Annotated in this window: 46 protein-coding genes and 1 pseudogene (1 of these 47 only partly in view); 15 read left to right on the top strand and 32 right to left on the bottom strand. The window is 54.9% G+C overall.

Annotated features, from left to right (window positions below; translation table 11 throughout):
• The 4 genes from potG to rimK form a co-directional block, all read right to left on the bottom strand.
• Positions 1-933, bottom strand: the 5' portion of a protein-coding gene (gene potG / locus HB631_RS15020; protein WP_213991976.1) for a putrescine ABC transporter ATP-binding subunit PotG. It extends 207 nt beyond the left edge of the window; only the first 933 of its 1,140 coding nucleotides appear in the window; the start codon lies at positions 931-933; its stop codon lies beyond the left edge, outside the window.
• Positions 934-1,049: 116 nt separating this feature from the next.
• Positions 1,050-2,162: a spermidine/putrescine ABC transporter substrate-binding protein PotF gene (gene potF, locus HB631_RS15025; protein WP_213991977.1), complete on the bottom strand. Its 1,113-nt coding sequence runs from the start codon at positions 2,160-2,162 to the stop codon at positions 1,050-1,052.
• 371 nt (positions 2,163-2,533) lie between these two features.
• Entirely contained in the window at positions 2,534-3,013 is a 480-nt protein-coding gene (locus HB631_RS15030; protein WP_213991978.1) for a YbjN domain-containing protein, read from the bottom strand.
• A gap of 268 nt (positions 3,014-3,281) precedes the next feature.
• Entirely contained in the window at positions 3,282-4,184 is a 903-nt protein-coding gene (gene rimK / locus HB631_RS15035) for a 30S ribosomal protein S6--L-glutamate ligase (protein ID WP_213991979.1), read from the bottom strand.
• Positions 4,185-4,430: 246 nt separating this feature from the next.
• Here rimK and HB631_RS15040 point away from each other — a divergent pair, with 246 nt between their 5' ends.
• On the top strand, positions 4,431-4,700 hold the full coding sequence (locus tag HB631_RS15040) for a GrxA family glutaredoxin (RefSeq protein WP_213991980.1): 270 nt from the start codon (positions 4,431-4,433) through the stop codon (positions 4,698-4,700).
• A gap of 174 nt (positions 4,701-4,874) precedes the next feature.
• Here the strand turns inward: HB631_RS15040 and ybjM are convergent, their stop codons facing one another.
• Positions 4,875-5,258 (bottom strand): inner membrane protein YbjM, encoded by a 384-nt coding sequence (gene ybjM, locus HB631_RS15045; RefSeq protein WP_345945714.1) that lies wholly within the window; start codon positions 5,256-5,258, stop codon positions 4,875-4,877.
• Between the two features lie 1,670 nt (positions 5,259-6,928).
• On the opposite strand from ybjM, the gene HB631_RS15050 reads away from it, so the two are divergent.
• Positions 6,929-8,218, top strand: a complete 1,290-nt coding sequence (locus HB631_RS15050) for an aromatic amino acid transport family protein (protein ID WP_213991982.1) — start codon at positions 6,929-6,931, stop codon at positions 8,216-8,218.
• Between the two features lie 49 nt (positions 8,219-8,267).
• Here HB631_RS15050 and HB631_RS15055 read toward each other — a convergent pair whose 3' ends face one another.
• The 4 genes from HB631_RS15055 to HB631_RS15070 form a co-directional block, all read right to left on the bottom strand.
• Positions 8,268-9,470 carry a serine hydrolase gene (locus tag HB631_RS15055; protein WP_213991983.1) on the bottom strand — a complete coding sequence of 401 codons (1,203 nt, stop codon included), beginning with the start codon at positions 9,468-9,470 and terminating at the stop codon, positions 8,268-8,270.
• Positions 9,471-9,701: 231 nt separating this feature from the next.
• Complete coding sequence (locus HB631_RS15060; RefSeq protein WP_213991984.1) at positions 9,702-10,361, bottom strand: methionine ABC transporter permease; 660 nt, start codon at positions 10,359-10,361, stop codon at positions 9,702-9,704.
• A complete protein-coding gene (locus HB631_RS15065) occupies positions 10,354-11,370 on the bottom strand; it encodes a methionine ABC transporter ATP-binding protein (protein WP_213991985.1) in 1,017 nt (338 codons plus the stop codon). Before HB631_RS15065 ends, HB631_RS15060 begins: the two co-directional genes overlap by 8 nt.
• A gap of 91 nt (positions 11,371-11,461) precedes the next feature.
• On the bottom strand, positions 11,462-12,247 hold the full coding sequence (locus HB631_RS15070) for a MetQ/NlpA family ABC transporter substrate-binding protein (protein WP_255557032.1): 786 nt from the start codon (positions 12,245-12,247) through the stop codon (positions 11,462-11,464).
• A gap of 427 nt (positions 12,248-12,674) precedes the next feature.
• On the opposite strand from HB631_RS15070, the gene HB631_RS15075 reads away from it, so the two are divergent.
• Positions 12,675-13,301, top strand: coding sequence for a glutathione S-transferase family protein (locus tag HB631_RS15075; protein ID WP_213991987.1), 627 nt, complete (start codon positions 12,675-12,677; stop codon positions 13,299-13,301).
• Between the two features lie 124 nt (positions 13,302-13,425).
• Here the strand turns inward: HB631_RS15075 and HB631_RS15080 are convergent, their stop codons facing one another.
• Entirely contained in the window at positions 13,426-14,535 is a 1,110-nt protein-coding gene (locus HB631_RS15080; protein WP_213991988.1) for a PQQ-dependent sugar dehydrogenase, read from the bottom strand.
• 282 nt (positions 14,536-14,817) lie between these two features.
• On the opposite strand from HB631_RS15080, the gene HB631_RS15085 reads away from it, so the two are divergent.
• Complete coding sequence (locus tag HB631_RS15085) at positions 14,818-15,645, top strand: 5'-nucleotidase, lipoprotein e(P4) family (protein ID WP_213991989.1); 828 nt, start codon at positions 14,818-14,820, stop codon at positions 15,643-15,645.
• An 89-nt stretch (positions 15,646-15,734) separates the two neighbouring features.
• Here HB631_RS15085 and gsiD read toward each other — a convergent pair whose 3' ends face one another.
• From gsiD to HB631_RS15110, 5 genes are read right to left on the bottom strand one after another with little or no spacing between them, the layout of a single operon-like run.
• The gene (gene gsiD, locus HB631_RS15090; RefSeq protein ID WP_213991990.1) at positions 15,735-16,640 is read right to left on the bottom strand and encodes a glutathione ABC transporter permease GsiD; all 906 of its coding nucleotides are present in this window, start codon (positions 16,638-16,640) and stop codon (positions 15,735-15,737) included.
• Positions 16,641-16,649: 9 nt separating this feature from the next.
• Positions 16,650-17,570, bottom strand: coding sequence for a glutathione ABC transporter permease GsiC (gsiC, locus tag HB631_RS15095; RefSeq protein WP_213991991.1), 921 nt, complete (start codon positions 17,568-17,570; stop codon positions 16,650-16,652).
• Positions 17,571-17,578: 8 nt separating this feature from the next.
• Positions 17,579-19,120 (bottom strand): glutathione ABC transporter substrate-binding protein GsiB, encoded by a 1,542-nt coding sequence (gsiB, locus tag HB631_RS15100; RefSeq protein WP_213991992.1) that lies wholly within the window; start codon positions 19,118-19,120, stop codon positions 17,579-17,581.
• Positions 19,121-19,149: 29 nt separating this feature from the next.
• Positions 19,150-21,177: a dipeptide ABC transporter ATP-binding protein gene (locus HB631_RS15105; RefSeq protein ID WP_213991993.1), complete on the bottom strand. Its 2,028-nt coding sequence runs from the start codon at positions 21,175-21,177 to the stop codon at positions 19,150-19,152.
• Positions 21,177-22,124, bottom strand: coding sequence for an isoaspartyl peptidase/L-asparaginase (locus HB631_RS15110; RefSeq protein ID WP_213991994.1), 948 nt, complete (start codon positions 22,122-22,124; stop codon positions 21,177-21,179). Before HB631_RS15110 ends, HB631_RS15105 begins: the two co-directional genes overlap by 1 nt.
• 354 nt (positions 22,125-22,478) lie before the next feature.
• Between HB631_RS15110 and moeA the strand changes: the two genes are divergently transcribed.
• Entirely contained in the window at positions 22,479-23,714 is a 1,236-nt protein-coding gene (moeA, locus tag HB631_RS15115; RefSeq protein WP_213991995.1) for a molybdopterin molybdotransferase MoeA, read from the top strand.
• 29 nt (positions 23,715-23,743) lie between these two features.
• Positions 23,744-24,538: a molybdopterin-synthase adenylyltransferase MoeB gene (gene moeB, locus HB631_RS15120; protein ID WP_213991996.1), complete on the top strand. Its 795-nt coding sequence runs from the start codon at positions 23,744-23,746 to the stop codon at positions 24,536-24,538.
• On the opposite strand, the gene HB631_RS15125 is transcribed toward moeB, so the two are convergent.
• Together HB631_RS15125 and ompX are read right to left on the bottom strand one after the other, a co-directional pair.
• Complete coding sequence (locus tag HB631_RS15125) at positions 24,492-26,087, bottom strand: ABC-F family ATPase (RefSeq protein WP_213991997.1); 1,596 nt, start codon at positions 26,085-26,087, stop codon at positions 24,492-24,494. The genes moeB and HB631_RS15125 overlap by 47 nt on opposite strands.
• A gap of 776 nt (positions 26,088-26,863) precedes the next feature.
• The gene (gene ompX, locus HB631_RS15130) at positions 26,864-27,382 is read right to left on the bottom strand and encodes an outer membrane protein OmpX (RefSeq protein WP_213991998.1); all 519 of its coding nucleotides are present in this window, start codon (positions 27,380-27,382) and stop codon (positions 26,864-26,866) included.
• Between the two features lie 823 nt (positions 27,383-28,205).
• Here ompX and dps point away from each other — a divergent pair.
• The 5 genes from dps (at position 28,206) to HB631_RS15155 (ending at position 32,676) form a co-directional block, all read left to right on the top strand.
• Positions 28,206-28,712: a DNA starvation/stationary phase protection protein Dps gene (gene dps / locus HB631_RS15135; RefSeq protein ID WP_213992092.1), complete on the top strand. Its 507-nt coding sequence runs from the start codon at positions 28,206-28,208 to the stop codon at positions 28,710-28,712.
• A 180-nt stretch (positions 28,713-28,892) separates the two neighbouring features.
• Positions 28,893-29,159, top strand: a complete 267-nt coding sequence (locus HB631_RS15140; RefSeq protein WP_213991999.1) for a DksA/TraR family C4-type zinc finger protein — start codon at positions 28,893-28,895, stop codon at positions 29,157-29,159.
• Between the two features lie 155 nt (positions 29,160-29,314).
• Complete coding sequence (gene ybiO / locus HB631_RS15145; protein WP_255557022.1) at positions 29,315-31,648, top strand: mechanosensitive channel protein; 2,334 nt, start codon at positions 29,315-29,317, stop codon at positions 31,646-31,648.
• Between the two features lie 23 nt (positions 31,649-31,671).
• A complete protein-coding gene (locus HB631_RS15150) occupies positions 31,672-32,307 on the top strand; it encodes a flavin reductase family protein (protein WP_213992000.1) in 636 nt (211 codons plus the stop codon).
• Positions 32,308-32,454: 147 nt separating this feature from the next.
• Positions 32,455-32,676, top strand: coding sequence for a hypothetical protein (locus HB631_RS15155; protein WP_213992001.1), 222 nt, complete (start codon positions 32,455-32,457; stop codon positions 32,674-32,676).
• Between the two features lie 103 nt (positions 32,677-32,779).
• Here the strand turns inward: HB631_RS15155 and HB631_RS15160 are convergent, their stop codons facing one another.
• The 10 genes and pseudogenes from HB631_RS15160 to bglX all read right to left on the bottom strand — a co-directional run bounded on the left by HB631_RS15160 (position 32,780) and on the right by bglX (position 46,330).
• Positions 32,780-34,639 (bottom strand): M3 family metallopeptidase, encoded by a 1,860-nt coding sequence (locus tag HB631_RS15160; RefSeq protein WP_213992002.1) that lies wholly within the window; start codon positions 34,637-34,639, stop codon positions 32,780-32,782.
• Between the two features lie 97 nt (positions 34,640-34,736).
• Positions 34,737-35,720 carry a DNA-binding protein YbiB gene (gene ybiB / locus HB631_RS15165; protein ID WP_213992003.1) on the bottom strand — a complete coding sequence of 328 codons (984 nt, stop codon included), beginning with the start codon at positions 35,718-35,720 and terminating at the stop codon, positions 34,737-34,739.
• 117 nt (positions 35,721-35,837) lie between these two features.
• Positions 35,838-37,997 carry an ATP-dependent DNA helicase DinG gene (gene dinG, locus HB631_RS15170; RefSeq protein WP_213992004.1) on the bottom strand — a complete coding sequence of 720 codons (2,160 nt, stop codon included), beginning with the start codon at positions 37,995-37,997 and terminating at the stop codon, positions 35,838-35,840.
• A gap of 360 nt (positions 37,998-38,357) precedes the next feature.
• On the bottom strand, positions 38,358-39,089 hold the full coding sequence (locus HB631_RS15175; protein WP_213992005.1) for an ABC transporter permease: 732 nt from the start codon (positions 39,087-39,089) through the stop codon (positions 38,358-38,360).
• Positions 39,090-39,168: 79 nt separating this feature from the next.
• Positions 39,169-40,086, bottom strand: a pseudogene (locus HB631_RS15180) (ABC transporter ATP-binding protein); the annotation flags it as partial.
• Complete coding sequence (locus HB631_RS15185) at positions 40,083-41,237, bottom strand: ABC transporter permease subunit (protein WP_213992094.1); 1,155 nt, start codon at positions 41,235-41,237, stop codon at positions 40,083-40,085. The gene HB631_RS15185 and the pseudogene HB631_RS15180, both read right to left, overlap by 4 nt.
• A 30-nt stretch (positions 41,238-41,267) precedes the next feature.
• Positions 41,268-42,149, bottom strand: a complete 882-nt coding sequence (locus tag HB631_RS15190; protein ID WP_275955693.1) for an ABC transporter substrate-binding protein — start codon at positions 42,147-42,149, stop codon at positions 41,268-41,270.
• Positions 42,150-42,359: 210 nt separating this feature from the next.
• The gene (gene idi, locus HB631_RS15195) at positions 42,360-42,902 is read right to left on the bottom strand and encodes an isopentenyl-diphosphate Delta-isomerase (RefSeq protein ID WP_213992008.1); all 543 of its coding nucleotides are present in this window, start codon (positions 42,900-42,902) and stop codon (positions 42,360-42,362) included.
• 149 nt (positions 42,903-43,051) lie between these two features.
• The gene (locus HB631_RS15200; RefSeq protein WP_213992009.1) at positions 43,052-43,924 is read right to left on the bottom strand and encodes an oxygenase MpaB family protein; all 873 of its coding nucleotides are present in this window, start codon (positions 43,922-43,924) and stop codon (positions 43,052-43,054) included.
• 114 nt (positions 43,925-44,038) lie between these two features.
• Positions 44,039-46,330, bottom strand: a complete 2,292-nt coding sequence (gene bglX, locus HB631_RS15205; protein WP_213992010.1) for a beta-glucosidase BglX — start codon at positions 46,328-46,330, stop codon at positions 44,039-44,041.
• Positions 46,331-46,781: 451 nt separating this feature from the next.
• On the opposite strand from bglX, the gene dld reads away from it, so the two are divergent.
• From dld to HB631_RS15225, 4 genes are all read left to right on the top strand, one after another.
• Complete coding sequence (dld, locus tag HB631_RS15210) at positions 46,782-48,515, top strand: D-lactate dehydrogenase (RefSeq protein WP_213992011.1); 1,734 nt, start codon at positions 46,782-46,784, stop codon at positions 48,513-48,515.
• Between the two features lie 409 nt (positions 48,516-48,924).
• The gene (locus tag HB631_RS15215) at positions 48,925-49,911 is read left to right on the top strand and encodes a Gfo/Idh/MocA family oxidoreductase (protein ID WP_213992012.1); all 987 of its coding nucleotides are present in this window, start codon (positions 48,925-48,927) and stop codon (positions 49,909-49,911) included.
• Entirely contained in the window at positions 49,911-50,390 is a 480-nt protein-coding gene (locus tag HB631_RS15220) for a GNAT family N-acetyltransferase (protein ID WP_213992013.1), read from the top strand. Before HB631_RS15215 ends, HB631_RS15220 begins: the two co-directional genes overlap by 1 nt.
• 56 nt (positions 50,391-50,446) lie before the next feature.
• Positions 50,447-51,133, top strand: a complete 687-nt coding sequence (locus HB631_RS15225) for a glutathione S-transferase N-terminal domain-containing protein (RefSeq protein WP_213992014.1) — start codon at positions 50,447-50,449, stop codon at positions 51,131-51,133.
• Positions 51,134-51,553: 420 nt separating this feature from the next.
• On the opposite strand, the gene pbpG is transcribed toward HB631_RS15225, so the two are convergent.
• The 5 genes from pbpG to HB631_RS15250 form a co-directional block, all read right to left on the bottom strand.
• Positions 51,554-52,516: a D-alanyl-D-alanine endopeptidase gene (gene pbpG / locus HB631_RS15230; protein ID WP_213992015.1), complete on the bottom strand. Its 963-nt coding sequence runs from the start codon at positions 52,514-52,516 to the stop codon at positions 51,554-51,556.
• 291 nt (positions 52,517-52,807) lie between these two features.
• Entirely contained in the window at positions 52,808-53,995 is a 1,188-nt protein-coding gene (locus tag HB631_RS15235) for a multidrug effflux MFS transporter (protein WP_213992016.1), read from the bottom strand.
• Between the two features lie 146 nt (positions 53,996-54,141).
• Entirely contained in the window at positions 54,142-54,600 is a 459-nt protein-coding gene (locus HB631_RS15240; RefSeq protein ID WP_213992017.1) for a spore coat protein U domain-containing protein, read from the bottom strand.
• 2 nt (positions 54,601-54,602) lie between these two features.
• Positions 54,603-56,903 (bottom strand): fimbria/pilus outer membrane usher protein, encoded by a 2,301-nt coding sequence (locus HB631_RS15245; protein ID WP_213992018.1) that lies wholly within the window; start codon positions 56,901-56,903, stop codon positions 54,603-54,605.
• Between the two features lie 41 nt (positions 56,904-56,944).
• A complete protein-coding gene (locus tag HB631_RS15250) occupies positions 56,945-57,670 on the bottom strand; it encodes a fimbria/pilus periplasmic chaperone (RefSeq protein ID WP_213992019.1) in 726 nt (241 codons plus the stop codon).
• Position 57,671 lies beyond the last annotated feature (1 nt).

Genomic DNA, 57,671 nt, shown 5'->3' on the forward strand with positions numbered 1-57,671 from the left:
CGGCACTTCGTCGCACAGCATGATCTTTTCCGGCCGCAGCGCCACGTGTACCGGCACCGCGTCCATCACCGACACATCGGTGTTCACCTGCAGCGGATGCACCAAAGCCGGGCTTTGCAATATCAGCGACTCGCTGCGGCGCTCTTTAAGCAAGCCGTCGAACATGTTCACCGAACCGATAAATTCGGCGCTGAAACAGCTGTTGGGGTGCTCATAGATCTCTTCCGGCTCGCCAATCTGGACGAATTTGCCTCGATTCATGATGGCAATCCGCCCCGCCATGGTCATGGCCTCCTCCTGATCGTGAGTCACCATGACACAGGTGACGCCGACCCGTTCGAGGATATCCACTACTTCAAGCTGCATTCGATCCCGCAGCTTTTTGTCCAGTGCCCCCATGGGTTCATCCAGCAGCAGCAGTTTGGGTCGTTTGGCCAGACTGCGGGCCAGCGCCACCCTCTGCCGCTGACCGCCGGAAAGCTGGTGAGGTTTGCGGGAGACAAACTCCTGCATATGCACCATGGCGAGCATCTCTTCCACCCGCTGCTTGATCTCCCCTCGGGGCAGCTTGTCCTGCTTCAACCCGAAGGCGATATTTTGTTCCACCGTCATATGAGGAAAAAGCGCATAGGACTGGAACATCATATTGATCGGCCGCTGATAAGGCGGCATGTGGGAGAGATCCTGGCCGTCCAGTACAATTTGCCCGTGGGTGGGCTGTTCGAAACCCGCCAGCATCCGCAACAGGGTGGATTTTCCACAGCCGGACGCCCCCAGCAGAGCAAACATTTCTCCTTTGAAAATGGTCAAACTGACGTCATCCACCGCGAGTTGCCCGTCAAAAGCCTTGCTCAAATTGCGGATTTCCAGCAACGGGGTAACCATTTTCAGAGTTTTGGGCTGTGGGCGGGGTGTTGCATCGTTAACTGACATGGCTCTCCGGAACAAAAGGAACCGGCGAGGCGCAGTTGGCTTGCCGTCCCTAAAAGCATAACAGGCGGGAGATTAAGCCGCCTGTGAGTGAGATCAACATCTTATGAAGCCCGGAATTACTTGCCGCTCTTCACCTTGGTCCAGGCACGGGTAATCACGCGATCGATTGCCGGTGACTGTACCTTCAGGGTAAAAAGTTTAGCGCGCACATCCGGCGGCGGGTAAATGCCGGGATTGTTCCGTACCGACTCGTCCACCAAAGGCGTGGCCGCCAGATTACCGTTGGCATAAAAAATCTGGTTGCTGACCTGCGCGATGACCTTGGGATCCATCAGGTAATTGAGAAACTGATACGCCTCATCAACATTTTTCGCATCGGCGGGAATGGCGAGTACATCAAAAAAAGCCAGGGCGCCTTCTTTAGGAATACTGTATCCGATATTCACCCCGTTTTTGGCTTCCTTGGCGCGGTTCGCCGCCTGCATCACATCCCCCGCCCAGCCGATGGCCACACAGATATCTCCGTTCGCCAAATCATTGATATATTGCGATGAATGAAAATAACGGACGCTCGGCCGCAGCTTCAATAACAAATCGGTTGCCGGACCGGTGTAATCGGCGGCGTTACCGCTGTTGGGATCCTTGCCCAGATAGTTGAGCACGGTGGCGAAGATTTCCGATGGGGCATCCAGGAATGAAACGCCGCAACTTTTCAGTTTGGCCAGGTTTTCCGGCTTCAGCACCAAATCCCAGCTATTAAGCGGCGCGTCCTTGCCCAGGATGGCTTTTACTTTGTCGACGTTGTAAGCAATACCGGTGGTGGCCCACATGTAAGGAATGGCGTATTTATTCCCTGGATCGTTCCGGCTGATTAATTTCAGCAAATCCGGATCCAGGTTTTTATAATTTGGTAATTTACTTTTATCCAGCGGCTGGAATACACCGGCGGTTAATTGTCGCTCAAGGAAGCTGGCGGAAGGAACGACAATATCGAAGCCAGTACTGCCGGCCATCAATTTACCTTCCAGCACCTCATTGGAATCGAATACATCATAGACAACTTTAATGCCGGTCTGCTTTTCAAAATCCGGTACGGTATTCGGCGCGATATAATCGGACCAGTTATACACATGCAATGTTTTTTGTTCCGCCGCCATCGCGGTGGCGGACGCCGCGATCAACAGGCCGACAGCAATACCCGACAGCCATTTCTTACGTTGGGTGAACATCCGTTGCTTCCTCCCGATCCCAGTAAAGAGAAAATGTGTATGCGCCTCTCTTGAGACACAATGCGTCATTAAAGTGCAGCGGCTGATGGAACTACCGTGAATATTTTTTATTCATCGGATACGCAGGGATAACGTCGGATAATACCCTGAATCCAGACCAGTATCGCAAGCATAACCGCAGCGATAACGGTATGCCAGCGCTCTGCAAAAAAAATGGTTTTAATCGATTAATTATTCACTTTTTGTCTATCAAATAGGGTATTTATGGCGTAACCGGAGAGGTAAATAGGGCCGATCGCCGAAAAATGCAGCATAAACATGGGAAAACAATGGGATGAAAATGTGACGCAGCCACAGAGCGGGACCGCGTTTCAATGGATAACCGGCGCCGTATGCTTATCATCGACGGGGGATTCTTCCTCTTCGATAAATAACAAATCATTGGCCCGTGCTTCAAGAATGAGCATGGAGACCTGTTCTTCCGCCTGCTGCATAAAATGGCGGAATTGGCCGAAGGTGATGCCCACCTCGATGCTTAAGGACTGACAGGCCACTAATTTCGGCAGGTTATCGTCCTGGATATCGATAAAGGCTTTAACGGTCAAGGAACTGGCGTTGATCTGGCTCAAATCCCCTACCAGGGCAATCAGCGCCGTGGGGCGGACTTCCGCCAGCGCGGAAAAAAGGATGACATTTTCAATCAGATCAACTTTAGCATCGAATATGCCGTCAAAATTTTGCATATGCGGCAGATGCAACGCCTGACAGGAGTCACACTCGAAAAATGAGAGACTCATTTTTTCCATCCAGCGTCTAAGGATATCAAGATCCGGAATAACAAGTGAATCCATAACGCCAACCCCTAAGTAATAAATCCGAAACGGGGCATAGCTTACGGAATATTAATCAAAGGCGCTACGGTCAAACACAGCAATTTACATCAAATATCGCTCTCGGCGGCGAAAGCGAAAGCACGGCGGCAGGATAAGCGACCGATAATGCAATAACATCACATTGATTTTGAATGATTAGCAAGCATAATTAGACCTTAAAATCCCGCTGTCGGCCTGCAAACAGGGCATAATCCGAAAATGCCGACTTTAGGTGCCGTTGCTTCATTTAGCAAGACGGTGCTGATAACAGCGTAGGTTGTCCATGCTGTTCGATATGGCGAATCATCATAGCGGCGATATCAATACCGGTGGCCTTTTCCACCCCTTCCAGACCCGGCGACGCATTGACCTCCATCACCAGCGGACCGCGCTTGGCGCGCAGGATATCCACCCCGGCAATCGCCAGTCCCAAGGTAGCCGCCGCCTTGATCGCGATAGCCCGTTCAGCGGGGGTAATAGTGACGTTGCGGGCCGAACCGCCGCGATGCAGATTGGAGCGAAAGTCTCCCGGCTGCGCCTGACGCTCGATGGCCGCCACAACCTGATTGCCGATGACCAGGCAACGGATATCGCTGCCCTGCGCCTCATGCACATATTCCTGTACCAGGAACTGGGCTTTCAGACCACGAAACGCGTCGATAACGCTTTTGGCGGCCTGAGCGGTTTCCGCCAGGACCACGCCTATCCCCTGGGTGCCTTCCACCAATTTCACCACCAGAGGCGCGCCGCCGACCATGGCAATCAGATCGCCGGTATCGTCGGGTGAATCGGCAAAACCGGTTACCGGTAAATCTATTCCTTCTCTTGCCAGTAATTGCAATGAGTGCAGCTTATCCCTGGCCCGGGTGATGGCGGCGGAAGTATTAAGGGGATAGCTGCCCAGCATTTCAAACTGACGCAATACCGCCGTGCCATAAAAGGTAATGGCGGTACCGATGCGGGGGATAACCGCATCATAGGGTGCCAGGCGCTTGCCGCGGTAGTGAATGGATGGCGCGGCACAATTGATATTGATGTAGCAGGAGAGCGGATCGATGATATCCACGCTATGACCGTTAGCCTCGGCGGTTTCCCGTAACCGCTTGCATGAAAAAAGAGAACCGTCCCGGGATAAAATGGCTATTTTCACACAGTACCCTGCTTTGTGGTCATAATCCGGTTGATAATAATCCGCGGGCCGGTTTCGGTCGAGCAATGTTTTGCCTACCGGCTGAAAACAGCGTCGCGGCGTTTTCGATAGGTTAGGGGCATTAAACTGAAAGGAAATTACTGCTTTTTTTTGACGCAGGTCACAGGCATAGTAAACGGCAACAAGAAGCGTAATTAACTTTCATTGATTCGTTTCGATTGTCAATTTATACGTTAAGGAGTGAATATGTTTGCTGTCATTTTCGGACGTCCGGGCTGCCCTTATTGTGTGCGCGCTAAAGAGTTGGCTGAAAAACTGACTGTTGAACGGGATGACTTCTCTTACCGTTACGTCGATATCCATGCCGAAGGGATTTCCAAAGCCGATCTGTCCAAGACCGTAGGTAAAACCGTAGAAACCGTGCCGCAAATTTTTCTCGACCAGGTTCATATCGGCGGCTGTACGGATTTTGAAGCCTACGCCAAGGAAAACCTCAGTTTATACCAGCAGCAATAAACGACATTATACCGCGGGCCGGTTTTTACCGGTGCGCGCTGATAGACAACGCGCCCGGCCGGGAAAGGATGCCCAATCGTAGCGTTATGGGCCGGTTTACCCTTCTAACATCCTGTCTCGCCTCAAGTGACTCCGAGGACGTTTGTCTTCAGTCTGAAGACCGGTTTACACCGCTCACAGCAGAGGACGACGTTTAACGATCTCGCCGGCAAAAAAGCACACCAGCGCGCCGCAGGCACACCAGAACAGCGCGCTTAATAAATAGGTCACCTGATACCACAGGGAATAATGCAGCGTATTGCTCACATTAAACAGTAACAGGCACAGGGGTGACACCAGCAAGGCACCCAGCAACGGACAGGTGATTTTACTGCCGCGGGACAACAGGCCGCCGATGGCCCCCGGCAACAAATACAGCAGGAACCCCAGCGCCGCCCCGTGGTGTTTTTCGTTCAATACAATGAACCCGCTCTCTTGACTGGCAAAGACCACAAGGAACAGTACAGCACTGCTTATGGTTCCTACCCTTAGCCGTTTCATCGCCATTTTTCGCCCCATCGTTTTTCCAGCTACACAGCCCCAGTGGGAAAGTCCATGATTACCTGATGTTCAACGAAAAAAGAGAAATCATGATCTTCGGCATAGCCTAAACAATCACAATCAGATAAAAGATCGGTTTTTCCCTGCGTTATGCGGCAGGGGAGATCTTTATGAAGTGCGCCATATCGTTTATGAGTCCGAAGGCAATAACCTACTCTTAATAACTCATATGGATATTTGAATTCGTCTCGTATTTTATAAAAATGAATATACCGGATAAATTCATTAATATCAAATAGTTGCTGGTAACAATATGGTTACCGATCGTGAATATTAACGTATCGGGTATGTTAAGGAGCAATGACATTTTGTTATTAAATATGGAAGATAATTCTTCCCGATAAGATAAAAAAATCCGGTTATTTACTACAAACGTGTCATTCCACTGATATTTTTCAACAGAAAAAATCCCTATGCCGCCTTCTTCTTTTCATGGGAACAATGCCGGACAAAAAGGCGAATTATGCATTACGGTCTCCCGGTTCATGTCAAAGGGATAAAAGATTCAGTTTTTTCTTACTGGCGGCGGCCACGGCATACATTAGAAATTATCAACATTCATCCCGCCTTGCCAGAGACCGCAACCGATGACAAGGGAAAGCGCCCGCGCTTTATGGCTAATCCTTGAGCCCCGTTCCGCGTCTGCCGGGAACATCTGCCTATAGCGGTATTTCTGCTTCACCCAGCAGAAAATCCTTTATGACGGCTAATTCAGCCAATGATTAAGAAGGGCATACTTCATGGATAAAAAAAAAATTCCGTGATCAAGAACTTTCTTTACCTCATAGAGTCTGAATTAGTGCCACTGCTTTTCTTTGATGTCCCCAAATTGAGGAGCCCGATTGTCCCGCCTTCTTAGGTTCAAGACTTTCGGGTTTTTTATTGCCCGCAAAACCCCTAAACACCGTCCCCTCTCCGCAGATTAGCGCAACGCTTTCATGTAAGCCCCTACATGGCGCCTTGCTCATTGTGACTCTGTCCGATAGGGTAGTTACCGCGTCCAATTTGTTTCCCTGTAAAAGCGTGGACATCACTGCATTAATAGCATCGCATCAGAGCGGATGATCCTCTTTTTATATAAACAACATCATATGATAACGCAGGTAAATTAATATTTATGTCAATTACTAGCTTATAATAAGATTATGCATCAAATGGGTTTCGACTAAACACGGCTATGTACATTATTTTCTTATTAATATCTACAGGGGATAGTTAACCACTAAAATGACATGCAGTTAACATTAGTTCAATTACTCCATCATTAACCTTATGAAATTGTTGAATATAATAAGACTATAAAGCACATTATATTTATATTGAAGAAATTTAATTCTCACCGAAGAATAACTTTCTCTTATCGATTAATGTAAATGCTACTGGTAAATATTAAACAGAAAGTTTCACTATCGTTATTAAATAATCGACCGAGCTCAAAAAAAGCCACTTTTTTGCATGAATATCTGGCATAAAGCCTATATTATACAGACTGTTTTTCAACGTCTATTCGGTTTTGATTATTGACATACCGTACCTTTACCCTTTTGCCATAATATGAAGTGGGTTATTTAAGCAGCGGTTCAACTGCGCTATTTGGCTCATGTACCTGGTCTTACTTCGGAGAATTAATGGATACGACGCAAGCGACTTCTGTCTCGGTGGTCCGTCACAGAACGGTCATGCAGTGGCGCAAATCGGATTCGGTCTGGATGCTGGGCCTCTACGGCACAGCCATTGGTGCCGGAGTACTGTTTCTGCCGATCAACGCGGGCATTGGCGGTTTATTACCATTACTGATTATGTCCATACTCGCCTTTCCCATGACATTTTATGCCCATCGGGGTCTGTGCCGCCTCGTCTTATCAGGCAAACCGGAGTGCAATGATATCACCGATGTGGTGGAGCAGCATTTTGGTTCCCGGGCGGGAAATCTTATTACACTGCTCTATTTTTTTGCCATCTATCCCATTTTGCTGGTTTATGGCGTGGCGATCACCAATACCGTCGAAAATGTCATCACACACCAGTTCCATCTTTCCGCTCCGCCACGCGCATTATTGGCACTCATTCTGATCGCCGGTTTGATGAGCATTGTTCGCTTGGGAAAATACATTATCGTCAAGGTAATGAGCGTACTGGTATTTCCCTTCGTGGCGATATTGCTGTTTCTGGCGATCTCCCTGATTCCTCACTGGAACGCCGATATATTCCGCCAGCCGCTGTTAATCGTCGACGCGGGCCGGGGTGGATTAATCAATACCCTATGGCTTGCCATACCCGTGCTGGTTTTTTCTTTTAATCATTCGCCTATTATATCGGCGTTTGCCATGGCAAAACGTGACGAATATGGTGACCAGGCCGAGCAGAAATGTTCAAAGATATTATTCTTTAGCAATATTCTTATGGTGCTGACAGTAATCTTTTTTGTCTTTAGCTGTGTATTGAGCTTATCACCGGCACATCTAGCTGATGCCAAAGCGCAAAATATTTCAATACTGACTTTCCTGGCCAATCATTTTAATAATCCATTTATCGGAATGCTGGCGCCGCTGGTGGCCTTCGTGGCGATAACCAAATCTTTCCTCGGCCATTATCTGGGCGCCAGCGAGGGGTTTTCCGGCTTGCTCACCAAAACGATACATAAGTGCGGCAAAACAGTTCACCCGGCCATGGTGAATAAACTGACCGGTGGTTTCATGCTTATCACCGCCTGGCTAACGGCAACCAAGAACCCCAGTATCCTTGGAATAATCGAAACCCTAGGGGGTCCCATCATCGCCGTGCTATTGTTCCTGCTGCCGATGTATGCCATTCAAAAAGTGCCGGCGATGGCCCGCTACCGCGGCGCGGTTAGCAACTATTTTGTCTGGGGAGTGGGATTCATTGCCTTGGCGGCGATTATTTATAAGTTGATGTAAAATGCCGGTCAGCAGCCTGAAACCTCCCCGGGGGGAGGTTTTTTATTGATCAGTTCATTGCAAACCCGAACCAGCTATGCAGTTTTTGCAGGAACCAATCCCAGATATTACGGAAAAACCCGCCTCGTTGTACCTCGTCCAACACCACCAGCGGACGTTGCTCAATAACTTTGCCGTCCAATTGGAAATCTATGGTGCCCACCACCTGATGTCGCGCTAATGGCGCTTCCAGATAAGGCGAGTTGAGGGTGAAGGATGCCTTCAACCCTTTCATCTGTCCTTTAGGCAAGGTCACGGAAGCATCTTTGGCAACGCCGAGATCCACTTCGCTGCGATCGCCGAACCATACCCGCTGACGGGTAAAGGCGTGGGCCGCGGTAATCGGCGTCGCCGTCTCATAAAAGCGGAATCCCCAGGTCAGCAGCTTTTCACTTTCGCGAAAGCGCACGCTGTCGGTGGGGGCGCCCAGAACCACGGAAATCAAACGCATACCGCTGTCGGAGGCCGAGGCCACCAGGCTGTGGCCGGCACCATTGGTATAGCCGGTCTTGATACCGTCCACATTCAGATTGCCATCCCAAAGCAGGCGATTCCGGTTCAACTGTTTGATTTTATTATAGGTAAATTCTTTTTGTTTGTGCAGGGCATACTCATCCGGAACGTCCTGAATCAGCGCCTGGCTCAGCAAGGCCATATCCCGCGCGGTGCTGTATTGTCCTTCGGCATCCAAGCCGTGCACGGTCATAAAGTGAGTGTTTTTCAGACCAAGGGCATCGGCATATTTATTCATCAGGCTGACGAACGCATCCTGACTGCCGGCGACATAGTCCGCCAATGCAATACTGGCGTCATTACCGGATTGAATAACCACACCGTTGTTCAAATCAGCCACCGAGACCTGCTCGCCGGGCTTGAGAAACATCAAAGAGGAGCCGCGCAATTCCGGATTGCCGGTGGCCCAGGCATCTTTACCGATAGTGACTTTATCCTGCTCGGTAATTTTCCCGGCCTTGATGGCCTGACCGATGACATAACTCGCCATGATCTTGGTCAGGCTGGCGGGATCCAAACGCTGATCGGCGTTGGATTCAGCCAAAACGGTGCCGCTTTGGTAATCCATCAGGATATAGGCCTTGGCATTGATCTGCGGCACACCGGGCGCCGTTTCGGCCTGAGCGGCTGTGACGGTGAACACCAACAAGGCACCGAAGGTTAGAGCATGACTTTTTTTTGGGAGAGCGAAATTCTTCATGACGTGGCCAGAGTATCCATTCAATATAAAATGGTTACCGCGTTACTCACGGTAGCGGATTGAGCGTAGCAACCTGATAAAACAGCTTTCAGGGAGTATGAATCATGTTCCAGCTGATTGAGTTTATTCAATACCCTTTAACTTTGCCGCATCAAGAACAAATTTCCAGCATTTTGTGTCCTGATGTGACTTGGGCCGGCATCGCCTCAGCGCCAAGGCCGGTTTGTTGTATCAACGCCTTCCGCGCCGATCGGCTCGCCGCGCCAGATAGTCGCCCACAACTTGCACGACCTGCACCAGGATGATCAGCGCAATCACGGTGATAATCATCACGTTGGTCTCATAACGGTAATAACCGAAGCGTATTGCTAAATCCCCCACGCCTCCTCCGCCGACAATGCCCGCCATGGCGGAGTAGCCTATCAGACTGACCAGGGTTACCGTCAACCCCCTTAACAAACCGGCCAGGGCTTCAGGCAACAACACCGTGGTAATGATGCGCAGCGGACTGGCGCCAAACGCCTCGGCGGCTTCGACAATGCCCGGATCCACCTCACGCAATGCCCCGTCCACCAGTCGCGCATAAAAAGCGATTGCCGCCACCGAAAGCGGCACGGATGCGGCAATGGGGCCAATGGTATTCCCCAGCAAAAACTGCGTCAACGGTAATAACAAAACCAACAGGATAACGAACGGGATGGAACGGATGATATTAACCGCCACGGTACCGGTCAGGTAGAGCCAGCGGTTTTGCCAGAACACATGGCGGTCAGTGACATACATCAGAAACCCCAACGGCAGTCCGCCAATAATGGAAAACAGCGTGGCAATTCCCACCATCAGAAATGTCTCACCGAAGGCGGTGGTAAGATCAAGCCATAAATCAGCCATGTAGCACCTCCACTTGCGCGGTATTCTCACGTATATACTGCACTGCGGCGGCTACCTGCTCCGGCCGGTCGGGATGGGTCAGCAATGCCACCAGCAATCCGAGGGCGCGATAACCAATATATTCGATTTTGCCGTGCAGAATATTCACCGACACGCCGAAGCGGGCCGTCGCCTGAGACAGTACCGGTTGCTCGGCGGATGCGCCGACGAACATGATTTTCAGCAACGTACCGCGCAAATCCTGCATCAGGCGTGGCGGCAGCTCCAAATTAAAGCTATGGGAGACCAACTGGCGGGTGAACTCATGCCTGGGGGCGGCGAAAATATCAAACACATCGCCCTCTTCAACCACTTTACCGCCGGTCATTACAGTGACCCGATCGCAAATATTTTTGATCACCGTCATTTCATGGGAAATCAGCACCAAGGTGATCCCTAAGCGGGTATTAATTTCTTTTAACAGCGCCAGGATGGAGGCGGAGGTTTCCAGGTCCAGGGCCGAGGTCGGTTCGTCGCAAAGCAGCACTTCCGGCCGGTTGACGATGGCGCGGGCTATACCGACCCGCTGCTTCTGACCGCCGCTTAATTGCGCCGGGAAAGCATCGGCTTTATCCGACAGCCCCACCAGCGCCAGGATTTCCGGCACCCGCTGTGCTATTTCAGCGGACGATTTTCCCGCTGCGCGCAGGCTGAAGGCTACATTGCCGGCGACCGTCCGGGTATGCATCAAGTTGAAATGCTGAAAAATCATACCTATTTTTTGCCGCTGACGCCGCAATGCCAGACCACTCAAGGCATCCACCCTGGCGTTATTGACCATAACCGACCCGGAGCTGGGCCGAGTAAGCAGATTGATGGTACGCAAGACGGTACTTTTACCCGCCCCGCTGGCGCCCACAATGCCGAAAACTTCCCCTCGTTTGATATGCAAACTGACATCATCCACCGCACGAACCGCCTGCTGTTTCCGCCGGGAAAAATCGACGCTGACATGGTCTAGAAAAATCATTATCCGCAGACTCCACGATAACTTTCAGGGGAAAAAAACATCCCGCTCAAGCAAAAATATCCCGGCGGCGTATTGTCCGCCTGCGCAAAGCTTAAGGTTTGGCGGCGGCCTGCATCCATTCAGGCTTCTGGAATTGGCTGAAAACCGATGAGGGATCGTTGATTACCGCAGCGTATGCCGGGGATAACACGGCAGCCTTGATATCTTTTACAAAAGGCTTATCCATATCGTCGGTACGCACGGCAATGACATTTTTCAGATTTTCATCCAGGGTCTCAAGGGCCAGGGCGCTGGACAGTTTTAGCCCGGCGGCAAAAGCGAAGTTGCCGTTAACCAATGCCCCGGCAGCGCTGTCCAGGGTACGAGGTAATTGAGCGGCTTCCAGCGGCTTGAATATTAACCCCCGGGGATTCTCGGCGATATCATGTTCCGAGGCTTTGGTGGGGTCTATATTCTCCTTGATGGTAATCAAACCCAGCTTTTGCAAAAACCGTAAGCCACGGGCCAGGTTGGTGGGGTCATTGGAAAGGGTCACAATATCCCCTTTTTTCAATTGATCGAGATGGGTCAGGGTATGAGAGTAAAAGCCCATACTGGCGGTAGGCACCGCAATTAAGGCTGACACCTTAAGGTTTTTATCGGCGGCAAATTTTTCCAGATACAAGGTATGTTGGAAAAGATTGGCATCAATGCTGCCGTTGGCCAAAGCCATATTCGGCTGCACATAATCACTGAATTCCCGCACAACCACTTTATAGCCTTTTTTCATCAGCTCCGGCTTAATGGCCTGATTAACCATGTCCCCATACGGACCGGGGGCGACACCGAACACAATGGTTTTAGGATCGCTGTTTGCCTGGGCCGACTGAGACCCCATTGCGAATAGCCCCAGAAGCAATAGCGACCGTACGATTTTTGTGAATGTCATGACAATGAATATCCTGAATAAAGAAAATGTGACTTTGATCTTTGATTTGACGATTAAATCATAAATATCATAACGGTATAGAGTATTCTTCACGAGAGGGGCTGCTTTGATACAATATATCGTGAAATTGCCCCAACCGAAAATATCATTATTTTATACGAGAATTTATTAGACAAATATACGGGAGTCAACCCTAAAAATAGTGGCTCGCACTGGCATGGAGAATAAGACGTATCGCTTATGCTGAAATGAATCCATAAATCGGCAAAGCATATAAGATATATTTATCGGTTGCTGCATTGAAAGAGACATCGCGGCATGGCATCGACCGCAAATAATGGCTATTTTTAGTTAAAATTAACACGATGAGGATGCAATGCTGACGATTTGGGGACATGAAAACTCGGTGAATGTTAAAAAAGTGTTATGGTGTGCCGCAGAGCTTGATCTGACCTTTAATGCCATTCCCGCCGGAGGCATCCATGGCAAAGTCAAAGAGCCTTTATTTCTTTCCCTCAATCCCAACGGGTTGGTTCCTTGCTTGCAGGACGATGAAAATGACCTGGTATTATGGGAATCCAATACCATAGTGCGTTACATGGCGGCCAAATACGGCCAGAGCACCTGGTTGCTGGCGGATGCCTCAGTGCGAGCCACCGCCGAAAAATGGATGGACTGGACCCTGTCCAGCCTGGCGCCGGCTCTGGAGCCTTTACTGATCAATGCTGCCCAGGTGAAGGCCAACCCGCGGGATCAGAAGCTCATCAATGCCGGTATTAAACGCTGCGAGTTGCTTTTTGATATTGCCGAGAACGCGCTGGCAAAACAGTCGTATTTCTCCGGTGACGGCTTTGGTATCGGCGATATACCTATCGGCTGTTATGCTTATCATTGGTTCAACATGGATATTCGCCGTAAGCCACGCACGCATTTGCAGCATTGGTACGACGCCGTTTCAGCCAGACCCGCCTTTCAATCCAGAGTCATGATCCCCCTTGCATGACCTTTCTCCGGGCGCACCGGCGCCCGGGGAAGATAATTCCAGTGACTGCTTAAGCAACACGCCCCGGCACCGGGGGACTATTCCAGTGACGGCTTAAACAATTCCCCCCGGCACGTGGGGAGGATTATTCCAGCTCCAGCTTTAACAATTCTCCTTTGCGCTCATCCGTCAGTACATAGACAAACCCGTCCGGACCGACCCGCACATCGCGAATGCGTTTACCCCGGCTCTCCAGCAACCGCTCCTCTGATGTCACTTTGTCACCATCCAGTGTCAACCGAATCAGCGCTTGCTGTTTCAATGCCCCGATAAACAAGGAGCGCTGCCAGGCGGGAAAACGGGCCGCATCGTAAAATGCCATACCGCTGACCGCGGGGGACTTTTGCCAGTACCACACCGGCTGTACGGTTCCCGCCACCACGCCGCCCTGTGCCTCGGGGATTTTCAATCCGGAATAATTGATACCGTAGGTGGCAATGGGCCAGCCGAAGTTGGCGCCTTTGGCGATAATATTGACTTCGTCGCCGCCTTTTGGGCCGTGTTCGTTTTCCCAGACCTCGTCGGTCCAGGGATTCAGCGCCAACCCCTGGGGATTGCGATGCCCCAGGGACCATATCTCCGGCCTGGCATTTTCATCATGCACCAAGGGATTGTCCGGCGGCACATCGCCTTCGCCGGTCAATCGTACTATTTTACCTTGATGTTTGGTGAGATCCTGCGCGGTGGGGCGGCGGTTATTTTCACCCAGGCTGATAAACAAAAAACCTTGGCGATCAAAGACCAGACGTCCGCCAAAATGCTCGCCGCTGGAGAGTTTCGGCTGCTGGCGGAATATCACCTTAAAATCCTCCAGCCGGCGATGGTCTTCCGATAAACGGCCATATCCCACCGCCGTTCCGGCATCATCTTTACCCTGTTCGGCATAACTGAGATAAATACGTCGCGTTTGGGCAAAATCCGGGGCCGGCAGCACGTCAAACAGCCCTCCCTGACCATGTACGTAAACAGTGGGGACCCCCTCGATAGGCGCCGATAACGGCTGTCCCGGCAACCAATAACGAAGCCTGCCCGGTCGTTCGGTGATCAATATCCCTTTATCCTGGGGCAAAAAAGCCAGCGACCAGGGATGGTCCAGGCCCGTCACTACCGGCGTAACCCGCGTTTCGGCAGCTACTCCCTGCCCGCTTGTCAAAAGCAGGCCGCCAGACAGCAGTAAGGCGAATATCCGTCGCATTTAATTGTCTCCCTCAAAACATTCCCGTTTAAGCGTAGAAATGACGTTCAGGTTATGCGACGAAGCGACGCCGGTTTTACATTAACTGACAAAGTGGCTTGAAAAGAATGCCGCCTTTAACGAATGCTGCATATGGAAATTCGCGATTTAGCCAGGCCGTCACTGACGATTATTTTTGTTTTATAATTAATCAATTGAATATTGCTAATTAATTTATGATTATAATAAATATTATTTCCATAAAGATATTGCATGGCAGTAGGGATGAGTTAAGGAGTGGCAATGCATACCTCGAAATTCGGTCTCGCCGTTATCATCCTCAGCCTGTTAGGCAGCGGATGTGTTTCCCCTCAGCCCCCTGCCGCTGCCGACACGGCGCAACTGAAACTAACGAATCAGACGGTGTTCGCCGTCAATTGGATGCAGCAGTCCGGCGAGTACAGTGCATTGTCATACCAGGCATTCAACGCCGCCGAAATGGCCTTTATCCAGGCCAGACCAAAACCGGGTCTAAAAAAAGCCGTGGTGGTGGATTTGGACGAAACCATGATTGACAACAGCGCCTACGCCGGCTGGCAAATAAAAAATCATCACCCCTTTACTAACGCCAGCTGGAGTCGCTGGATCGAGGCCCGAAAAGCCAAAGCGCTGCCCGGAGCGGTGGACTTTTCCCATTATGTTAACGAGCACGGCGGGCGGATTTTTTATGTCTCCAATCGCGACCAGAAGGACTACAGCGCCACGGTGGACAACCTCAACGCATTGGGATTTGCCGACGTCACGCCCCAGACACTGCTGTTAAAACCCGCCGGCGGCAATACCAATAAAGTCGATCGTTTCGACGCGGTGGAAAAACAGGGTTATGATATCGCGGTGTTTGTCGGGGATAACCTCAATGATTTAAGCGGCGAGCCTTATCACCAGTTGAATATCCAGCGCCGGGATTTTGTGAATCGTCATCAGGACGAATTCGGCCACAAATATATCATGCTGCCCAACCCCAGCTATGGCGATTGGGAGAATGGTTTATCAAAAGCGTATTCAGCAGCGAGCGACCAGGACAAGCTGAAGATCCGCGATAAGATGATTGATGCGTGGGATGGTAAATAGGAAATTAATTAATAAAATATTTATGGTAATGGCTATATAGGCTTGTGGCAACGAATAATTAGCCGCGCCTGCCAGGCGGATATCCCTTGTCAATTCTTCAGCTTCGGATCCAGGGCATCCCTCAGTCCGTCCCCCAGCAGATTGAACGCCAACACCGTCAGGAATATCGCCAGGCTGGGGAATATGGCGATATGGGGCGCGGTCACCATGTCCGCACGCGCCTCGTTGAGCATGGCGCCCCACTCCGGCATCGGCGGCTGCGCGCCGAGGCCGAGAAACGACAGGCTGGCGGCGGTGATGATGGAGGTGCCGATACGCATGGTAAAATACACCACGATGGACGAGAGGGTGCCGGGCAGGATATGACGAAGGATGATAGTGCGATCCGGGGCGCCGATGCTGCGGGCGGATTCAATAAAGGTTTGGTGCTTTAACACCAGGGTATTGCCGCGCACCAGGCGGGCAAAGGCCGGGATACTGAAAATCGCCACCGCGATAATTACATTGGTCATGCCGCTGCCCATAATGGCCACCACCGCAATGGCCAACAAAATCCCGGGAAAGGCGAACAGTACATCGCAGATGCGCATAATCAGCCGATCCCACCAGCCCTCGTAATAACCGGCCACCAGGCCGAGAGCCGTGCCCACCGCCATACCCAGCAATACCGAAAAGAATCCCGCCGCCAGGGAGATGCGCGCGCCCATCAGGATCCGGCTGAAAATATCCCGCCCCAGGGAATCCACCCCCAGCCAGTGAACCAGCGTCGGGCCTTGATCCAGCCGATCGTAGTCAAAATAGTTTTCCGCATCGAAGGGTGCTATCCAGGGGGCGAGCAGCGCCACGATAATCAGCAGCACAACAAAAATACCCGCCGCCAGCGCCAGGGGTTGTTGTTTGAACCGGCGCCAGAATTCATGCCAGGGTGTGCGCACGGGATGGGAAGACATCACCGGCAGGGTCGCGAGAGCGGCCTCGCGTCGCCAGAATTTCATCCCAGGTCCTTAACGGTACCGGATAGACGGGTTGATCGCGGCATATAACATATCCACCAATAAATTAATCAGAATAAACTCCAGGGAAAACAGCAGCACTTCGGCCTGGATCACCGGATAGTCGCGCATTTCCACCGAATCCACCAATAAACGGCCCAAACCGGGCCAGTTGAAGACGGCTTCCACCACAATGGAGCCCCCCAGCAGAAACCCAAACTGCAAGCCCATCATGGTGATAACCGGGATCATGGCGTTGCGTAAACCGTGCTTCACGATCACCCAGAATTCCCGCACCCCCTTGGCGCGGGCGGTACGCATATAATCCTCCTGCATGACCTCCACAAAGGAGGCGCGGGTGAAGCGCGCCATGATGGAGGCCACCGCCGCTCCCAGGGTGATGGAAGGCAGAATATAATGCTTCAGGCTATCGGCTCCCACCGTGGGCAGCCAGCCGAGGTAAACCGAAAAAACCTGCATCAGCAGGATGCCCAGCGCGAAGGCGGGAAACGAGATGCCCGATACCGCAAGGGTCATGCCGATTCGATCCGGCCAGCGATTGCGCCACACCGCCGAAACGATGCCCAAGGCCATACCGAAAATCACCGCCCACACCATGCTGGTGAGGGTCAGCCAAAAGGTGGGCATAAACCGGGAAGCGATCTCTTCACGTACCGGGCGTTTTGATACCAGCGACTGCCCGAAATCACCGCGTACCGCGTGGGTCATAAAACGGTAAAACTGTTCCGGCAAAGGCTTATCCAGCCCTAAATCCTGCCGGACCAGCGCCACTACCGAGGCGTCGGCATTGGAGCCCGCCACCAGCCTGGCCGGATCCCCGGGCAACAGGTGGACGAACAGGAATACCAGCACCGCCACGATCAGCAGTGTCGGCACCAGCCCCAGTAGACGCTTGATAAAATAGTTCAGCATAGGCTGGGCTATTTCATGTCGGCGTGGGTGAAATCAAACGAGCTGTCCGGCATCACGTAAAAACCGGTGAGGTTTTTGCTGTGCGCATACAGCAATTTCTCGGTGAGCAGGAATACCCAAGGCGCATCGGCCCAGATCTTATCCTGCGCGTCTTTATACAAACGGGTTTTCTCGCCGCGATCGGTGGTTTTCAGCGCATCAATCAGATCTTTATCCACCTGGAGATTACTGTAAAAGGCGGTATTAAAAATGGCCGGCGGCGCGGACTGGGTGGCGAACAGCGGCGTCAGCGCCCAATCCGCCTCGCCGGTGGAGGCCGACCAGCCGGTATACAGCATGCGCACGCCGGTTTCATTCACCCCTTTGGATTCCACCTGGGCGGCGCGCTGGCCGGCATCCATGGCGGTTACCGTGGTTTTGATGCCCACCTGGGCCAGCTGCTGTTGCGTGAACTGCAGGGCTTTCTGGAAGGTGCTGGTATTATGGGACGACCAGAGGGTGGTGGTGAAGCCGTTGGGATAACCCGCCTCTTTAAGCAGCTCGCGGGCCTTGGCCGGATCATAGGGCCAGGGTTTGTATTTCACCGAATAGTCTATGCCTGTGGGCAGCGGCCCTTGCGCCGGCACGGCATAACCGGCATAGGCGACCTTGATCAGGGCATCTTTATTGATGGCATAGTTGATGGCCTGGCGCACCTTGACATTATCAAAGGGCTTTTGCGTCACGTTCAGGCTGATATAACGCTGCAGGATGGAGGGCGCCGAGACCAGATCCAGCTTGCTGTTTTTCGCCAGCACGGCGGCCTGCTCGTAGGGCACCGGGTAAGCGAAGGTGGCTTCGCCGGTTTGCAGCATGGCCGCGCGGGTATTGTTGTCCACCACCGGACGCCAGGTAATGCTGTCCAGCTTAGCCGCCCCCTTCTGCCAGTAGCCATCGAAACGTTTTACCTTCACAAAGTCCGTGGGATTCCAGACCACGAATTCATAAGGGCCGGTACCCACCGGATGGAAGCCGATCTCTTTGCCGTATTTTTGTAATGCCGCCGGGGAGATCATGGCCGCCGCCGGGTGGGACAGGTTATTGATAAACGGGGAGAACGGAGTTTTCAGGGTGATTTTTACCGTATCGGCATCCACCGCTTCGGTCTTGTCAATCATCTTGAACAGGTTATAACGCTTCAGATGATTATCCGCGTTACTGGCGCGGTCCAGGTTGGCCTTCACCGCGGCGGCGTTGAAATCGGTGCCGTCCTGGAATTTCACCCCGGTACGCAGCTTGATGATATAGGTCATGCCGTCGGGACTGACCTGATAACTGGTCGCCAGGACATTCACCTGCTTCATGTCTTTATCGAAGCCGAACAGTCCTTCATAAAATGATTTGGCCACCGCCTGGGACAACGTATCGTTGGCATCATAGGGGTCGAGACTGGTGAAGTTGGATCCTACCGCTATCACCGCGTCTTTGGCGGCCCATGCCGGCGCTGAAGAGAGGGCCGCCAGTACCGCCGCCGCCGCCAGCCAGTGACCTTTGATTTTATGCTGTGTCATAACGTTTCGTTCTCCATGAAAAATCCTTGTCAGTAGGCGCCGCCGACAGGATGACGGGCAACATAATGTCCCGCTCCCACCTTCACCAGCGGCGCAACCAGGGGGTCATCGCCCAGCGCCCGCACGGGGCTGGGAATTTCATCTACCAGTAAAACACTTTCTGGCCGGCGGCGCGAAGGATCGGGCACCGGCACCGCGGACATCAGTTTGCGGGTGTAGGGATGCTGCGGGTGGGCGAAGACCTGCCGCCGCGGGCCAATCTCCACGATTTGTCCCAGATACATCACCGCGACCCGGTGGCTGATGCGTTCAACCACCGCCATATCATGGGAAATAAATAAAAACGCGATGCCGAATTCACGCTGCAAATCCAGCATCAGGTTGATGATTTGCGCCTGTATCGACACATCCAGGGCGGAAACCGATTCGTCGGCAATCACCACCTTGGGATTCAGGGCCAGCGCCCGGGCGATGCAAATGCGCTGGCGCTGGCCGCCGGAGAATTCATGGGGATAACGCTGGGCATGTTCCGGCAGCAGGCCGACCCGCTCCAACAGGGTCGCCACCCGCTGCTGCGCCGCTTTGCCCTGCGCCACGCCGTGCACCAGCAGCGGCTCCATAATGGAGTAGCCGACGGTCAGCCGCGGATCGAGGGAGGCGTAGGGATCCTGAAAGATAAACTGGATATCACGGCGCAAATGCTGCAAGGCGTTACCCTGCAAAGGGATGATGGATTGTCCGTTAAAAAGGATATCGCCGCTTTGGCTCTCCACCAGGCGCAGCAACGCGCGGCCGGTGGTGGATTTACCGCAGCCGGATTCTCCCACCAGCGCCAGGGTTTCTCCGGGATAGAGGGAAAAACTCACCTTCTCCACCGCATGCACCCGGCTACGGACGCGGTTAAACATGCCGCCGCGCAGGTCGAATCCCGCCACCAGATCCTTCACCTCAAGGATGGGAACGGAACCCGGCGGCACGGTATTTTGCGGAACTTCTTCCAGAGATGCCTGTTCAGCCCTATGGGCGAACAGCGTTATTTCTTGGGATTCGCGACCTGTAAGCAACGGTGCCGGCAGAGATTCATCGCGACGAGCCGGCTTCCGTGCCTGGATATCGGGAGACAGCCGCCCCCCCGGCGAGCTTTTCAGCAGCGGAAATTTGGCCGGGAAATCGCGGCCGGCCATGGAACCGAGTTTAGGCACCGCCGCCAATAACGCCCGGGTATAAGGGTGGCCCGGCGCGGCAAACAGCTGGTTTACCGGCGCCGATTCAACATCGTTGCCGCGATACATTACCAATACCCGATCGGCCATTTCCGCCACCACACCCATATCGTGGGTGATGAAAATCACCCCCATCCGCATTTCCCGCTGCAGGCTGCGGATCAATTGCAGGATCTGCGCCTGAATGGTCACATCCAGCGCAGTGGTGGGTTCATCGGCGATAAGCAGCGCCGGTTTGCAGGACAGGGCAATGGCAATCATCACCCGCTGGCGCATACCGCCGGATAACTGGTGCGGATACCTGTCCAGGGCACTGCGCGCGTTGGGGATACGCACCAGATCCAGCATGCGCAGCGCTTCGGCCCGCGCACTGCGACTACCCATGCCCTGATGCAGGCGGATGGATTCAGCGATTTGTTCCCCCACAGGAAACACCGGGTTCAGCGAGGTCATCGGTTCTTGAAAAATCATCGCCATGTCGGCGCCCCGTAGCGTTCGCAGCGTGGACGCCTTGGCCTGCGCCAGATCCAGTACCTCGCGGTTACGGCGGCGAAACAGCATCGTTCCGCTGTCGATACGGCCTCCCCCCAGCTCCACCAGCCGCATGACCGACAGCGCGGTAACCGACTTGCCGGAACCCGATTCCCCGACGATCGCCAGCGTTTCGCCCCGGCCGACCTCAAAGGAAATACCCCGCACCGCGTCGATAGCCTGGTTTTCATGGCTGAAATGCACGCTGAGGTCGCGCACCGACAGCACCTGCTGTTCCCCCAGGACCAAACCGGCGTCCGCTACAGACCCGTTTTGCGGGCTTGCCGCCTGCTCCTGCGCCATCAACGATAAATCCCGATGTCAATGTCGCTGCCCACATAGCCGATAGCCCGATACATGCCTTCGGAGTTAAAGGGCAATGCCACATTGCCGGCGGCATCCACGGCGATAAGACCGCCGGTCCCCCCCAACGGCTGTATTTTCTCAAAAATCACCCGCTGGGCCGCATCCATCAGCGTGTGGCCGCCGTAGGCCATCTGCGCGGCGACATCATAGGCGGCCACCCGGCGCATAAAGATTTCCCCCGTACCGGTGCAGGATACCGCGGCGGTGGCGTCATCGGCATAACAACCGGCGCCGATAATCGGCGAATCCCCCACCCGGCCGGCTTGTTTGTTGGTCATGCCGCCGGTGGAGGTGGCCGCCGCAACGTGGCCTGCTTCATCGCAGGCCACCGCGCCCACGGTGCCGAACTTGCGATCCGCATCAATGGGATCGGAAGCCGAATCATGATCCAGCACCGCCCCGCTGTCATTGTCCAGTGCCCGCCGCCACTGGGCATAACGTTCCGGGGTGGAGAAATAATCCGCGGCCACCTGCTCCAGACCCAGGCCGAAAGCAAAAGATTCCGCGCCGGCGCCAATCAGCATGACGTGGGGACTGTGCTCCATCACACCGCGGGCGGCCAGAATGGGATTGCGGATGCGCGTCACGCCGCTAACGGCGCCGGCGGCAAGGGTGTGGCCATCCATGATGGCGGCATCCAGTTCATGTCCGCCCTGGTGGGTGTATACCGCCCCTTTGCCGGCGTTGAACAAGGGGCACTCTTCCAGCAGGCGTACCGCTTCGGTAACGGCGTCAAGGGCGCTGCCGCCTTGGGCCAGTATCCCCTGTCCGCGCCGGACGATAAGGCCCAGGGCGTCGCGATACTGCTGTTCTCGTTCCCCATTCATGGCTTGGCGCGCAAGGGCGCCGGCACCGCCATGGATGACTATCACTGGTCTGCTCACTGGTTGGACTACCTTGCCTACGTTCTAAATAGGAAAACCGTCGCTACGCCGGTCAATGCCGGCACCCCTTGTTTTGTTTATACCCTTCATCTCGAAATCTATTGGATATATTATTTTAATAAGTGTGGCATATAACGATTAGGTTATCATTTTTGACTATATTAACCCTGCCCGCCAGTGTAAAGGGGAAATGCACATTGTTGATTGCATAAGCGATAACGGCATTTCGTTAGTCATAAGGCGGCAAAGTGAAACCACAGGCTTTTATTCTCGCCGGTCGGGTTTTCTGCCATAATAGCCGACTATTTCCCCTAACGGCCGCCTCACTCTCCGGCCGATGGCACAGGATTCAAGATGGCCGAGTCACATTCTCCCCTGCTGACGTTGGAGCAAGCACTGGAAAAAATGTTTTCCGTGCTGCATCCGCTGACCGACAGCGAAGCGCTGTCATTAACCGACGCCGCCGGGCGGGTAACCGCCGTACCTATTATTTCACCGGTTAACGTTCCGCCGTTTGATAACTCCGCCATGGACGGTTATGCGGTGCGTCTGCCGGATCTCCACAGCGGTTTGCCGCTGCCTCTGGCCGGTAAGGCCTTTGCCGGCGACCCGTTTACCGGGGAATGGCCGGAGGGTACCACGGTTCGCATCATGACCGGCGCACCGACGCCGGCGGCGGCGCAAGCGGTCATCATGCAAGAACAGGCCGAGGTGACCGACCACGGTGTTCGTTTTACCGCCCCGGTGAAGGCGGGTCAGAATATCCGGCGTATCGGCGACGATATTCGCCAGGGAAAAGAAGTGCTGCCGGCCGGCCGGATGCTGGGGGTGGCGGAACTGCCGCTGCTGGCCTCCCTGGGCATCGCCGAGGTCACCGTACTGCGTCGGCTTAAAGTGGCGCTGTTCTCCACCGGCGACGAATTACGACCCATCGGCGCACCGCTTGCCGCCGGACAAATTCATGATACCAATCGGTTTACCGTGCGCCTGATGCTGCGGCAAATGGGCTGCGAGGTTATCGACCTGGGTATCGTGGCCGATAACGCCTCTGCCCTGCGCGACGCATTCCGCCAGGCGGATAACCAGGCGGATCTGCTGATCACCAGCGGCGGCGTGTCGGTGGGGGAAGCGGATTACACTAAAACCGTACTGGAAGAGTTAGGCCATATCAATTTTTGGCGCCTGGCCATCAAACCCGGGAAACCTTTTGCCTTCGGCCGGCTGGACCATGCCTGGTTCTGCGGACTGCCTGGCAACCCGGTTTCGGCGGCGGCCACGTTTTATCAGCTGGTGCAGCCTTTTATTTCCCGGCTCTCCGGCCGGGTCGGCTGGCAGTTCCCGGCCCGCCTGCGTGCCCGGCTGCTGACGCCGTTGAAGAAATCCCCCGGCCGGATGGATTTCCAGCGCGGATATTTTCATAGCAACGCCCAGGGCGAAATCGAGGTGAGCAGCACCGGCGACCAGGGTTCCCATGTGTTCAGCTCTTTCAGCGCCGCCAACTGTTTTATCGTGCTGCCCGCCGAACAGGGGCCGCAGCAAGCCGGCGAGTGGGTGGAAATAGAGCCGTTTAATCATCTGTTGCTGGCATAGTGCTGCATGGCGTGGATATAGGGAGGATCATGTCAAACGAACTGAGTCACGAGGAAATGCTGCGCTATAACCGGCAAATCACCCTGCGCGGCTTTGATTTCGATGGTCAGGAAAAGCTCAAGGCCTCAGGGGCGCTGATTGTCGGCCTGGGGGGTCTGGGCTGTGCCGCGGCGATGTACCTGGCCGCCGCCGGTGTCGGCCGTCTGAGCCTGCTGGATTTTGACCAGGTGGCGTTATCCAATCTCCAACGACAAATTCTGCATACCGACCGGCGCATCGGTATGGCGAAAGTGGAATCCGCCGCCGAGGCCCTGGCGCAAATCAATCCCCACGTTCTGGTGGCGACCTATGACGCCGCGTTGGACGACGACGCCCTCGGCGCGTTAATCGACGGCAGCGATGCGGTGGTGGATTGCAGCGATAACGTCGCCACCCGGGAGCAGTTGAACCGGCTCTGTTTCAACCGGCGAAAACCGCTGATTTCCGGCGCGGCCATCCGTATGGAAGGACAGGTCAGCGTGTTTACCTATCGTCCCGACGAGCCTTGCTATCGCTGCCTGAGCCGCCTGTTCGGCAGTGAAGGCCTGACCTGCGCCGAATCAGGCGTCATGTCGCCGCTGGTTGGCGTTATTGGTTCGCTACAGGCCATGGAGGCCATCAAGGTATTAACCGCCTTTGGCAAACCCTCCGGCGGCAAACTGCTGCTGTATGACGCCATGACCATGCAGTTCCGCGAAATGGCCTTGCACCGCGATCCACACTGTGAGATCTGCGGTGTTAGTTCACTCCCTGGCTGCGCAGGTAATCTTCATAATTGCCGGTGAAATCCGCCAGGCCGTCCGGCGTCAGCTCAAGGATACGGGTGGCCAGCGAACTGACGAACTCACGGTCATGGGAGACGAAAATCAGCGTACCCTGATACAGTTCCAGCGCCATATTCAGCGATTCAATGGATTCCATATCAAGATGGTTGGTGGGTTCGTCCATCAGCAGAATATTCGGTTTTTGCATCATCAGCTTGCCGAACATCATACGGCCTTTTTCCCCGCCGGATAACACTCCCACCGGTTTATTGATATCGTCCTGGCTGAACAGCAGCCGGCCAAGGATGCTGCGCACCGCCTGTTCGTCATCGCTCGGCTGCTTCCACTGGCTCATCCAGTCAAACACCGTAATATTCTCCGCAAATTCGCCGGCGTGGTCTTGGGCATAATAACCAAGCTTGGCGTTTTCAGACCATTTGATTTCGCCCACCGACGGCGGCAGTTCTCCCACCAGGGTTTTCAGCAGGGTGGTTTTACCGATCCCGTTGGCACCCAGCACCGCCACCTTCTCACCCACTTCCAGCATCAGGTTCATATCATTGATAAGCGGCGGTTGGCCTTCATAACCCTGGGTAAGCTGCTGTAGGGTCAGCGCGTTGCGGAACAGTTTTTTATCCTGCTCAAAACGAATGAACGGATTCTGCCGGCTGGAAACCTTCACTTCATCCAGCGTGATTTTTTCGATTTGCCGGGCGCGTGAGGTGGCCTGACGGGATTTGGACGCGTTGGCGCTGAAACGGCTGACGAAAGACTGCAGCTCGGCAATCTGCGCCTTTTTCTTGGCGTTACCGGCCACCAGCTGTTCCCGGGCCTGGGTGGAGGCGGTCATATAATCGTCGTAATTGCCGGGATAAATGCGCAGCTCGCCATAATCCAAATCCGCCATATGGGTACAAACCATATTCAGAAAGTGACGGTCATGGGAGATGATAACCATGGTGCTGTTGCGATCGTTCAACACCTGCTCCAACCAGCGGATGGTATTGATATCCAGGTTATTCGTGGGCTCATCCAGCAACAGGATATCCGGATTGGCGAACAGGGCCTGCGCCAGCAACACCCGCAGTTTCCAGCCCGGCGCCACTTCGCTCATGGGACCGTAATGCTGCTCCAGCGGTATACCCGCACCCAGCAGCAGTTCACCGGCGCGGGCCTCGGCGGTGTATCCGTCCATTTCGCCGTAAAGCACTTCCAGATCGGCTACCCGGTATCCCTGCTGCTCGCTCATGTCCGCCAGGGCGTATATGCCGTCGCGCTCTTCCTTCACCGCCCACAGTTCCGCATGCCCCATGATGACGGTATCCAGCACCGTAAAATTCTCGAAAGCGAACTGATCCTGGCGTAATTTACCAAGCCGTTCATTGGGATCTAGGGCGACATGGCCTGAGCTGGGCACTAAATCGCCGCCGAGGATTTTCATCAGGGTGGATTTACCGCAGCCGTTGGCCCCGATCAAACCATAGCGGTTGCCGCCGCCAAACTTGACGGAAATATTTTCGAATAGCGGCTTGCTGCCGAATTGCATGGTGATGTTATTACTGATTAGCAAAAGAGGTACTCTTCATTGAAATGTGACACTGAACACATTATGCCACAATCCGCGGCTAAATTGCGCCCCCTGTCTGCACTAGCGATACGTGAAATGCACGGCAATCCAAGGTAACCCCCGCATCCCGCGGGAGGTCGCGGGTGAATTTCCATGAGGAGGCGCAAGTACTGCAAGTACTGTAAGAGTGCTGCCGGTGAACGCGGTTTAACCGCCCTGCGACAAGCACACAGACCTTTGCCATCCAGTAGAAATATTAATCATTTTGTCCCCGGGCAGGGTTGAAGACCGGACGGAAACGTAGGCCAAGGGAAAAGCCCCATCCATCTTAATGCCTGGGTTAATACAGACAGATATAAGATGTATTTATTAAAGAATTTATGAAATTTCAAAGATAGGTCAATATTATGGCGACCAGCTTATCTGTGTTACCTCTTATATACGTATGAATCCTATAAAAAACCGATATTCCACACCGTAGACATTAAATCAGGCATCCAGGTATAAACGTTTAGTTTATTAATTTTCTTCAATACATAATGATAACCGTCGGCAAGCAAATAAAACCACCATGATCTGTCATGAAAAATTCATCGTTTAAAGCGTGACAAAATTTGTATAACACGGAGGAACCAGATAGGGTGACACAAGGCGGGAAGATAGATTTTTATTAGAGAAGGCCATTGCGCTATCAAAACTAAAACGGCATGGCTAACGTATCAACCATGCCGATGAATGGTTCTCCGCCGGGTAATTTTTATGTCGCGGAACAACCAATATTAGAAGCGATAGCCTACGCCTGCGATCCAGGTGCCAACATCAACACTGCGGATACGGCTTTGTTCATAAGAAACGTCTAAAGCAACGTTATCCATCGGGTTGAACTGAAGACCCGCGCCGTAAGATACGCCCACGTCGTTGTTGCTATGGGTATCACGTACCTCGGTGGCATTGTTGGTAAACTTGCCCGCACCGATACCTACGACACCGTAGATGCTGGCCCAATCGTTGATACGGAATGCCGGACCGGCGGTAAAGCCGTAGTATTGGCCTTTCTGATAGTTGCCGTCACTGAGCTGGTTCTTTTCAAGGTACGTGAATGAACCGATGGCGCTCCAGGGATTGGTATTATCCCATTCGTAGCGATATTTCAAGTTGAAGCCGCTGGCTTTGTTGATGATGCCTTGTGCATCGCCCTGGGCGTAACCTGCTGTTACGGTACTGTCGCCTGCAGTGGCTGAACCTGCTGTTACGGCCAAAACACAAGCTAAAGCTGAAAGACATGCAATTTTTTTCATACCCACCTCAAATGTGAAATTTACGTCCTAACCACGAAAATATAACAAAAAATAGCACGAAACTCTGCTTAATAATTGTTGTCCAAGTGAACGTATCGTGTAACATAACTTTTCTGTTGCATCTATCCTATTCTTTTTTCTTATGTTTTATCCCCATTGGCCAAAACTCGCCTTTACGTATTCTTACAAGATAATAAGATAATTCCGAACCGGATGAATAAAAAGTAGCCCGCCAAAACACTATTTACCGCATTTTCTGTTCACATCTCATGTCGCCAATTTCATCGGCATTGCCTTTCTAACTTTTTTTACCGCTTCGTTTATTATTTAGTTAGGCAAATAAGCAGGTATGGAACGCAAAATGCATTACGGTTCGTGGCAAACATCAGGGGTAATAACCGGCAACGCACCTGGAGAAATTATCTGTAGATACATTTTGCACAGGGTACATTTTGGTACATTCCCCCCAGGCAATCCCCGTTAATTAATTCGGGCCGAGCCGACTGGCGCGCGTGATTTTTTTAGCTTTCATAAGCGCTTTATCCTTTCGATTGTCAAATTTTGTTGTAGTATATTAAGTGTAGAAAGCATTAATTTTAAATGAAAACCATTTGTATTTAGGGGTCTTTGTAGCGGGTGGTTAAAGGGGACCCGCAAGGGCCAGGTTAACGCCATTGATCTTGGCCGGTAATCTCATGCAGGCCGATAGGGGCGGGATGAAAGGTAGTGGCGATATGAGTGATAGGGAGCAAATCCGGCAAATGCTGCTATACTTTTAAGCCTGAACGAATTAATAACGATCAATATTAGAGGATGATTGATGATGAGTACCGCTAAACTGGTTAAAACGAAATCTTCCGAGTTAATTTATACCCGTAACAATGTTGAAGAAGATGTGAAAGTTTCCACTATCGCCCTGCTTAATCGCCTGGTGGTGGAATATGTCGATTTGGCATTGATTACCAAGCAAGCTCATTGGAACATGCGCGGTTCAAACTTTATCGCCGTACATGAAATGTTGGATGGTTTCCGTACCGCTATCCTAGATCATCAGGACACCATTGCTGAACGTGTCGTCCAATTGGGTGGCGTGGCTTTGGGCACGGTTCAGGTAACCAACGACAAAACACCGTTGACCAGCTATCCCACCAATATCCACAGCGTTCAGGATCACCTGAAAGCGCTGGCGGAACGTTACGCTATCGTTGCCAACGATACCCGCAAGGCGATTACTGAAGCCGAAGATGACGATGATACCGCGGATATTTTTACCGCCGCTTCACGTGATCTGGATAAATTCCTGTGGTTTATCGAATCTAATATTGAATAAACCCCCTGCGGCACATGCCTGCGGGTTTTATAGATAAAATTGCGGTTTTTGTAGATAAATAGTGTAGTTTTTTAGATAAGATAATTAGATAAGATAAATAGTGCAGACAAGAGAAAAGGCTGGCAACGCAGGTTGTCGGCCTTTTCAATATCCCTATATCTGTTCCAAGGGGGCACATTTATGGCAAGCGGATGGGCGCCGGACGGCGCAGTGCAGGACCAAATCGATTCCACCATCGAGGATGCGGTAAAAAGGGCGCGACATTCGCTGTCTCGCGGGGAGAGCGCCGACTATTGTCAGGAATGCGGTGAACCAATCCCGGAAGCCAGGCGCCTCGCGGTTCCGGGGGTACAGCTCTGCCTGGCGTGTCAGGCAAAGCTGGATAAAAAAATGTCCTCCCATGCCGGCTATAATCGACGGGGCAGTAAAGACAGTCAGTTACGGTAATACCGTTATCAACAACCTCCTACATGCTGATTTTTTTTACATTTTCACCAATGTATTAGCTGTTCACAAGCCGGGCAACGCTATAATTAACACTTAGTTTTTTTGCGGGACGCCGATGGGTGTTATTTGATGTTGCTTGCCCAGGAGGGAAAATCATGCCGGTTGATACCCGCGTGTCGGCATTATCGTGCCTGATGAACAAGTGGTGTAAAGCGGGTGCTTTGCTGCTGTTAAGCTGTTTATTGATTATGCCGCCGCTCTATGCGGCCTCTTTGCCCTATCTTACAAAACTCACCGCGAGCGCCGCCCCGACGATGCCCGCACCGGCCGCAGCCGCAGCCAACGGCAATCCCTCCAGCCCGGCGGATGAAAAAGCGGCTTACGCCGCCTTGGCGGATATCCTTAATAACGACGCCTCGCGGGCGGAACTGATCAAGCAGCTGCGCGCCGCGTCCCAAGGCCAAACCAGCCAGACCACACCCTTACTGACCCCCGCCGCCGAAGAAAAAGATACGCCGACATTATTGGACAGCGTAACCGACTTCACGCGGGTTTACAGCCACGCCATGGCGGCGAAATTGAACACCTTGAGTAAAAATATCACTTCCGCGCCGCAGCATCAGTTTAACCGGGCGGTATTTATCCTGGCCTTAAGCCGGTTTGGCCTGTTGGCTGTCGCCACGTTCGCCTTTTATTTTCTCTGCCGCTGGCTGGTCACCCCGCTGTTGCACCGGATGGGCCGCTGGGGACGTACCGCCAACGGTAAATATAAAAACGGCGTCAAACGCGTACTGGTGGTGTTCGGCGCATTCGCCATTGAAATGATCATCCTGGTGGCGGCGGTCATGCTCGGACAATTTCTTGCCGAATATCTGAACGCGGACAGCCGGACCATCGCCCGCCAGCTGAGTCTGTTCTTAAACGCTTTTGCGGTGATGGAGCTGTTCAAGGCACTGCTGCGCATGATTTTCTGTCCGCGCTACCCCGAGCTGCGGCGATTGCCGATGTCAGATGGAGGCGCACGATACTGGAACATTCGTCTGAGCCTGGTGAGCGGCATTATCGGCTATGGCACCATGGTGATCGTGCCGATTATCGCTAATCAAATCAATGCCCAAACGGCGGCATTGGCCAATTTTGTGATTATGCTGACCATCACCGCCTATGTACTGTGGCTGGTCGTTCGCAATAAACGCAACATTCAAAAAGAGCTGGAGCAGTTGGCCAATCGATCGTTGGCTTTCTTCAGCGTGTTCATCCGCGCATTCAGCCTGATTTGGCATTGGCTGGCGGTGGTGTATTTTATCATGCTGTTTTTATTGACTCAGTTCGACCCTGGCAATAGTCTGAAATTCATGGTGACCGCCACGGTGAAAAGCCTGATGATTATCAGCGTCGGCGCCTTGATTTCCGGTTTATTGACCCGCTGGATTTCACGGCATATCACCCTTTCGCCAGACACCCGGCGTAACTATCCGCAGTTGCAGCAGCGCATTAACGTCTATGTCTCCAGCGCCCTGAAAGTTTGCCGGGTGCTGGTGGTATTTTCAGTGATGCTGCTGTTGCTCGACGCCTGGCATTTATTCAACCTGGGCGACTGGCTCAAAGGCAATTTCGGCGCCAGATTAGTGGATGCGCTGTTGAGAATTTTTATCATCCTGATTTTTTCAGCCTTGGGCTGGACTCTATTGGCCAGTATTATCGAAAACCGGCTGACTACCGATGCCCACGGTCGGCCCCAGCCCAGCGCCCGGACCCGCACGTTATTGACGCTATTTCGTAATGCCCTGTCGGTTATCATCAGCACCATTACCATCATGATCATCCTTTCGGAGATCGGCGTGAATATCGCTCCGCTGCTGGCCGGCGCCGGCGCCCTGGGACTGGCCATCAGCTTCGGCGCCCAGACGCTGGTGAAAGACGTCATCACCGGGGTATTTATCCAGTTCGAAAACGGCATGAATACCGGCGATCTGGTGACTATCGGCGATATTACCGGCGTGGTGGAAAGAATGACCATACGTTCGGTAGGCGTACGCCAGGATACCGGCGCCTATTTTATCGTTCCATTTTCTTCCATTACCACCTTCGCCAATTTTGTGCGCGGCATCGGTTCGTTCGTGGCCAATTATGATGTGGACCGCGACGAAGATATCGATCGGGTCAATCAGGCGCTGCGGGACGCGGTGACCGAATTGATGAGCAAAGACGATATCCGTACCATGGTAATCGGCGAACCCAATTTCGGCGGCGTGGTGGGTTTAACCAACCAATCCTTTACCGTCCGGGTATCTTTTACCACCCAGGCGTTGAAACAGTGGACAGTGAGATTTACCCTGGACGGCCTGGTGAAAAATCAGTTTGAAGCGGCGGGCATCCGCCCGCCCTATCAGGCGGTGCGAATAGTGGGTTCCGCTTCCGCCGCGGCACGGGACAACGCCGATACGGCCGCCAATGATGGCCTGCCGCCGCCCGCCCCCAACACTTAACAAGCAGCACGTTTGGAGTAAAAATGAATCAACCGGTTTATCATTATTACGAACCCCGCCATGGCCATGGTTTGGCGCATGATCCGCTCAATTCCATCATCGCTCCCCGGCCTATCGGCTGGATTGCCTCCGTTAATCTGCAGGGACAGCGCAACCTGGCGCCGTACAGTTTTTTCAACTGTTTTAATTACCATCCGCCGATTATCGGCTTTTGCAGCGTGGGCTGGAAAGACAGCGTGGCCAATATTAACGCCACCGGCGAGTTTGTCTGGAATCTGGCAACTCGCCCGCTGGCGGAAGCCATGAACAACAGCTCGGCATCGCTGCCCGCCGGTGAGGATGAGTTCGGCTTTTCCGGCTTGACGCCGATCCAGGGCACCCGGGTCGCCGCCCATCGGGTAGCGGAAAGCCCGGTGAATTTTGAATGCCGGTTATCGCAAATGATCCGTCTGCTGGACGCCGACGGATTGCAGTTGGAAAGCTGGCTGGTGTTGGGAGAAGTGGTGGCGGTACATATTGATAAGTCTTTGATTGATGAGCACGGCGTCTTTCAAACCACCGCCGCCCAGCCGATTTTACGCGGCGGCGGACCGAGCGCCTATTACGGCATCTCTGACCAGCAGCGCTTTGATCTTATCCGACCGGGCGACAGGAAATAAGCGCGGCCAAGGGCATAAAGCCCTTTATGGCGGTAGTCATAGTCCTTCAAATTTTCTGACACGTTTCGTCAATAATTGCCACGGTAAAAAATACTTAACTAGCGTAGTATAAGCATTCGTTATGGTATTATTTACGTCGTGATTATTATGAAACTAAGATTATTCGCAACTTTACTGCTGATTTCCAGCGCCGCCGCCTATGCCGCGCCGGCTTACCGACTGCCGGATATGCCGAGAGATCAGCGTACCGACAGCGCCTGTATCAGCAAAACCACCGCCGACACCGCCGGCAATTGCCCGCGCCAAGTGTTGGTGCCCGGCAAAAGCCAGGCCATGGAAGGTTACAGTCCGATCTATCATAAAGACTGAACGACCCTCCCCCCGTCCCGCTAATGCGCCCGTTTTCTCGCCGGGCGCACCGGCGGCCGGAATCACAGTATCCCGTCTCCGCCCGCTTTTATTCAGACGCCTTTTATGCGCCATATTCCCGGTGGATCGCTAGGGCAAACTGTTCACACATAGCGTCGTCTCCCTGGGCATTGGATGCCAGCACCCGCTCACCATCGATGATGGTTATCCGCGCATCCAGCGCGAAATCAGCCATTGGCTGTGCCCGCTTAGCGCCCGCTTCAATGCTGATTTGCGCCTGCTGCCAGGCATCTTCCACCGTTTGATTGCATACCCGCGCCAGATATTCCGGATTAAAACCCTCGCCGGTCAGGCTGCGGAGGGTTTCATCATGCGTCCAGCTGTTGCCCGGCCGCCAGTAATGGCGGGCCAGATCCGGACCGATAGCGGGATTGTCGGTGAGGTAGCCATCCCGCGTCAGAAAATAATGCCGGGTCTGTTCCACCGCCATCAGCGCCAGCAGGTATCCCTGGTAGGAACAGGCCGATTCCTGGGATAACAAATGAGGAATGGCCAGCAAAGGACGCGGACTGCCGCTAATGCCGAGAATACGCTGTTCGCTTTCACGCGCCAGCCGGGTAATGGCTTCCGGCGTCAGCTGCTCGTCGTCCCATTGATACAGGGCCCATTCAAAATAGGGCACCAGCAGGATATGACGTTCATTAAAGGCCCGCATCGGCTGCCGGGCGGCGATTAACGCCCGGATCAATTCATCCGGCGGCGGTGCGCCGTTTCCGTTCAGGGCATAACGTTTCAACCAGTCGGCGTCATCCAGCAGGCTGTCGCAAAACATGGACTGCGTTTCGGCATAGGCCATGGAAGTCGGGGGAAATTCCTGGGAAAAACAGGGGGCATTCTGCCGGATATTGGCGAAATGCGCTGCATGGCCCCCTTCATGAAATAGCGTGTTGATGCCGCTGATGCCGCTGCCCACCTGATCGGGCTTGGCCAGGCTGGTGAAATTGATGCGGGCCGGGATCCATTTTTCATGCTGCCGGAACGGCGGCACCGGACCGTGCATAAACCCGTTTTCGTATTTGTCTTTGCGCACCAGCAGATCAAGCTGCATCTGGGCGCCGTTAAATCCGATGTGCAGCCGCTTGAAACTATCGACCCAGCGCCGCAGCGACTCGGCAAACGACAGGTAAGGGTCCAGTTGACGGGTGACATCGCCGGCGGTGGCAAAACGGATATTCCAGGGCTGTAACGCATCCTGTCCTTTATCCGCCGCCAATTGACGCAGACTGCGCAGGTTGGCTTCCCGGGTCTGCTGTTCAAACGCGTCCAGAATGGCGAACAGTTGCTCCGGCGTCATTTGCTCGGTTTTATTCACTTTATAATCGAAGTAATTCCGATAGCCCATTTGCCGGGCAAAGCGGTTGCGCAGCCGCACCAGTTTGGGAAAACCGTTTTGCAACAGCCACTGTTCCAATTCGCGCAATGCCTGCTGTGAGCTTTGGCGATAGCTTTCATCGGCGTTGTTGGCCTGGTTGGTCATCAATTCACCCAGTGTGGCGGGCACGCGCTCGCCACGGTCATTCAGGTGGGTCAATTGGAAGGTTTTGCGCCGGGCATACAAATCGTTTTCCGCCGCGACAATGTCATCCATCAGGGATTGGGCCTGGGCATCCTCAATGACATTGCAGTCAAAAAAACGCGCCCAGCCTTGCAGGCCGTGCAGCAGTTCATCCCTCTCGCGGTTTTGCGGTTCACGCTCCAGCAAGGCGATCTGTGCTCTTATCTGGGCCGGACGGCTGGGCTCGGCGATAAAACGTTTATAGGCTTGTTCCGCCCGTTCGAACCGTTCGGACACCCCTTCCCCGCCGATGGCCATATAATTTTGCCAGAACAGATCTTCTTTGGTCTGATGGACCGACAGATAGTCGCGATTCAGGGCGTCAAAATAATCAATTACCTGCTGCATACACTTTTCTCTCATATGGTGGGCAAACATTGGCCGAATGGGGTCTCTACTGTGAAAGGCGTATGGCGGTCAATCAGAGGGCACGGAGAACAAACGTTTACCGTGCGCGGCTGAATACGTCGTCCACATATTCCAGGCCCTGTGCCATGGATAAAAATCGCCCGGTGGCCACAAGACAACAGGCCAATTGCAGCCGGATCGCTTCAGGCAGCGGATACTCGCCCCGCAGGCAGGCCTCGGTCCAGCGGGCGGTGGTAACGGCGTCACGATCGGCCGGCAGGGCTTCCAGCGTCGGCAATGGGTACAACAACGGGTCAAGCAATAATTGCTGCTCGCCCTGATAAAGACTGAAGATTTTACTCAGCCGCTGCGGGTTGGCGTAAGACTCGCCCTCGGTGCCGTTCATCAGCAGGGCGCTGCTGTTGATGGCGTTGAAAAAGGCCCCCACCCGGGTGATGTATTCGGGATGGGATACGCTGGCCAGGCGCCAATGCAGGTGATAATGAAAGGGGGTGGCCAGTTTCGCCAGGGTATGGGCGCTGTTCCTGACCCCCATGCGCCAGCGCAGTTTAAGCTGACCGTCCAACGCCGGGCATAGCAGGCTTATCGGGATAAAAACCGGTCGCCGCTCCATCGCCAGCGCGCTTTGCGCCCCGGCTTGGGAATCCTGCCAGGACACGCCCAGCTCCTGGAAAATCTCCCCACTGGTGACCCGGCCCGGATCCTCGGTCACGCCGTGCACCACCACCGGGAAATCAAGACGGGACAACGCCAGTGCCAACAAGGGGGTCAGGTTGGCCTGCTTGCGTGCGCCGTTGTAACTGGGAATCACGATGGGGGGCGGCATATCCGCCGGCGCCTGCAGGGCCATGACCTGCTCTTCCATCGCCTGGTAAAATCCCAGCATTTCCGCTTCGGCCTCGCCTTTGATGCGAAAGGCGATCAATAGTCCGCCCAATTCCAGTTCCGGCACCTCGCCCGCCAGTATGGCGCGGTAAAGCTCAAAGGCCGTTTGACGGTCCAGATCGCGGGCGTGATTTTTCCCGCGCCCCACTTCTTTGATGACTTTGCTAAAATCCATAACCGATGGTTAACCGCCCTTAATATGTAGATTCATCCCTTTCTCGCCGCGACGCCGTTGGGTTTAAATCCGACTCGCGCCGGGCGGGCGATGAGATCCGTGTTAAGACGAGGATAGTCACAGAAGGGGCTTTTTTTCAATCGGTTCTTTAGGAATGGGTTCTTCAGGAATGGGGTCTTCCGGCATCGACCGCTGCTCGATGGGAAAGACCGGTAGTGCCGCCAGTAGTCGTGCGCCATAGGATTTGGTCAGCAGGCGCCGATCGTATATCACTATCTCGCCGGTACAGGCATGGCTGCGAATCAGGCGGCCCACTTGTTGGATCAGCTGGAATGACGCGCTGGGCAGGCTTTGTACTTCAAACGGGTGCCGTTTCTGGCTTTTAAGCCATTCACCCTCGGTGAGGATCACCGGGCTGTCAATGGGGGGAAAGGCTATCTTGTGAATATGGACCTGCGTCAGAAGTTCGCCTTTGAGATCCAGCCCTTCGGCAAAGGATTGCAAACCCATCAGGACGCTGGTTTTGCCCTGTTCAACCCGTTTGCGGTGTTCTTCTATCAGGCGATAGCGCGGCTGATCCCCCTGGACCAATAACAGTAAGCGCAACTCCACCACATGCGTCAGGAACGCCTGCATGGCGCGATGGCTGGCAAACAGCACCAGAATGCCGCGATGCTGCCCCTTGGCCAGCTCGCCGCGGAAAAAACGCGCCATTTCCGCCAGATGTTCCCCTTCCGTCGCCATAACCGGTTCGGTGAGCATCCGCGGGATCACCAGCTTGCCTTGGTGGCGATGATCAAAGGGCGAGGCCAGGGTGACAAAACGATCGCCGGCCCGCTCCTGCAGGCCGCTAAGCTCCTGCAACCGGTCGAAACTGTTCAGGGATCGCAGGGTGGCGGAGGTCACGACCGCATGGGGGATCTTCGACCAAAGCAATTTTTCCAGCTGATCGCTGACCCGAATACCGACGCAGTGCAGATAAACATGGGCGCCGTTGTCATACATCTCACGGGTCAGCCATTTGGAAATGGGGGCGTTGGAGGCTTTTTCCTGGGCCGCCAATTTCCATAACCGGCAGGTGGACTCCCAATAACCCAGGATGCGGCTGGTATGCAATAACGCCTGATGCAGCCTGACAATATCCTGTTTGCCGGTTTTTTCGCCTAAATCATTGAGGAAAAACTCCGCCAGCATGCGCAGCGCATCCGCCAGTTTATACAGACGAGCGGCGGCCTCTCTCATCTGGTCCGGCAGTTGGCCCATGGCGAAACGATACTCCCCCGCCACGCTGTCCCGAGGCAGGAACGCCGTCCCCTGCTGTTCGAACAGCAGCGTCAGTTCGCGAATTTCATCGCAATGGTTTTTCAGCCGCTCGCTTTGGCTGAGGAGCGGCGGTTTGGCGGGTTTGAATTGCGCCAGCGTCTGTTCGGTCTGGCGCGTAAACTGATCCAATTGATGGGCAATAAAACCGGAGCTGATCTCGCCGGACATTTCCAGCGCATCCCGCGCCACATCGGGCAAATGATGGCCTTCATCCAGGACCAGCAGCATATCCTTGGGGCCGGGCAGCACCGATTCGCTGTCCAGGGCCGCCATCACCAGCGCGTGATTGGCCACCACCACGTCGGCGTGTTCAATTTCCTTGCGGGCAATAAAAAACGGACAGTCGCGAAAATAATGGCAATTACGTCCGAGACAGTTCGCTTTATCAGTGCTTAGTTTGTTCCATAGAGGATCGTCCACCGAGCGGGAGTAATGATCCCGCAGGCCGTCCCAGGCGAAGCCCACCAGTGCCTGCTGCATTTTTACGCATATCGCCTGTTCCGCGCCGTTGGCCGGTACCAGCTCATCGTCGAGAAACAGTTTTAAATCGCCCTGGAACACCGCATCGGCGGCCATGGCCGCCAGATTGCGCGGGCAGACATAACGCCGGCGACCGAAAGCGGCGGTGAATTTCAGGTCGGGAATCAGCTTTTTCAGCAGCGGCAGGTCTTTACTGAAAATTTGGTCCTGCAGCGCCACATTGGCGGTACTCACCACCAGCGGTTTTTCTTCCGCGCGGCCGATGGCGATACCGGGAATCAGGTAGGACAGGGTTTTCCCCACGCCGGTGGGGGCCTCGATCACCAGGTGGCGTTCAATATCCCCCCCCAGCGCCCTGGCCACTTCGGCAATCATCTGGCGTTGCGGGGTACGGGATATAAAATCCGGGATATATTTTTGCAGCGCTTTATACCAATCGTGGATTTGCGCTTTGGTGGCGACGGACAGCGGCATGGATAACTATTTTCCGAGTGCATGGATGGGTATTGTCCCACAGACCGGCCGCGGCGTCAGCCCGATACTGGTTATATCTTCAGGAGGCATCGCAATTCGATAACATCTAGAGGGCCATATCGACGCGCGCTCCTTTCAACAGGCTCGTTGCACGACCGATGATCGCGGGCCTACCGTGCCATGAGGCACTTGTATCGGGGGCGACAGCCCTTATAATAAGCACTGCGTCCGCATTAAGGAATGGTATGAATCTCACAAGAGCCGTCGTTTTCAGCGTTATATCCCTGTTGGCCCTCGGCGGTATCGGCGGCGTGATGCTGGCGGGTTATATCATCATCGTCCATAGCTGACAGGCGCCAGCTAGGGGCGGCGCAGAGCCGTCAGGGCGCGTTCAAACAGCATATCGCTTATTATGGCCAGCAGGGCCACCAATATCGCCCCTTGGAGCACATAGGCGGTATTAAAGCCGCTCAGGCCGATGATAATCGGCGTGCCCAGGGTCTTGGTGCCGACGCTGGAGGCGATGGCGGCGGTACCAATATTAATGATGACCGAGGTGCGGATGCCGGTGATGATCACCGGCGCCGCCAGCGGCAGTTCCACGCGGGTTAATATTTGCCGGCGGGTCATGCCGGAGCCGGTGGCGGTTTCACGAATGGAATCCGGCACCGATTCAATGCCGGTAATGGTGCCTTGCACGATGGGCAACAATCCGTACAGCACCAGGGCGATGATGGCCGGCTGCTCGCTGAATCCCATCACCGGCACCGCTACCGCCAGCACCGCCACCGGCGGAAAGGTCTGCCCCACCGCCACCACCGTTTCCACCAGCGAGCGGAATTCAAAACCGGCCGGGCGCGTTACGCCGATACCGGCCCCCACGCCGATGAACACGGCGATAATACTGGATAACAGCACCAACTGCAGATGCGCCCAGGCCAGGGCGGCAAAGCTGTCCTGCAGATACACCGGACGGTCCAGGGCAGGAAAGAGCCAGGCAAACATTCCCCCCAGCCGCGGCATACCGAACATCAGGCCCAGCAGCAACAGCAGACACCATAACAACGGATCAGTGATTATCCGGCGCGGCATCGGACGCCTCCTCCCCGGTGGGATTACTCAAATCGCCTATATCCGGCGCGGCACCGGACACCTCCTCCCCGGTGGGATTAATCAAATCGCCGATATGCAGCACGCCCACCGCGTTGCCCGCCGCGTCCACCACCGGCAACCGTTCGGTTCGGCGGGCAACGAATTCCGACAGTGCTTCCCGCAGGGTCATGGCGGCGGGTATCCCCTCCCCCTCCAGCCGTTCCTCTTTATGGGCCCGTTCCCCCGCCGCCCCCAGCGCAAGCAATTTGATACCGATATCATTTTGGCCGAAAAAATCACGCACAAAGGCATTGGCAGGTTGTGTCAGCAAATGGCGAGGGGAACCCTGCTGGATAATTTTGCCTTGATCCAGCAATACGATGCGATCCGCCAATGCCAGCGCTTCGTCGATATCATGGGTCACCAGCACGATGGTACGGCCCGACAGCTGGTGAATACGGGAAATCTCCATTTGCAGCGCGCCGCGGGTGACCGGGTCCAGGGCGCCGAATGGCTCATCCATCAGCAAGACTTCCGGATCGGCGGCCAGGGCGCGGGCCACTCCCACCCGCTGCTGCTGGCCGCCGGAGAGCTGATGGGGATAACGACCGCGAAATTGCGCCGCGTCCAGATGCAGCAGTTCCAGCAATTCGGTCACCCGATCGCGGATTTTCTTCCGCGGCCATTTCAGCAACTGAGGCACGGTGGCAATGTTCTGTTCCACCGTCCAGTGAGGAAACAAACCGATGGACTGAATGGCATAACCCATGCGGCGGCGCAGCTCCTGCGGTTTGAAACTGTGAATTTCATCGCCGGCAAACAGGATTTTGCCCTGGTCATGCTCAATCAGCCGGTTGATCATTTTCAGCGTGGTGGATTTGCCCGAACCGGAGGTGCCGATCAGCACGGTGAATTCACCGGCGGCAATATTCAGATTCAGATCTGCCACCGCCGGCTTGCCGTGAAAAAATTTGCTCACCTGTTGAAATTGAATCATTGGTGCACCTGGTGAAGAAATGAAATGATCAGTTTGAAAAGTTGATCCACCACCACCGCCAGGGCGATAGCCGGAATAACGCCCAGCAAGACCAGTTCCAGGGCGCTGCTGAGCAGTCCCTGGAACATCAGGGCGCCAAAACCGCCGGCGCCGATTAACGCCGCCACCATGCCCATACCCACCGTCTGAACCGCGATGATACGCACGCCGGACAAAATCATCGGCAGAGCCAGGGGCACTTCCACCCGCAGGAAAATCTGTCCGCGGGTCATGCCCATGCCGAGGGCGGTTTCGATCACCTCGGCGGGTACCTGCTGTAAACCGGCATGCACGCTGCGCACCAGAGGCAATAATGCATAGAGTACCAGCGCAATCAGCGCCGGGGCCAGGCCTATACCGCCGATGCCCGCGTCCCGCAGCCAGGGCCAGGCGGCGGCCAGTCCGCTTAGCGGGGCGATCAGCAGGCCGAACAGCGCGATGGCGGGAATGGTTTGGATAATATTCAGGGTGGAGAACAGCGTCGGCCGCCAGCGGGCCGAATGATGGCAGATAAAACCCAAGGGAATGCCGATGAGTATCGCCGGCACCAGGGTACCGAACAGCAGCGTCAGATGCTCACCGAGGGCCGCCTGAAAGACCTGCTGCCGATTGGCATACTCTTTTAGCAGCGACAGTTCATCCAAACGGCCGGTCAATAACAGCGCCACCAGCGGCAGCCAGATTTGGGCGTTGCCCACTGCCCGCAGCGTATGGCTGACGCTAGCCCTGCCGACGGCATCGGCCGCCATCAGCAGGCACAGCGCAGCCATTAGCCAGAATCCGCTGCCGAAGGAAGTTCGCACCAGATAACCACCCTGACCCGCCAAATGGGCCGCCGTGCTGCCCGCCAGCGCCACCAGGCAAAACAGCAGCAGTTCCGCCAGTATCATTACCGTCACTGAAAGCGATCGGGACGGGGTGATAAAACACAAGGCGCCGACCATCAGCGCCGGCACCGGCAGCCAGATCCAAAAGCCGGTCAGTAGTTCATCCAAGGGGATGCCCCGGCCGGATATCAGCCGATTAGGGGCATAATTGACAAACGGCAACAGCAGCCCCGCCGCCAGCAGCAAGATAAACAGCGTCAGCAGTACCGGATTTTTAACCAAAATACCCTATTCTCCCCGCTAGCCGGGACCGGATTATTTTATCAGTCCTTTTTGCTTGAGGTAGTCCGCCGCGACTTTGCTGGCGTTTTGCCCTTCCACCGCAATACTGGCATTCAGTTTTTGCAGTGTCTGCGTATCCAGCGAGGCGAAGACCGGTTTCAGCCACTGCCGTATATCGGGATGCTGTTTAAGCACCGACTCGCGAATGATCGGGGTCGGCGCGTAGATCGGCTGCACGCCGTCGGGATCCGCCAGGGTATGCAGCCCCAATGCGGCTACCGGGCCGTCGGTGCCGTAGGCCATGGCGGCGTTGACGCCGGAGGTTTGTTCCGCCGCGGCTTTCAGCGTCACCGCGGTATCGCCGCCGGCCAGGGACAACAGCTGATCCTGCTGCAGTTTGAAATCATAGGTTTTTTCAAACGCCGGCAAGGCATCCGGGCGCTCGATAAATTCAGCGGAAGCCGCCAGCTTGAACTTGCCGCCGCTCTTGAGATAACGGCTTAAATCACGGAGGGAATCGATATGCTGGCCTTTCGCCAGATCCTCGCGAATGGCGATGGTCCAGGTGTTATTGGCCGGCGACGGGTCCAGCCAGACGATATGATTTTTATCATAGTCGAGCTTTTTGACTTTTTGATAACCGGCGCCGGCGTCTTTCCAGGCCGGATCCTTTTCATCATTAAAAAAGAACGCACCGTTACCGGTATATTCCGGGTAGATATCAATTTCCCCGGACGTTATGGCGCCCCGCAATACTTGCGTGGTGCCCAACTGCGATTTATTGATGGTTTTGACCCCATGGGACTCCAATACCTGAACAATGATATTGCCCAGCAGAGAGCCTTCGGTATCAATTTTGGAACCGACACGCACCGGTGATTCCGCCGCCTGAACGACTAAGGTCATGCCCAGCATAATAGCGGCGAGGCCTAACAAACGTCCTTGATGAAAGTGATGGGCCATAAAGAAGGTTCCTATGAGTTTATTATGTAACTGGAATAATAGTTCATATGTAAATTTATTCACCCAAAAAGAATTTATATGAATAGAACCTTTTGACGGTTACAAAAAAGGCTTTCGCCGACACACAAACTTTCCTGTTGATGCATCGCCGCACCTTAGGGATTACCCGGCATATCTCAAACGCAGGAACTCATGGAACCGGGCGGGAATATCGGGAAGCGTGAGTAAAAACCACGGAGTGAACAGGGCCGGATTATAGCGGGTTTCGGCCAGCACCGCCTCTAACGGCTGATACCGGTAGGCCATGGCCTCGGCGGGATTGAGTTTCGGTGCCTGTCCGCTGATACCGAAAAAGACGTGGCCGAATTCATGTTCCACCAATCCATTGGACAAGGGCAGACGGTATTGCAACGAAAAGGCCGGCGTCAGGGCGCAACTTAGCCCCATCTCTTCATAGAGCCGCCGTTGTGCCGCGGAGGCGGTTTCCTCATGGGGCGCAGGATGACCGCAGCAGGTATTGCTCCATAATCCGCCGCAATGATATTTACCTTCGGCCCGCTGCTGAAGCAGCAACTCTCCCGCCGGGTTAAATACATAAACCGTCACGGCCCGGTGCAGCATCCCCTCCTGGTGCGCCTTGAGTTTTTCCATGCGGCCCAGGGGTTGATCCCGCTCATCCACCAGGATGACTTCAGTAAACGCCATAATATTCATATCTCGGTGAACTTTTTCTACATTGAGTCTATCGACGCAAAAAATAAAAATCTGCTCTTAAACGGTAAAATAGTTCAAAAAGTAAACATCATGGGCAATCATACCGGATTCATTTAATCTTTGTTTAATCTAAACGGCGGTCATAAGGTACGTCCGACCCGGACCATGGCGCGATGTCGGGCGCCGTTGCGCACCGCCCAGCGTAACACCCACGCCAGTAAATACAGCGGGGGATTGATGGACCAGGCGCCGCCGGGGGTGCCGGACAGCTGCAATTGGCCCCTGGCCCAATCCGGCAAGAGATCGATGCCGGCGCGCATCATCAGGCGCCCCATCGGTTTCGCCATCCCGCCGGGTAAAGGCGCGTTCAATAACAGACGCGTCACCTCGCGGGTACGCTCGTCGCAGCGCAGCACCGGCCGCATTTTTTGCAGATACTGCGCCACGGCGCGTCGATTGTCGGGGATATCCCTTGCTCCCAGGGCCTCGGCAACCCGCGCCGCTTCCTGGTAATACTTATCCTGTTCCTCGGCGCCGAGGGCCGGATTGCACCAGCGCAGGTGGGCGGAGAGAAAGCTATGGGCTTCGGCAACATGCACCCAGGTGAGCAGTGCCGGATCGCTTGCCCGATAGGGCACACCGCGGCTATCCACGCCGCTGACGCGCTCATGGATTGCTTTCACTTTTTCGATAAGCGTCCACGCTGTCTCGTAAGAACCGAAGCTGGTGCCGGAAATAAATTGCGCGGTACGCCTTAAACGACCCAGCATATCTTCGCGAAAATCAGAGTGATCCCATACGCCCGCCAATGCCGACGGATGCAGCATTTGCAACAGCAAGGCGCTAATGCCGCCGCACATCATCGAGGTAAAATCGCCGTGAACCCGCCAGACCACCGAATCAGGGCCATAGAGACCCGCATCCCCCGCCGGACGGGAAAAATCGATATTGCCCAGGGCCACGCCGCTGACCCCCAACACCTGTTTTTCAATCAGCAGTCGCAACCGCTCCATCTATCCTCGCTCTCATCGGGGACGCCGCCCTGGACTGGATAAAACCTGGCGGAGTCAGCCCCGATAGTGATATCTCCGCATCTGACAACTCGGCCTACCGCCGCCCTAAGCGCATTATAATAACTGGAACCGGGCGGTTTTGACCCGGGCGGAATCCAGCCCGACCATCACATCGAAGGCGCCGGGCTCCGCCATCCATTGCATTTGTTGATTATAGAATTTCAACGCCTCGGCATCGAGCTTGAAGGTCACCTGCTTTGATTCGCCGGCTTTCAGGAACACCTGCCGAAACCCTCTTAGCATTTGCACCGGCCGGCTGATAGAGGCCTTGACGTCGTGGATATACAGCTGCGCCACGGTACTTCCGTCGCGATCGCCGGTATTGGTCAGGGTGACACTGACGCTGATACTGCCGTCGCGGGGCATGGTGGGGCTGGACAGCTTCACATCCGAGACGCTGAATCGGGTGTAACTCAAGCCATAGCCGAACGGATAAAGCGGACCGTTGGCCTCGTCAAAATAGTGAGAGGTATATTTATCCGGCGCCTGTGGATTATAAGGCCGACCGGTAGGCAAGTGGTTGTAATAAATAGGTATCTGTCCCACGGAACGCGGGAACGACATCGGCAGTTTACCGGAGGGATTGTAATCGCCGAACAGCACATCGGCGATGGCGTTGCCGCCTTCGGTGCCGCTGAACCAGGTTTCCAAGATGGCGTCCGCCTGCTGATCCTCATGGACCAGCGCCAGCGGACGGCCGTTCATCAGCACCAGCACCAGCGGTTTACCGGTGGCCTTCAGCGCGTCAATCAGCCGGCGCTGACTGTCCGGAATGGTGATATTGCTGCGGCTGGAAGCCTCATGGGCCATGCCCTGGGATTCCCCCACCGCCGCCACGATCACATCCGCCCGTTCAGCGGTTTTCACCGCTTCGTCCAGCATGGCCTGCGGGGTGCGCGGATCCTGCTTCACCGACATTTCATAGCTGTTGAGGAAAGCCACCATATCCTTGTGATCGGTGATATTCGATCCCCTGGCGTAGACCACGGTGGCCTTGCCCGCCGCCGCGTTGCGGATCCCCGCCAGCAGCGTAACGGCCTGGTTGATGCGACCGGCCGCCGACCAACTGCCGATAATATCGCGCTGGCTGTCCGCCAGCGGACCTATCACCGCGATGGTGCCCTGCTTTTTCAACGGTAGGGTCTGCAGGCGGTTTTTCAGCAGTACCAGACTTTGCCGTGCCACCTCCCGCGCCTCGGCGCGATGGAGACGGCTCTCGGCATTGGTATCCTTGGGATCGCTGCCCACCGGTCCCAGATGACTATAGGGATCGCGAAACAGCCCCATATCGTATTTTACATTCAGGACATGGCGTACGGCATCGTCGATTTCCCCCTCGCGGATATCGCCGCTTTTTACCATTTCCGGCAGATAGCGACTGAAATACACGTCGCCCATGCTCATATCGATACCGGCATCCAGCGCGATTTTCACCGCGTCTTTCGGCGAGCTGGCGACGCCATGGTTAATCAATTCTTTTACCGCGCCATGGTCGCTGATGGCGATACCGGAAAAATGCCACTGCTTGCGCAGCAGGTCTTTCAGTAACCAGGTATTTGCGGTGGCCGGGGTGCCGTTAATGGAATTCAGCGCCACCATGACGCCGCCGCTGCCGGCATCCAGCGCCGCTTTATAGGGCGGCAGATAATCCTGGAACATCCGCTGCGGGCTCATATCGACGGTATTGTAATCCCGCCCGCCTTCCGCCGCGCCGTACAGGGCGAAATGCTTGACGCTGGTCATCAGGGAGTGCCGGCCGGCGGGATTCTTGCCCTGGAACGATTCCACCATCACCCGGCCCATTTCACTCGCCAGGAAGGTATCTTCCCCCAAACCTTCCGAGACCCGGCCCCAGCGGGGATCGCGGGTAATGTCCACCATCGGCGCCCAGGTCATGTTCAGACCGTCCTCGCTGCCTTCGAAGGCGGCGATACGCGCGCTGGTGGCAACCGCGTCAAGATTCCAACTGGCGGCCAGCCCGAGGCTGATGGGGAAAACGGTGCGCTGGCCGTGCACGATGTCATAAGCGAAGAATAACGGAATTTTAAGGCGGCTCAGCTGCATGACCTGATCTTGCATCGCCCGGATATCGGGACGGGTAACCGTATTGAAAATAGCCCCCACCTGGCCTTTTCTGATCATTTCCCGGATAGCCTCTTTCGGATTATCCGGTCCGACGCTGATAAGGCGCAGTTGACCAATCTTTTCCGACAGGGTCATTTTTTGCAGCAATGCGTTGACATAAGCATCACGGGGCAAATCGGGGGAAGGAAGCTGGGTATTGTCCGCCAGGGCGGGATTGAGCGTTAATGCTACAAACAGGCTTATTGAACACAGCCATTTCATATCGTTATTCTCACAATCGCAAAAGCAAACCGGGCATAAAGCCCGGTCATGGATGTTTTTTATCACTATGCCACTGAGATTTATCAGGGTCAGTGTAGCCCATCACAGAGTCGAAAGGGTAAGGTTAAATTATTGAAAGCTGGTGTTTCCGGATGAGTGGCGAAATAATCGTCCGCGCCGGCGGCAGAAAATCCCGCCGATCCTGTTTACCATGAAGATTTTCGAAAAATACCCGGGCGAGCTTTCGATGTACGGATCGCCGATCCGGATAGTCTGTGCGTGCCAATGAGTAGATTATCAGCAGGGCGGGATAAGCGGAAACCCGGTTGCAAAACCACCCTGAGCCCGAACAAATCGAGACGGTGCGCCGGTATGTGATTAAACTGTTAATCGGCTACCGGCGGCAACGCGCCGACACCGACCGGTAAAACCATAACAAAGGGACATCATCATGCCGCAAAGTTCGCCTTATTCATCGCATATCTTTATCGAACGGCTTAAAACCCTGGCCGGCGGCCATAACGTGCTGACCGGAGAGCGCCAGACCCAGCGCTACCGCACCGGTTTCCGCTCCGGCAGCGGTCCGGCGCTGGCGGTAGTGCTGCCCGATTCACTGCTCACGCTTTGGCGGGTGCTGGAAGCCTGCGTCGCCGCCGATAAGGTGATTATCATGCAATCGGCGAATACCGGCCTGACGGAAGGGTCTACCCCCAACGGTGCGGATTACGACCGCGAGGTGGTGGTGATAAGCACCCGGCGGCTGGGTAGCGTTCAAATCATCGACGAAGGTCGGCAGGTCATCGCCCTGGCCGGCAGCACGCTGTACCAACTGGAAAACCAGCTGAAACCCTACCCGAGGGAACCTCATTCCGTCATCGGCTCGTCCTGCCTCGGCGCGTCGGTTATCGGCGGCATTTGCAATAACTCCGGCGGTTCGCTGGTAAAACGCGGGCCGGCATACACCGAAATGGCGCTGTATGCGCAAATCAATAGCGACGGCGACCTGACCCTGGTTAACCACTTGGGTATCGAACTGGGTGCCACGGCGGAACAAATCCTGACCCGGCTGGAAAACGGGCAATACGCGCCGGGGGATATTCACCGGCCCGATCGGGCCTGCTCGGACCATGATTATGCGCAGCGGGTACGGGAAGTGGATGCCGATACCCCGTCGCAGTTCAATGCCGACCAGCGCCGTTTGTTCGAGGCGGCCGGCAGCGCGGGTAAACTGGCGGTCTTCGCCGTACGCCTGGATACCTTCCCCGCGGAAGAGCAACAACAGGTCTTTTATATCGGCACCAACGACCCCCAGGTACTGACCGCCATGAGACGGGATATCCTCTCCGGCTTCAGCCAACTGCCGGTGGCGGGGGAATACATGCACCGGGACTGTTTTGATATCGCCGAGACCTACGGTAAAGACACGTTTGTGATGATTAACCGCCTGGGTACCGATCGTATGCCGGGGCTGTTTCAACTCAAAGGACGCGTCGACGCCACCCTTAACGCCCAGTCCTGGCTGCCCCCGCAGCTGAGCGATCGTTTCCTGCAGGCCCTGAGCCGGCTTTGGCCCAATCATCTGCCGAAGCGCATGAAAGAATACCGGGACCGTTACGAACATCATCTGTTGCTGAAAATGTCCGGCGCCGGCATAGATGAAGCCCGCGATTACCTGGCCGCTTTCTTCCCCCGGGCCGAGGGAGATTATTTCGTCTGCACGCCTGAGGAAGGTGATAAAGCCTTTTTACACCGTTTCGCCGCCGCCGGCGCCGCCGTCCGCTATCACGCCGTCCACAGCGACAAGGTGGAGGACATCCTGGCGCTGGATATCGCCTTGCCCCGCAACGAGACTCAATGGTTCGAAACCCTGCCGCCGGATATCGACCGGCAGTTGGTGGCAAAACTTTACTACGGCCATTTCATGTGCCATGTCTTCCATCAGGATTATATTGTCGCCAAGGGCGTCGATAGCCACGCCCTGAAGCAACGCATGCTGGAGGAACTGGATAAGCGGCACGCCGAATATCCAGCCGAGCATAACGTCGGCCACCTTTACCACGCCAAACCGCCGCTGGCGGCGTTTTACCGGCAAACCGATCCCACCAACAGTTTCAATCCGGGCATTGGTAAAACCAGCAAACTGAAGCATTGGGGCGAAGGTGAAACCGGGCGTAAGCAACCCTGACATGACGGCTAAGGCCATCATCCCCGTGCAGGGGAAACCGTAAGGCGCTATGGAGAATTCCGGCGTCTCATCTATTAGTCGCGGTGGGGGGCTTGGCAAGCGTCATTACCTTTGCAATACTGCTTTGCAGTGTAACAAGCCATGATCGGTCTATACCCTAAATAATCCTAGTTGCAGGAAGGCGGCAACGCATCGAATCCCTAGGAGCTTACTACAGTAAGCGACTGGGGTGAGCGAGGAAAGCCAACGAACCTGCAACTTGAAGTATGACGGGTATATACGGGAGCTGACGCTTGGCCCAAGGGGTAAGCGCCGCGCTCCCGCAAGGAAGTATGCCGGGTCTTCTGCCGGTTATCATGGTCTTCAGGGATGATCGGTTCTTCTTTTTCTACAAGGCACCGAATCACTTATGAAATATGTCATTATTGGAACGGGCAACATCAGTAAAACCTATATCAGTGCCTTGCAATCCATGCCGGCGACTGAACTGATCGGGTTTATATCACGCAGCAAAACCTCCGGAGACAATGCTTACCACTTACCCTGCTGGCCGACGCTGGCGGAGGTCGATCGTCCGTTTGACGCGGTCATCATCACCACCCCGAACGGCCTGCACCACCAAAGCGCCATCGACGCCGCGCGCCTGGGTAAGCATGTGCTGGTGGAAAAGCCGCTGGATATCACCCAAACGGCGATGGACAGCATGATTGACGCGGCGGCCCGGCACAATATTACCCTGGCGGTAAGCTATCAGCGCCGGACCAACCCCGATAACATGGCGGTGAAAGCCCTGGTGGACAGCGGCGCATTCGGCCGGATTTACTCCGCCGATCTCAGCTGCCGTTTCTGGCGCGACCAACAATATTATGACAGCGCCGATTACCGCGGCGGTTACGCTCTCGACGGCGGCGGCGTCTTTATGCAGCAAGCCTGCCACAATATCGACAACTATATCTGGCTGTTCGGTATGCCCACGCGTGTACAGGGCGAGTTGGATACCTTCGCCCACAAGATGGAAGCCGAAGATCACGGCGCGGTGGTGCTGCGCTATGACAACGGCATGATCGGCACCATCGTGGCGTCCACCTGCGCGCCTCCGGGATATCCGCCGCGGCTGGAAGTCAGCTGCGAAAAAGGAACGTTTACGCTGCTTAACGATTGCATCAGCGACTGGCATATCGAGGGCATCGACAATCCCGCAAGTCCTGTCCCGCCGGCCGAGGACCCCGGCGCCAGCAGCCCGACCGTAACGGATTTTTCGCGCCATGCCGCGGTACTGGCGGATTTTGAACGGGCGGTGTCACAGGGAACGGCTCCCCTGGCTGAAGGTAAAGATGCGCGTAGAACCACCGACCTGGTGCTGCAAATATACCGTTGCCAAGAGAGGAAAAATTGATGCTTCAGCTCAGAGCGGCCCGTATTGATGAGTTGGAAAAACTCACCGAGCTCTGTTTGCAATCGAAAGCATTATTGGGTTATGACGACGCATTTATGCGCAGTTGCCGGGAGATGCTCAGGTTTTGTCCCGCGGATATGGAAAAGACGTCGATTTGCGTGGCGGAAGCCGACAGCAAGCTGCTGGGGGCGGCTCAACTCTATTTTGAGGATGAAATCGCTTTCCTCCAGCGGCTGTTCGTGTCGCCGGACAGGACCAAACGCGGTATCGGCAAAGCGTTGTTCGGCTGGTCATTGAAAGCGGCACACCGGGCCGGTGCCAAGCGTTTACTGATTGATTGCGACCCGGAGACCGCCGGGTTTTTCCAGCGCATGGGCGCCCGTGAAGAGGGTATTGTGGATTCCGGTACGGTCCCCGGCTACCGCATACCCCGTTTTAAAGTGACCCTATCCCCCTGCCGCTCACCGTCAGAGAAATAGTCGTCGCGTTAGAACGGAATCCCGTCGCCATGCTGAATACGAGGGAGTCCTGAATCGTGTATGAACTGCATATTGCCAATAAAAATTACTCCTCATGGTCGCTGCGTCCCTGGCTTTTGATGAAGGCCCTGAATATCCCGTTCACTGAAACCACCCATCGGTTTCAAGGCAACAGCAACGCCAGTGTTTTTCAGCATTTTTCTCCCACCGGTCGGGTACCGGTGCTCTATGACGGCGCAATGGCAATTTGGGATTCCCTGGCCATCGCCGAATATCTGGCGGAAATTCATGCCGGCATCTGGCCGGAGGAGTACCAGGCACGGGCCTGGGCGCGATGCGCCGCGGCGGAAATGCATGCCGGGTTTACTGCGCTTCGGACCATTTGCCCGATGAATTGCGGAATACGGATAAAACTGACGGCGCCGCCGCCTGAATTAGACGCCGATCTCACCCGGCTGGATACGTTATGGCAACAGGGCTTAACACAGTTCGGCGGTCCGTTCCTGGCCGGCCCGGATTTCAGCGCCGTGGACGCCTTCTACGCCCCGGTGATTTTCCGCATTCAGAGTTACGGCCTGCCCCTCTCCGCCGCCGCCCAACGCTGGTGCCAGACCATGCTGGCTCTGCCGGCCTTGGAGGAGTGGTATCGGCTGGCGCTGGCGGAAGAATGGCGCGATGAAAGTCATGAGGAAGAAGCCGTACGGTACGGCGAAATCGTGGAGGATTTGCGTACCCCGCAGTAAAGGGGCATTAGCTTCGTCACGTCAAATGCGCGTTGCATTGTTACCGATGCTGGAACGGGCATATTAAAGGGAGAGCGCGCCAATGTGGTCGAAGCGGGCGTGGTTTTTCCGCCCGCCGGAGCGCCACATGGCACGCTAGGCCCGCCAACACCGAACGTGCAACGAACGTGTTAAAGGGAGAGCGCGCCAATGTGGTCGAAGCGGGCGTGGTTTTTCCGCCCGCCGAAGCGCCACATGGCACGCTAGACCCGCCAACACCGAACGTGCGACGAGTCTGTTAAAGGGAGAGCGCGCCAATGTGGTCGAAGCGGGCGTGGCTTCTCCGCCCGCCAGAGCGCCACATGGCACGCTAGGCCCGCTATCTTCCCAACCTAAAGCGGCCGGGTTAGGAAAACCGTGCCTGGGCCGCCCCAGGATCACTTAATCCGCCACACCGTTCTGGCCGCCGCTGTTATTCTGCGCCGTAACGCCGGACTGGCGGGCTTTCTGTTTCTTGTAATCCATGGCCGCCGCCGGCACCGACGAAGACTTGCCGGTTTCCAGCCAGCTGCGGATGCGGTTGGCGTCGGCGAAATGGGTATATTTGCCGAACGCATCCAGCACCACCAACCCCACCGGCCGGTGATTGATCACCGTCCGCATCACCAGACAATGCCCCGCCTGATTGGTAAAGCCGGTTTTGGTTAATTGAATCGCCCAGTCGGGCCGGTAAACCAGATGATTGGTATTACGGAACGGCAGGGTATAAGGGGGATTCTGGAACTTCGCCATCGTCTCGTGCGTGGTGCTGAGCTCGCTCAACATCGGGTAATTTTGACTGGCGATAAGTAATTTGGACAAATCACGCGCCGTCGACACGTTATTAAAAGATAAACCGGTGGGCTCCACATAATGGGTATGCAGCATGCCCAATGACTTGGCTTTCGCATTCATTGCGGCAATAAACGCCGAATAACCGCCGGGATAATGGTGCGCCAAACTGGCGGCCGCACGATTTTCGGAAGACATCAGCGCCAGCAGCAACATATCGTGCCGACTGATTTCGCTTCCCACCCTTACCCGTGAAAATACGCCTTTCAATTCCGGCGTCTGATGAATATCCACCGAAATAATTTCATCCATCGGCTGATGCGCATCCAGCACCACAATGGCGGTCATTAATTTGGACAAGGAAGCAATGGGCACCACTTTATCCGCATTGGCGGCATAAAGAAGACGGTTATCGGCCATATCCACAACAATGGCGCTGCCGGAGGCTATCACCAAAGGTGACGTCAGCGGCGCCTGCTCCGTGCTGACAGCAGCCTGCGCATTGCCGATCATTACATTACCGAGCGTAAAAAGTGACACGCCGAAACAAGCGACACGAAAAAAAGATAACATTATTCATTACCCGAAAATGACAGCGAGACCGCCGTGAATGACGTCATAGTATATCCGATTATCGAAAAACGAAAATCGCTTGTAACCAGTATTTTTTTGTCACCAAAAAAAAACGATTATAATTGACATGTTTTCATTTCCGTAAATGTCTTCGCCTGACATTTCTTGCAGGTTAAAGAGTTCGTGAGTCTGGAAAGCCATGAATAAGAAAATTGATCGGTGGTTTGGTATAAAAGATAATAAAGCCCATATTCAGCGTTATTTTAAACGATATATAACTGATTATTGGATTTAAGACAGCGTTCTTTTATCCACCACAACGGTGAATATCATAATGGCTATCATATAACATCCCCAGATAGTCAGCCCCATCGTCACCACCGAGGTGCCCCCGATGCCGGTAAAAGGCACGCTCATGGCCCCAAGGGCAAACATGCCGACACCGATGATCGCCGAAGCGCTGCCTGCGTTTTTGCCCTGGCTTTGCATGGCCAGGGAAGATGCCAGGGTACCGATTAAACCGTTTATCATCACCGAAAAAAACAGCGCCAGCAGTATCAGGGGCAATGGCGCCCCAAACCCGCCGCAGACCAGCAGGGCCGACGACGCCAGCCCCGCGATACCGAGCCCGACTTTCAACAGGGTAAATTCACCGAATCTGATACTGCAGCGCGCGGCGATTTGCGCGGCGACTATCAGGCCCAGGCCATTAGCGGCGAAACAAAAGCTGAAGGATTGTGGACTAAGGCCGTAAATTTGCTGCAGGACAAAAGGCGACGCGCCGATATACGCGAACATCCCCGCCATGCTGAACCCCTGGGTCAGGCATAAGCCCATAAATTGCCGCTGGACCACCAAACGCCCCAGGCCACCGAAGACACCGGGCAGGGATGCTTGATTCCGGCTCGGCGCCGGCAGGGTTTCCCGCAGCCGCCAGGCGCTTAATACCAGCAGCAGCAATGCGATGGCCGTCAGTACCATAAAGAGCCCGCGCCAGTTCATCCATGACAATAACGCCCCGCCCATTACCGGGGCGGCGATGGGCGCCAGGCCGTTGACCAGCATCAGCATGGCGAAAAACCGGGTCAGCTCATGGCCGTTGTACAAATCACGGGCCACCGCTCTTGATAATACCGCCCCGCCCGCTCCCGCCAGGCCCTGGATAAAACGTGCCGCCAATAATTGGCTGATATCCCGGGCCAGGGCGCAGCCGATGGACGCCAGCAATAATATGAAGAGCGACGCTAACAGCGGGCGCATGCGCCCAAGCTTATCGCTCAGGGGGCCGAAGAACAGCTGGCCGAGACCCAAGCCGAGCAAACCGGCGGTAAGACTGAGTTGCGCCGTGGCGGTGGTGGTGGACAGACTGGCGGCCAGATTCGGCAGGGAGGGCAAATAGAAGTCGGTGCACAGCGGACCCAGTGCCGCCAGGGAGCCGAGCACCAGGGTGAAGCTCAGTCGTTGTGATGAAGTGGTCATGAAAATATCCCTATAACCGGAAAAAATTCCTCGATAACCCGCAGCGAACGTGGGGACGAGCAAACATTGTCGGCAAAAATCAGAGATTTGTCAGTTTTTCCGTGGTTAAGACACTATTATTTGCACGTTTGATTAAAATCGGTGGTTCAGTAAACAAGCTGTACCGCGAGATTCGCCGTATAAGTGCCGGGGGACGCCGCACGGTCGGTTTTCATTTTGGCATAGACGGTGTAATTACGCGTAACGGTGGCATTTGCCCCGAGACTGTAACTGTCGCTAATGATCCCGTCGCCGGTATTGCTCCACACCTGCTGATAACTTCCCGAGGTGTAAAGCTGATAACCGGTAATATGTTCGCCCGCGGACATTTGTCGCTGCGCATCCCCCGCCGGACCGACCATCAGAATCTGGTAACTGACGTTTGCCGGGGTGTTGCCGGTGCGACAGACCACGGTCAGGGTAGCGGTGCTTTGCTGTATGCGCCCGGCAATACCTTCCACCGAGCCGAAATTCAGCGGCGTGCCGGAAATTGCGCAGTCATAGGCCAACGCCGGCCCGCTGAGAAACATCAATACCATGCCGCCTGCGACGTTCAGTAATTGCATAATCAAGCTCCGGTGATACATATCAAAGGCCCTATTTCCGGAATGGCGCCGGTCTGCGGCTTATAATCGAAGGCCAGTCCACAGTCCGGCCGGCCGGGCGTCGAGACCTTGAGCCGGTTGTGTTCCGACAGATTCTCGAAATAGGTCACGCCGTCATAACCCACCATGGCCTGTGCTCCGCCATTGATAAGCGTCGCCACGCCGCCCAGCGGTAGCGGCACATGATGCTCATCCACCAGCCGCAAGGTGGCGCCGTTGGTATGATGTATAGGGAATTTAGCCAAAACGCCGGATCGGTCGTTCGGCTTGACGGTAAGATTGTCGTTTTCAAGGGAGACATCCATCGGCACATCATTCGGATTGATGGATAAGCGGTTGCTCTCGTAGGCGCGAAGATTTTCGACAAACAGCAAACCGTTTTTGTCGGTCTTGCCCACGGGACGGTTTTCCTGCAATACCCCGACACCGGGCAAACCATCGGTATCCACCACCGCAAAACCGTCCTGAAGGGTATTGGCGGCGAAAACATGTCCGTCCATGGCCACCAGGGAGCCCTGCAGAGTGCCGCGTTCCGCCTGGCCCGCCGTGCCCTGCTCCGCCTCGGCGCCCATCAATCCCCAGTCGGATTTATATTCCAGCCCGGCCGTCTGCCTTGATACCGATCCGTTCTGTTCCCCCAGGCTCCAGCCGATATCGCCGCGTTGTACCGCGGACTGCTGCGCCTGCAGGGTTTGATAGCTTTCTCCGTTGCTGACGCTGCTGCCGGCACTGACCGTCGCCCGGTGCCCGATGGGCAGGGAAACACCGACAAACACCGCGTTATCATGGTCATAATCAAAATCATGCAGCGCCGTAACATAGCCGAAGGCGCGCAAAAACGGCAGCGAGGTTGAATAGGTGGCGGTCAGTGTCGCGGTCTCGATCCGAGTGGACTCATAATTGTAATCATTATAATAATTAACCAGGCGCTTAGCATAAACCACGCCGAATGAACCGCCGCCCGGCAGGGGAAAACCGACATTGGCACGCAGGGTGGTACCGGGAGTGCCGTCACCATACGCGGAAGCCAGATCGTAAAAACTCGAGTCGGCTTTTAATACGCTGACACCGTAACTGAAGGTATGAACGATATGGGTAAAACCCACGCCGTATTGCGTACCCGGCTTCTGGCCGTAACCGCCCACCGCCAGCGAACCGGACAACACCCCCAGGGAGCTCACCAGCATGTCGGCGCCCAGGCCGCCCATAGCCACCTTTTCGCTGCCTTCAAGGTGGCTTTCAAGCGTCAGCCGGTCGGTGGCGCCGCGCCGATAACTCATTGATGCCGCGCCGCCGGCGTAATCATCGGAACGGCTGGCATAAGCCCTCCGCACCGATCCGGCTTCAACAGACATGGACATTAACCCTTTTTGCAACAGGGTGTTGCTGGCATAAAACGGCAGGGTCTCGTTGGTCTGACGGCCATTGACGTCCTTTACCACCATCGACACGTCCCCACCGCCGCTGGTCACCGGCAACTGGTTGATTTCAAACGGACCGGGATCCACCTGAGTGGTCATCTGATGCAGCCCGTTAACATAAATATCCACCGATGAAGGCACCGCTACCTCGCCGCTGATGCCGGGCCGGGGAAAGGTCACCAAATCGGGCCGCAGCCCGAAATTGGTAGTCATCTGCATACCCGCCATGCGAACGGGACGGGTCCAGGCCAGGCCGCCGTTGATATAATCGCCAACGTTCCATGTGCGCAGGGTCGCCACATCGGAGACGCTGTAGGTGCTGTCCAGCCGTACCGTCTGGCTGAGATAGGGGTTATGGGTCTCAACCGCGTTATTGCTGAATACGCCCCGATCGCCGAACAGCCGCAGCTCTCCCAGCAGGCTGTTGCCGGTCTGGCCCGCATAGTGGGTGAACTCGGTATCGTAATTCAGCAGCGCACCGGTATCGCTGTGGGCGGGCGACAGGTCACCCGTCGCGGGATCGGCGTTGAGCTGCTGGGCAATCTGGCTTTGCACCGGTACTTTCAGATATAACGTCTGGGCGTTGGCGTCCAGCCGCCAGGTCCACTCCTTGATGCTGTCCAATGAAATCAAACCGTCGCCGGTTTCAGCCGGCTTGCCGTTCAAAATCAATCCGGAGGCGGTAAGCTGTTCACGGGTGAACAACAATACGCCTTGCCGCTGGGCGATTTCCTGGATGTTATTATGATCCTGCCCGTTGACCACCACATTGAGCAGCAGGCTTTGCCCGGCATCCGGCGGGGTGCCGGCGATTGCCGCCGATGCAGGCCAAATCAGCGCCATGGAGAGCATACCGCTCGCCGGGCGCCAATATCGTGGTGATATCAATTGTTAGGGCCGACATTCACCCACTGATCCGATTTATCCTGCGGACCTGGATTGATGACATGGACGCGTGAACCGGTATTTAACAAATGCCGGGGATCCTTGATAATCCAGCGGCGCTCGTTGCCGGCCAAAATATAAGGCATGCCGGGACCGGCCAGCTTCAACGATTCACCGTTGGCGGTGGAGGCGCTCAGATTGGCCAGCATACTATGGGACAGTCCTTGATTAACCGCCACCAGCGTCAGGTCATTGCCCTGCCGTTCGATGCGCCATTGCACGTCGGGGCGCGCCGGGGAATTGCTCAAGGAAAACACCGGTACGGTAAAGCGTACCGTCAGTTGGATGTGACTGCCGCCGCGATCGGGAATTTGATCAAATACAACACGGTAGGACTCTTCGCCATTCATTGCCGGGTCCCGTAACAATAAACGCACGGTTTGTGATTGACCCGGCGGAATGGTGGCAAAAGGCGGGCTTACCGTAAGCTTGGCGGTAGGGACAAAACTGTCGTCATTTCCCTTCTGTATCCAGCTGAAACCACGAATTTGAATTAACGTCGGTTTATCCGAGGTGTTGGTTAAGGTGAAACTGGCGGAACGGTGTACCGAGGATAAATCCTGACGGATGGGCACGATGGCCAATGCCTGGGCAGAAGCCTGGGGCACGATGGCCCACAGGACTGCCAGCATAAGCACCCGGATAAAAATGATATTACTGGGCATT

This window comes from Sodalis sp. dw_96, assembly GCF_018449575.1.
Lineage (GTDB): Bacteria > Pseudomonadota > Gammaproteobacteria > Enterobacterales > Enterobacteriaceae > Acerihabitans.

Excerpts from the sequence above, each read along its gene's own strand:
- potF (WP_213991977.1), bottom strand. The coding sequence starts at position 2,162 with ATGTTCACCCAACGTAAGAAATGGCTGTCGGGTATTGCTGTCGGCCTG.
- HB631_RS15030 (WP_213991978.1), bottom strand. The coding sequence starts at position 3,013 with ATGGATTCACTTGTTATTCCGGATCTTGATATCCTTAGACGCTGGATG.
- HB631_RS15040 (WP_213991980.1), top strand. The coding sequence starts at position 4,431 with ATGTTTGCTGTCATTTTCGGACGTCCGGGCTGCCCTTATTGTGTGCGC.
- ybjM (WP_345945714.1), bottom strand. The coding sequence starts at position 5,258 with ATGGGGCGAAAAATGGCGATGAAACGGCTAAGGGTAGGAACCATAAGC.
- HB631_RS15050 (WP_213991982.1), top strand. The coding sequence starts at position 6,929 with ATGGATACGACGCAAGCGACTTCTGTCTCGGTGGTCCGTCACAGAACG.
- HB631_RS15055 (WP_213991983.1), bottom strand. The coding sequence starts at position 9,470 with ATGAAGAATTTCGCTCTCCCAAAAAAAAGTCATGCTCTAACCTTCGGT.
- HB631_RS15060 (WP_213991984.1), bottom strand. The coding sequence starts at position 10,361 with ATGGCTGATTTATGGCTTGATCTTACCACCGCCTTCGGTGAGACATTT.
- HB631_RS15065 (WP_213991985.1), bottom strand. The coding sequence starts at position 11,370 with ATGATTTTTCTAGACCATGTCAGCGTCGATTTTTCCCGGCGGAAACAG.
- HB631_RS15070 (WP_255557032.1), bottom strand. The coding sequence starts at position 12,247 with ATGGGGTCTCAGTCGGCCCAGGCAAACAGCGATCCTAAAACCATTGTG.
- HB631_RS15075 (WP_213991987.1), top strand. The coding sequence starts at position 12,675 with ATGCTGACGATTTGGGGACATGAAAACTCGGTGAATGTTAAAAAAGTG.
- HB631_RS15080 (WP_213991988.1), bottom strand. The coding sequence starts at position 14,535 with ATGCGACGGATATTCGCCTTACTGCTGTCTGGCGGCCTGCTTTTGACA.
- HB631_RS15085 (WP_213991989.1), top strand. The coding sequence starts at position 14,818 with ATGCATACCTCGAAATTCGGTCTCGCCGTTATCATCCTCAGCCTGTTA.
- gsiD (WP_213991990.1), bottom strand. The coding sequence starts at position 16,640 with ATGAAATTCTGGCGACGCGAGGCCGCTCTCGCGACCCTGCCGGTGATG.
- gsiC (WP_213991991.1), bottom strand. The coding sequence starts at position 17,570 with ATGCTGAACTATTTTATCAAGCGTCTACTGGGGCTGGTGCCGACACTG.
- gsiB (WP_213991992.1), bottom strand. The coding sequence starts at position 19,120 with ATGACACAGCATAAAATCAAAGGTCACTGGCTGGCGGCGGCGGCGGTA.
- HB631_RS15105 (WP_213991993.1), bottom strand. The coding sequence starts at position 21,177 with ATGGCGCAGGAGCAGGCGGCAAGCCCGCAAAACGGGTCTGTAGCGGAC.
- moeA (WP_213991995.1), top strand. The coding sequence starts at position 22,479 with ATGGCCGAGTCACATTCTCCCCTGCTGACGTTGGAGCAAGCACTGGAA.
- moeB (WP_213991996.1), top strand. The coding sequence starts at position 23,744 with ATGTCAAACGAACTGAGTCACGAGGAAATGCTGCGCTATAACCGGCAA.
- ompX (WP_213991998.1), bottom strand. The coding sequence starts at position 27,382 with ATGAAAAAAATTGCATGTCTTTCAGCTTTAGCTTGTGTTTTGGCCGTA.
- dps (WP_213992092.1), top strand. The coding sequence starts at position 28,206 with ATGAGTACCGCTAAACTGGTTAAAACGAAATCTTCCGAGTTAATTTAT.
- HB631_RS15140 (WP_213991999.1), top strand. The coding sequence starts at position 28,893 with ATGGCAAGCGGATGGGCGCCGGACGGCGCAGTGCAGGACCAAATCGAT.
- ybiO (WP_255557022.1), top strand. The coding sequence starts at position 29,315 with ATGCCGGTTGATACCCGCGTGTCGGCATTATCGTGCCTGATGAACAAG.
- HB631_RS15150 (WP_213992000.1), top strand. The coding sequence starts at position 31,672 with ATGAATCAACCGGTTTATCATTATTACGAACCCCGCCATGGCCATGGT.
- HB631_RS15155 (WP_213992001.1), top strand. The coding sequence starts at position 32,455 with ATGAAACTAAGATTATTCGCAACTTTACTGCTGATTTCCAGCGCCGCC.
- HB631_RS15160 (WP_213992002.1), bottom strand. The coding sequence starts at position 34,639 with ATGCAGCAGGTAATTGATTATTTTGACGCCCTGAATCGCGACTATCTG.
- ybiB (WP_213992003.1), bottom strand. The coding sequence starts at position 35,720 with ATGGATTTTAGCAAAGTCATCAAAGAAGTGGGGCGCGGGAAAAATCAC.
- dinG (WP_213992004.1), bottom strand. The coding sequence starts at position 37,997 with ATGCCGCTGTCCGTCGCCACCAAAGCGCAAATCCACGATTGGTATAAA.
- HB631_RS15175 (WP_213992005.1), bottom strand. The coding sequence starts at position 39,089 with ATGCCGCGCCGGATAATCACTGATCCGTTGTTATGGTGTCTGCTGTTG.
- HB631_RS15190 (WP_275955693.1), bottom strand. The coding sequence starts at position 42,149 with ATGCTGGGCATGACCTTAGTCGTTCAGGCGGCGGAATCACCGGTGCGT.
- idi (WP_213992008.1), bottom strand. The coding sequence starts at position 42,902 with ATGGCGTTTACTGAAGTCATCCTGGTGGATGAGCGGGATCAACCCCTG.
- HB631_RS15200 (WP_213992009.1), bottom strand. The coding sequence starts at position 43,924 with ATGGAGCGGTTGCGACTGCTGATTGAAAAACAGGTGTTGGGGGTCAGC.
- bglX (WP_213992010.1), bottom strand. The coding sequence starts at position 46,330 with ATGAAATGGCTGTGTTCAATAAGCCTGTTTGTAGCATTAACGCTCAAT.
- dld (WP_213992011.1), top strand. The coding sequence starts at position 46,782 with ATGCCGCAAAGTTCGCCTTATTCATCGCATATCTTTATCGAACGGCTT.
- HB631_RS15215 (WP_213992012.1), top strand. The coding sequence starts at position 48,925 with ATGAAATATGTCATTATTGGAACGGGCAACATCAGTAAAACCTATATC.
- HB631_RS15220 (WP_213992013.1), top strand. The coding sequence starts at position 49,911 with ATGCTTCAGCTCAGAGCGGCCCGTATTGATGAGTTGGAAAAACTCACC.
- pbpG (WP_213992015.1), bottom strand. The coding sequence starts at position 52,516 with ATGTTATCTTTTTTTCGTGTCGCTTGTTTCGGCGTGTCACTTTTTACG.
- HB631_RS15235 (WP_213992016.1), bottom strand. The coding sequence starts at position 53,995 with ATGACCACTTCATCACAACGACTGAGCTTCACCCTGGTGCTCGGCTCC.
- HB631_RS15240 (WP_213992017.1), bottom strand. The coding sequence starts at position 54,600 with ATGCAATTACTGAACGTCGCAGGCGGCATGGTATTGATGTTTCTCAGC.
- HB631_RS15245 (WP_213992018.1), bottom strand. The coding sequence starts at position 56,903 with ATGGCGCTGATTTGGCCTGCATCGGCGGCAATCGCCGGCACCCCGCCG.
- HB631_RS15250 (WP_213992019.1), bottom strand. The coding sequence starts at position 57,670 with ATGCCCAGTAATATCATTTTTATCCGGGTGCTTATGCTGGCAGTCCTG.